Annotated in this window: 53 protein-coding genes and 1 pseudogene; 35 read left to right on the top strand and 19 right to left on the bottom strand. The window is 51.4% G+C overall.

Annotated elements, in window-relative coordinates:
- The first annotated feature begins 465 nt into the window (after nt 1–465).
- Complete coding sequence (locus tag WBM93_RS01345) at nt 466–876, top strand: response regulator (protein WP_424427389.1); 411 nt, start codon at nt 466–468, stop codon at nt 874–876.
- An 11-nt stretch (nt 877–887) separates the two neighbouring features.
- Nucleotides 888–3,179 carry a CHASE domain-containing protein gene (locus WBM93_RS01350; protein ID WP_424427391.1) on the top strand — a complete coding sequence of 764 codons (2,292 nt, stop codon included), beginning with the start codon at nt 888–890 and terminating at the stop codon, nt 3,177–3,179.
- Nucleotides 3,180–3,500: 321 nt separating this feature from the next.
- On the opposite strand, the gene WBM93_RS01355 is transcribed toward WBM93_RS01350, so the two are convergent.
- The gene (locus WBM93_RS01355; protein ID WP_424427393.1) at nt 3,501–3,668 is read right to left on the bottom strand and encodes a hypothetical protein; all 168 of its coding nucleotides are present in this window, start codon (nt 3,666–3,668) and stop codon (nt 3,501–3,503) included.
- Nucleotides 3,669–3,786: 118 nt separating this feature from the next.
- Here WBM93_RS01355 and WBM93_RS01360 point away from each other — a divergent pair, with 118 nt between their 5' ends.
- From WBM93_RS01360 to WBM93_RS01380, 5 genes are all read left to right on the top strand, one after another.
- On the top strand, nt 3,787–4,419 hold the full coding sequence (locus WBM93_RS01360; RefSeq protein ID WP_424427395.1) for a sigma factor-like helix-turn-helix DNA-binding protein: 633 nt from the start codon (nt 3,787–3,789) through the stop codon (nt 4,417–4,419).
- Between the two features lie 64 nt (nt 4,420–4,483).
- A complete protein-coding gene (locus WBM93_RS01365) occupies nt 4,484–4,822 on the top strand; it encodes a hypothetical protein (RefSeq protein ID WP_424427397.1) in 339 nt (112 codons plus the stop codon).
- A 288-nt stretch (nt 4,823–5,110) separates the two neighbouring features.
- A complete protein-coding gene (locus WBM93_RS01370; RefSeq protein WP_424427399.1) occupies nt 5,111–5,878 on the top strand; it encodes a JAB domain-containing protein in 768 nt (255 codons plus the stop codon).
- Nucleotides 5,875–6,246, top strand: a complete 372-nt coding sequence (locus tag WBM93_RS01375) for a hypothetical protein (RefSeq protein WP_424427401.1) — start codon at nt 5,875–5,877, stop codon at nt 6,244–6,246. Before WBM93_RS01370 ends, WBM93_RS01375 begins: the two co-directional genes overlap by 4 nt.
- Before the next feature lie 79 nt (nt 6,247–6,325).
- Nucleotides 6,326–6,922 (top strand): hypothetical protein, encoded by a 597-nt coding sequence (locus WBM93_RS01380; protein ID WP_424427403.1) that lies wholly within the window; start codon nt 6,326–6,328, stop codon nt 6,920–6,922.
- 491 nt (nt 6,923–7,413) lie between these two features.
- Here the strand turns inward: WBM93_RS01380 and WBM93_RS01385 are convergent, their stop codons facing one another.
- Nucleotides 7,414–7,581, bottom strand: coding sequence for a hypothetical protein (locus WBM93_RS01385; protein ID WP_424427405.1), 168 nt, complete (start codon nt 7,579–7,581; stop codon nt 7,414–7,416).
- Nucleotides 7,582–7,925: 344 nt separating this feature from the next.
- On the opposite strand from WBM93_RS01385, the gene sthA reads away from it, so the two are divergent.
- The gene (sthA, locus tag WBM93_RS01390) at nt 7,926–9,347 is read left to right on the top strand and encodes a Si-specific NAD(P)(+) transhydrogenase (RefSeq protein ID WP_424427407.1); all 1,422 of its coding nucleotides are present in this window, start codon (nt 7,926–7,928) and stop codon (nt 9,345–9,347) included.
- 1 nt (nt 9,348) lies between these two features.
- On the top strand, nt 9,349–10,458 hold the full coding sequence (locus WBM93_RS01395) for a GGDEF domain-containing protein (RefSeq protein ID WP_424427409.1): 1,110 nt from the start codon (nt 9,349–9,351) through the stop codon (nt 10,456–10,458).
- A 124-nt stretch (nt 10,459–10,582) separates the two neighbouring features.
- Here WBM93_RS01395 and WBM93_RS01400 read toward each other — a convergent pair whose 3' ends face one another.
- The 14 genes and pseudogenes from WBM93_RS01400 to flgB all read right to left on the bottom strand — a co-directional run bounded on the left by WBM93_RS01400 (nt 10,583) and on the right by flgB (nt 21,070).
- A complete protein-coding gene (locus tag WBM93_RS01400; protein WP_424427411.1) occupies nt 10,583–10,711 on the bottom strand; it encodes a hypothetical protein in 129 nt (42 codons plus the stop codon).
- A gap of 280 nt (nt 10,712–10,991) precedes the next feature.
- A pseudogene (locus WBM93_RS01405) lies at nt 10,992–11,837 on the bottom strand (flagellar motor protein MotB); the annotation flags it as partial.
- A 3-nt stretch (nt 11,838–11,840) separates the two neighbouring features.
- Entirely contained in the window at nt 11,841–12,704 is an 864-nt protein-coding gene (motA, locus tag WBM93_RS01410) for a flagellar motor stator protein MotA (protein ID WP_424427413.1), read from the bottom strand.
- 136 nt (nt 12,705–12,840) lie between these two features.
- Entirely contained in the window at nt 12,841–13,686 is an 846-nt protein-coding gene (locus WBM93_RS01415; RefSeq protein ID WP_424427415.1) for a flagellin, read from the bottom strand.
- 25 nt (nt 13,687–13,711) lie between these two features.
- Complete coding sequence (flgK, locus tag WBM93_RS01420; RefSeq protein WP_424427416.1) at nt 13,712–15,046, bottom strand: flagellar hook-associated protein FlgK; 1,335 nt, start codon at nt 15,044–15,046, stop codon at nt 13,712–13,714.
- Nucleotides 15,036–15,335 carry a rod-binding protein gene (locus WBM93_RS01425; RefSeq protein WP_424427418.1) on the bottom strand — a complete coding sequence of 100 codons (300 nt, stop codon included), beginning with the start codon at nt 15,333–15,335 and terminating at the stop codon, nt 15,036–15,038. Before WBM93_RS01425 ends, flgK begins: the two co-directional genes overlap by 11 nt.
- Entirely contained in the window at nt 15,332–16,465 is a 1,134-nt protein-coding gene (locus tag WBM93_RS01430) for a flagellar basal body P-ring protein FlgI (protein ID WP_424427420.1), read from the bottom strand. Before WBM93_RS01430 ends, WBM93_RS01425 begins: the two co-directional genes overlap by 4 nt.
- A gap of 20 nt (nt 16,466–16,485) precedes the next feature.
- A complete protein-coding gene (locus WBM93_RS01435) occupies nt 16,486–17,097 on the bottom strand; it encodes a flagellar basal body L-ring protein FlgH (protein ID WP_424427484.1) in 612 nt (203 codons plus the stop codon).
- A gap of 97 nt (nt 17,098–17,194) precedes the next feature.
- Nucleotides 17,195–17,983, bottom strand: a complete 789-nt coding sequence (gene flgG / locus WBM93_RS01440; protein WP_424427422.1) for a flagellar basal-body rod protein FlgG — start codon at nt 17,981–17,983, stop codon at nt 17,195–17,197.
- A 21-nt stretch (nt 17,984–18,004) separates the two neighbouring features.
- Nucleotides 18,005–18,751 carry a flagellar basal body rod protein FlgF gene (locus WBM93_RS01445; RefSeq protein ID WP_424427424.1) on the bottom strand — a complete coding sequence of 249 codons (747 nt, stop codon included), beginning with the start codon at nt 18,749–18,751 and terminating at the stop codon, nt 18,005–18,007.
- A 26-nt stretch (nt 18,752–18,777) separates the two neighbouring features.
- The gene (locus tag WBM93_RS01450) at nt 18,778–19,608 is read right to left on the bottom strand and encodes a flagellar hook-basal body complex protein (protein WP_424427426.1); all 831 of its coding nucleotides are present in this window, start codon (nt 19,606–19,608) and stop codon (nt 18,778–18,780) included.
- A 42-nt stretch (nt 19,609–19,650) separates the two neighbouring features.
- A complete protein-coding gene (locus WBM93_RS01455; protein WP_424427428.1) occupies nt 19,651–20,319 on the bottom strand; it encodes a flagellar hook assembly protein FlgD in 669 nt (222 codons plus the stop codon).
- A complete protein-coding gene (gene flgC, locus WBM93_RS01460; RefSeq protein ID WP_424427486.1) occupies nt 20,319–20,705 on the bottom strand; it encodes a flagellar basal body rod protein FlgC in 387 nt (128 codons plus the stop codon). Before flgC ends, WBM93_RS01455 begins: the two co-directional genes overlap by 1 nt.
- Before the next feature lie 11 nt (nt 20,706–20,716).
- Entirely contained in the window at nt 20,717–21,070 is a 354-nt protein-coding gene (gene flgB, locus WBM93_RS01465; RefSeq protein WP_424427430.1) for a flagellar basal body rod protein FlgB, read from the bottom strand.
- A 245-nt stretch (nt 21,071–21,315) separates the two neighbouring features.
- Here flgB and WBM93_RS01470 point away from each other — a divergent pair, with 245 nt between their 5' ends.
- The 8 genes from WBM93_RS01470 to WBM93_RS01505 all read left to right on the top strand — a co-directional run bounded on the left by WBM93_RS01470 (nt 21,316) and on the right by WBM93_RS01505 (nt 27,578).
- Entirely contained in the window at nt 21,316–22,011 is a 696-nt protein-coding gene (locus WBM93_RS01470; RefSeq protein WP_424427488.1) for a MotA/TolQ/ExbB proton channel family protein, read from the top strand.
- A gap of 3 nt (nt 22,012–22,014) precedes the next feature.
- Complete coding sequence (locus WBM93_RS01475; RefSeq protein WP_424427432.1) at nt 22,015–22,491, top strand: hypothetical protein; 477 nt, start codon at nt 22,015–22,017, stop codon at nt 22,489–22,491.
- A 78-nt stretch (nt 22,492–22,569) separates the two neighbouring features.
- Nucleotides 22,570–23,067 (top strand): flagella basal body P-ring formation protein FlgA, encoded by a 498-nt coding sequence (locus tag WBM93_RS01480; RefSeq protein WP_424427434.1) that lies wholly within the window; start codon nt 22,570–22,572, stop codon nt 23,065–23,067.
- A 132-nt stretch (nt 23,068–23,199) separates the two neighbouring features.
- Nucleotides 23,200–23,490 carry a flagellar biosynthesis anti-sigma factor FlgM gene (gene flgM, locus WBM93_RS01485; RefSeq protein WP_424427436.1) on the top strand — a complete coding sequence of 97 codons (291 nt, stop codon included), beginning with the start codon at nt 23,200–23,202 and terminating at the stop codon, nt 23,488–23,490.
- Nucleotides 23,487–23,798, top strand: a complete 312-nt coding sequence (locus WBM93_RS01490) for a hypothetical protein (protein ID WP_424427438.1) — start codon at nt 23,487–23,489, stop codon at nt 23,796–23,798. Before flgM ends, WBM93_RS01490 begins: the two co-directional genes overlap by 4 nt.
- Nucleotides 23,799–23,896: 98 nt before the next feature.
- Nucleotides 23,897–24,724 carry a transglycosylase SLT domain-containing protein gene (locus WBM93_RS01495; protein ID WP_424427440.1) on the top strand — a complete coding sequence of 276 codons (828 nt, stop codon included), beginning with the start codon at nt 23,897–23,899 and terminating at the stop codon, nt 24,722–24,724.
- Nucleotides 24,725–24,730: 6 nt separating this feature from the next.
- Nucleotides 24,731–26,839 (top strand): flagellar biosynthesis protein FlhA, encoded by a 2,109-nt coding sequence (flhA, locus tag WBM93_RS01500; protein WP_424427490.1) that lies wholly within the window; start codon nt 24,731–24,733, stop codon nt 26,837–26,839.
- A 19-nt stretch (nt 26,840–26,858) separates the two neighbouring features.
- The gene (locus tag WBM93_RS01505; RefSeq protein ID WP_424427442.1) at nt 26,859–27,578 is read left to right on the top strand and encodes a sigma-70 family RNA polymerase sigma factor; all 720 of its coding nucleotides are present in this window, start codon (nt 26,859–26,861) and stop codon (nt 27,576–27,578) included.
- 105 nt (nt 27,579–27,683) lie between these two features.
- On the opposite strand, the gene WBM93_RS01510 is transcribed toward WBM93_RS01505, so the two are convergent.
- Nucleotides 27,684–28,499: a flagellin gene (locus tag WBM93_RS01510; RefSeq protein ID WP_424427444.1), complete on the bottom strand. Its 816-nt coding sequence runs from the start codon at nt 28,497–28,499 to the stop codon at nt 27,684–27,686.
- A 301-nt stretch (nt 28,500–28,800) separates the two neighbouring features.
- Between WBM93_RS01510 and WBM93_RS01515 the strand changes: the two genes are divergently transcribed.
- The 18 genes from WBM93_RS01515 to fliS all read left to right on the top strand — a co-directional run bounded on the left by WBM93_RS01515 (nt 28,801) and on the right by fliS (nt 44,361).
- Nucleotides 28,801–30,072, top strand: coding sequence for a sigma-54 interaction domain-containing protein (locus WBM93_RS01515; protein ID WP_424427446.1), 1,272 nt, complete (start codon nt 28,801–28,803; stop codon nt 30,070–30,072).
- A gap of 29 nt (nt 30,073–30,101) precedes the next feature.
- Nucleotides 30,102–30,446: a flagellar hook-basal body complex protein FliE gene (gene fliE / locus WBM93_RS01520; RefSeq protein WP_424427448.1), complete on the top strand. Its 345-nt coding sequence runs from the start codon at nt 30,102–30,104 to the stop codon at nt 30,444–30,446.
- A 3-nt stretch (nt 30,447–30,449) separates the two neighbouring features.
- A complete protein-coding gene (gene fliF, locus WBM93_RS01525; protein WP_424427450.1) occupies nt 30,450–32,204 on the top strand; it encodes a flagellar basal-body MS-ring/collar protein FliF in 1,755 nt (584 codons plus the stop codon).
- On the top strand, nt 32,197–33,249 hold the full coding sequence (locus WBM93_RS01530) for a flagellar motor switch protein FliG (protein ID WP_424427452.1): 1,053 nt from the start codon (nt 32,197–32,199) through the stop codon (nt 33,247–33,249). The genes fliF and WBM93_RS01530 overlap by 8 nt, the downstream gene beginning before the upstream one ends.
- Entirely contained in the window at nt 33,242–33,925 is a 684-nt protein-coding gene (locus tag WBM93_RS01535) for a hypothetical protein (protein ID WP_424427454.1), read from the top strand. The genes WBM93_RS01530 and WBM93_RS01535 overlap by 8 nt, the downstream gene beginning before the upstream one ends.
- Nucleotides 33,918–35,276: a FliI/YscN family ATPase gene (locus tag WBM93_RS01540; RefSeq protein ID WP_424427456.1), complete on the top strand. Its 1,359-nt coding sequence runs from the start codon at nt 33,918–33,920 to the stop codon at nt 35,274–35,276. The genes WBM93_RS01535 and WBM93_RS01540 overlap by 8 nt, the downstream gene beginning before the upstream one ends.
- A gap of 26 nt (nt 35,277–35,302) precedes the next feature.
- Nucleotides 35,303–35,719, top strand: coding sequence for a hypothetical protein (locus tag WBM93_RS01545; protein ID WP_424427458.1), 417 nt, complete (start codon nt 35,303–35,305; stop codon nt 35,717–35,719).
- Nucleotides 35,720–35,777: 58 nt separating this feature from the next.
- On the top strand, nt 35,778–37,385 hold the full coding sequence (locus WBM93_RS01550; protein ID WP_424427460.1) for a hypothetical protein: 1,608 nt from the start codon (nt 35,778–35,780) through the stop codon (nt 37,383–37,385).
- Nucleotides 37,386–37,429: 44 nt separating this feature from the next.
- Nucleotides 37,430–38,005 (top strand): flagellar basal body-associated FliL family protein, encoded by a 576-nt coding sequence (locus tag WBM93_RS01555; RefSeq protein WP_424427462.1) that lies wholly within the window; start codon nt 37,430–37,432, stop codon nt 38,003–38,005.
- 23 nt (nt 38,006–38,028) lie between these two features.
- Nucleotides 38,029–38,952 carry a FliM/FliN family flagellar motor switch protein gene (locus WBM93_RS01560; RefSeq protein WP_424427464.1) on the top strand — a complete coding sequence of 308 codons (924 nt, stop codon included), beginning with the start codon at nt 38,029–38,031 and terminating at the stop codon, nt 38,950–38,952.
- 9 nt (nt 38,953–38,961) lie between these two features.
- Nucleotides 38,962–39,303: a flagellar motor switch protein FliN gene (gene fliN / locus WBM93_RS01565; RefSeq protein WP_424427466.1), complete on the top strand. Its 342-nt coding sequence runs from the start codon at nt 38,962–38,964 to the stop codon at nt 39,301–39,303.
- Nucleotides 39,303–39,557 (top strand): FliO/MopB family protein, encoded by a 255-nt coding sequence (locus tag WBM93_RS01570; protein ID WP_424427468.1) that lies wholly within the window; start codon nt 39,303–39,305, stop codon nt 39,555–39,557. Before fliN ends, WBM93_RS01570 begins: the two co-directional genes overlap by 1 nt.
- The gene (fliP, locus tag WBM93_RS01575; protein WP_424427470.1) at nt 39,547–40,323 is read left to right on the top strand and encodes a flagellar type III secretion system pore protein FliP; all 777 of its coding nucleotides are present in this window, start codon (nt 39,547–39,549) and stop codon (nt 40,321–40,323) included. Before WBM93_RS01570 ends, fliP begins: the two co-directional genes overlap by 11 nt.
- 3 nt (nt 40,324–40,326) lie before the next feature.
- On the top strand, nt 40,327–40,602 hold the full coding sequence (locus WBM93_RS01580; protein ID WP_176278394.1) for a flagellar biosynthetic protein FliQ: 276 nt from the start codon (nt 40,327–40,329) through the stop codon (nt 40,600–40,602).
- Nucleotides 40,599–41,381 carry a flagellar biosynthetic protein FliR gene (gene fliR, locus WBM93_RS01585; RefSeq protein ID WP_424427473.1) on the top strand — a complete coding sequence of 261 codons (783 nt, stop codon included), beginning with the start codon at nt 40,599–40,601 and terminating at the stop codon, nt 41,379–41,381. Before WBM93_RS01580 ends, fliR begins: the two co-directional genes overlap by 4 nt.
- Nucleotides 41,381–42,523 (top strand): EscU/YscU/HrcU family type III secretion system export apparatus switch protein, encoded by a 1,143-nt coding sequence (locus WBM93_RS01590; protein ID WP_424427475.1) that lies wholly within the window; start codon nt 41,381–41,383, stop codon nt 42,521–42,523. Before fliR ends, WBM93_RS01590 begins: the two co-directional genes overlap by 1 nt.
- A 67-nt stretch (nt 42,524–42,590) precedes the next feature.
- The gene (gene fliD / locus WBM93_RS01595) at nt 42,591–43,946 is read left to right on the top strand and encodes a flagellar filament capping protein FliD (protein WP_424427477.1); all 1,356 of its coding nucleotides are present in this window, start codon (nt 42,591–42,593) and stop codon (nt 43,944–43,946) included.
- A gap of 19 nt (nt 43,947–43,965) precedes the next feature.
- Entirely contained in the window at nt 43,966–44,361 is a 396-nt protein-coding gene (gene fliS, locus WBM93_RS01600) for a flagellar export chaperone FliS (protein ID WP_424427478.1), read from the top strand.
- Nucleotides 44,362–44,376: 15 nt separating this feature from the next.
- On the opposite strand, the gene WBM93_RS01605 is transcribed toward fliS, so the two are convergent.
- Together WBM93_RS01605 and WBM93_RS01610 are read right to left on the bottom strand one after the other, a co-directional pair.
- Nucleotides 44,377–45,477, bottom strand: a complete 1,101-nt coding sequence (locus tag WBM93_RS01605) for a sigma-54 interaction domain-containing protein (protein WP_424427480.1) — start codon at nt 45,475–45,477, stop codon at nt 44,377–44,379.
- Between the two features lie 385 nt (nt 45,478–45,862).
- Nucleotides 45,863–46,057, bottom strand: a 195-nt coding sequence (locus tag WBM93_RS01610) for a helix-turn-helix domain-containing protein (RefSeq protein ID WP_424427482.1), incomplete at its 5' end; no start/stop codon positions are given.

A 46,057-nucleotide genomic window follows, 5' to 3' on the forward strand; every position in this document is an offset into this window, starting at 1 on the left:
GCTCGGCAGCGACTTTTCTGCCGGCGTTTTACTATGATTTTGAGTTTGGCTCATGCTTGTTCCCCATTTTTAGGCTCTCGCAATTTGGGTTCCCGTTTCAAAATGGGGTCACGTGGGCCGATATGAATGACGGTGATTTGGAGCATTAGTTAAGGAACAAATCTCGTTGCAGCCGATGGCGGCGGGCTTAGCAATCTTCTGTGCACGATAGTCACAGGGCAGAATTTTAGCTGAGAAGCTGAGAATATGCAGCCAATTCCCGGTCTCGAAGCTTTTACTGGTAAAAATAGGGCCGCAAAATTTCGCCGGATTACGCGCTAAGTGGCTGTTATAGCGAAATTGGTTCCGGCCGGGATGGTTAATTTACCGCTGTTCGACCCGTTATTACATCAAGACACGGTCGTGGTCGGTTTGGCCAAAATCTAAAAACCTTATTTTCCAACGCGGACTTTCGCGGGAAATTCGATGACAAAGGAATTTGAAGTGGCGACAATCTTGTTTGCGGATGATGATGCTTTGCTGGGCGATCTGGTTTTTCACAAGCTCGAGTCTTGCGGTCATAGCGTTACGGTTGTGGACAACGGATATAGCGTTCTGTCCGCCGCACTTCGTGTGCGCCCTGACACTATCATTCTAGACAATCTCATGCCCGGCCTGACAGGACCGGAAGTCCTGCATAATCTCAAACGGGATGCCAGAACAACGGCGATACCCGTGCTGGTTCTGACGAACCAGACGAGCAGCAACGACATGGTGGATGCGTATCGGTCAGGCGCTGCAGACTATATGGAAAAGCCGTTTTCACCACAAGATCTAGCCAACCGGATATCAACGTTGTTGGGTGCGCAGCAATATTTGCAACAAGTTGGGTTGTGATAGTGGAGCCCGTGTCCGAGCACACAGGTCTGGCAACAGGAGTTCAAGGCTTTTTCGCGCTAGACCGCACGGCCGTCATCACATTGGTTTTTGGAATAATTGTGCTGCTCAGTGTCACGGTCTTCTCCTGGAATTTGACCAAAACCACGACATACGAGCGAAACCTCGCGGCCTTTAACACCTTATCAAAGGATAGCGAGCAGGCACTTACCCACAGGATTGAATCATATCGGCAATCGCTGGATAGCGGAGCCGCTTTGTTCGCGACGTCTGATCGCGTTACGTTGCAGGATTGGAAGACATTTGTCAGTATTCTAAAGATTGATGAAACGCTGCCCGGGATCAACGGGATTGGCTATATCGAGCCGGTATTGAGATCAAGAAAAGGCGAGTATCTGGAAGATCTATCAGCCCGCGGTGTCACTGGTGTCACCGTGCACCCGCAGACATCATGGGCTGAAATTTTATCAATTTCCTATATCGAGCCAATTTCGATCAACGAAGAAGCTGTCGGCCTTGATATTGGTTTCGAGACAAACCGTCGCTCGGCTGCCTACCGGGCAAGGGATGTCGGCAAGGCGACGATTACGAAGCGGATATTTCTTGTACAGGATAAAACAAAAAGCGCAGGATTTCTCTTGCTTCGACCGATTTACCACTCCGGTCGTTCGCTGACCTCCGTGGCGCGGAAGCGTGCCGCATTTCGAGGTTGGATATACGCACCATTTGTAGCGTCCCGGTTCATGCAGGACCTGACCGCAAGTCAGGGCAGCAATTTCGACATCACCGTACATGACGGCGTTACCACAAATGAAGCCCAGTTGATTTTCGCCAGCAAAGAAGTTTCCAGGCGGTCTCGGTCTCCTCAATATTCGGTGACCAAAACCCTGCCTATCATGGGGCAGCGATGGACGGTATCCTGGCATAGCACACCCGAATTCGAAAGCAGTGTGGGAACACAGGAACCGATGTTCGTCATGGTTGGCGGATTGGCTCTCATTCTGGCCTTTTCGACGCTTGTAATATTCCATGCTCGGCGCGAAGCGTATGTTAAAGCGGAAGTCAAAAGCAAAACCCAGATACTGGTAGATAAAGAACGGGAGATTGTGAGCGCGTTGAATGTCGCCGAAGCTGCGACGGGTGCGAAGTCCAAATTTCTTGCCAATATGAGTCACGAAATTCGTACTCCGATGAATGGTGTTATCGGCTTCACCCAATTGTTGGACGATGGAACTCTGAACGATACCCAGCAGAAATATGTCAGGCTGATATCTGATTCCGGGTCCTCGATGATGACCTTGCTCAATGATATCCTGGATATTTCGAAAGTAGATTCCGGGACGATGGCGATTTCGCCGGAACCGTCCGATGTCCGTCATCTGCTGAATAGTTGTGTGAAGCTGTTTTCCCCGAACGCGGAAGAAAAACAGCTGACACTCTTGATGGATCTCGACAAAAACCTGCCGCGCTGGGTGAAGGTGGACGGGTTCCGGTTGCGTCAGATTGTGATGAACTTGTTGGCGAACGCGATAAAATTTACTGAATCCGGATATATTACGATATCGGCCGTAATTACCGAAACTCCTCAGTCCGGGCAAGCCGATGCCTGTCGTTCAGAATTGCATATATCTGTATCCGACACCGGAGCAGGCATTGCCCCCGATCGCCAAGCCGCGATCTTTGAACCGTTCATTCAGGCGGATGATTCAACCGCAAGAAAATATGGCGGCAGCGGATTGGGTTTGACGATTAGCAAACAGCTTGTCGAGCTGATGGGCGGCTCGATTCAAATGATAAGTCATCTTGGTCGTGGTTCGGAATTCACTGTCAAAATTCCGGTGGACAGATTTGACGAGGAAGCCGACGAAAATCTCGTAAAAATTCCGACGAATCTGTTAGCCCGATGCGAAAATGCAGGAATCGTGAAACGCATTCTGGTCGCGGAAGATCATGATGTGAACCAGGCGCTGATTGGAGAAATGCTCACAAAACTAGGCTATGATCATGATCTCGCTGTTGATGGTGCGGAGGCGGTCGCGATGATCCGAAAAGCGGTTATGGAAGAAAAGCAATATGACTTGGTTTTGATGGATTTACAGATGCCTTATGTCGATGGCATCAAAGCAACCCGCATGGTTCGTGGTCACGGAATCGACGCAAACGCGCTCCCCATCGTAGCGCTAACCGCAATCGCGTTTGACCAGGACGTTGACCGTTGCATTGAAGCTGGAATGCAAGCACATCTAGCGAAGCCGCTGGCAATGGAGGATTTGAAGAAAATAGTATTCAATTGGGCCACTTAATGCCTACTCATAAGCCCGAACTTCCTGATCTTATAGACGCGGTCATATTAAAATGACGGCCTGTTCACTCGGCGCCGGCGACCCTTGCAGGGCGCGTGTGAATTTGTTCGCTTTGTTTAACGTTTTGAACTGTGGCCGGTTCATGTCATTCGGGTCCTCGGACCGTCTATCGTAACGGCACCATCGTCTCTCCGCTTACGCGTTTTTTAATGGATGAAGGCCGAAAGCCTTGAGCTTTGGCCGTTGAATAGAAAATTTTGGCTGGCGTATTGGTCGCCGAACTTTCAGATATCGCGAAGGTTCATGTGGTCGCTTTTTCCCTCAGCCATCGGAAGATGCGTCTGGAGCAGCGGTCGCACTGAGAGCATCCAAAGCCTCGACTATTTTCAAGGCCGGCAGAAAGAGACGCTGTTTGTCGAGCTCGGACAGTATCTCTTCAAGAGTGCTAATGACCTCATCTTTCTCATGCTTTTTGTTATCGTCGGTCATTCGAATGTTCCTTCATCAAATTCAATTCATCAACGTTTTGCGGATTGCCACGATGAGATCGGCAGTTCTTGGTTAACGGTATAGTGCGATAAAAATTAATCTTGTTTGTTCGATCCGCATGCGCATGATTTTTTGCTTTGAATCCATACTTTGTATTCTATTCAATTGTACCGAGCTGGTTGCGTTCACTGCATCGCGAATGTATGGTGAACGAGATATTTATGGGGCAGAAATTTTGGAAGATATCGCGCTAGAATCATCGCGTGTCGCGAAGCTGACTGCGAAGCAGCGAGAATGCTTGCATTTGGTGGTGCTACGAAAATCCTCGAAGGAAATTGCCCGGATTCTGGAGATTTCCAAACCGGCTGTAGATCAACGCCTGATCGGTGCGCGCAGAGTGCTGGGAGCGGCTACACGCGATGAGGCCGCTTTGATCTATGCCCGGGCCTCCGGGACCTATGATCGGATACTATACGATCCGGTAGGTGTTCCCTTCGATGATAGTTTCGGTTCACAAGGACCTCAGGACGAGCGGTCAAATTCTGTTATGCTCGAAGAAGTATCAAGCACTTATGACATTGATACTGCGCATGACACGAATTTTTGGTCGCAAATCCAGAAGGAGCCGGGAGGTTCACTGGGAACTGGTCAGAGGATTGCCATCATAGTTGTTTTGACGATCGGAATCTTGGCAGTTGTTTTGATTGGTTTGTCAGTCTCTCAGTCTCTTTCTAGTCTGTTGGCGGCTTAAACAGCCACTGGGCTCTCTTATTTTTGAAACATCAAAAATCCGCGATTTGCGGGAAGGAAAAACTATGTCTTATCAAATCAAGATTGCAACTGATCAGATCAAACAAGATGTACCCCTGACAGAAGCATCGATCGACGAAGCCCTAATCTCAGTATCTAACTTGATGTCCACTTTAGTGCGGGCGCGCCTGGACACGGGTGTTCCAGCCGCGACAGGGCAGATTGCCGTTCGCAGATTGGCAAAAGCGCAAATGGCGCTCGTCGAGGCCAGCAGCGACGTCCTGAGAGTGCACGGTGAGCTTGCTAAAGTCGGCCGAGAATATGCTGGCTTGGATGTGCACGAAACCTGCCCACCGGCTCAAGCGTCTGCTGCCAAAGGTAAATTGCTTTCTGTTGCCGCTTAAGCGATCAGTGGTTGACTGAAATGCTTGAGGATGTTCCATCTAGACCATGCGAACTTTCGTCTATTTCCTCTTCCTCGGTGCGATTTGCGCTTACGCGCTGTATCGGGGAGGAGGGCCAGAACGTTGGGCTGCGTGTATCGTCGTCGGTATGTTGGTACTGGATCCTGCGGTTCATTTGGTTACTCCGCTTGAATACGCCACTCTGGACCCCGGGCACCTGGTTATCGATTTGGCGGCGTGGGCCGGTTTTTTCGCGATCGCGCTTCGCGCTAACCGGTTTTGGCCGCTATGCGTAGTTTCGCTTCAGACAATAGCGCTGGTGGCTCATACGGCAAAGCTGCTCGATGTGACGATACACCCAAAAGCCTATATGATCATGCAAATCGCTTCTTCTTATCCGTTGCTGGCCGTTCTGATGATCGGCACATACTTCCACCAGAAAAGATTGAGAGCCATCGGGACAGATATGTCCTGGCGCAGCTCATAGAGATTGTTGCACCGGTCGATGCCCGCCGACTCTCCAATGAACTGTTAGACGAATTTGGTTCGATTGGTCGCATGCTTGGTGAATCGGAAGCCGCTTTGCTGAGAGTTCTCGGGACCAATAGGGCAGTAGTAAGGCTCCTCAAGGCAACCGAAAAATTCATGCTCGCCAATCTGCAAAACGAATTGCCACGGAAGTTGATTTCAGCCACCGATCGAAGACTTATCAAATATCTACAAGCACGCATGGGCTCGCGCACCACCGAGATAATGCGTGTGATGTTCTTGGATAGCTCAAACCACCTCTTGGGTGATCAGGAGTTTGGCGCTGGTTCTCCCCGACGAATGTTTGTCCAACCCCGGAGTATTCTGAAACGCGCGCTGGAACTCGATGCGAGCGGCATTATCCTAGCGCACAATCATCCTGGTGGGAGCGTCACGCCGAGCAACTCGGATATCGAGTTCACAAGGTCTATCAAATCGCTGTGTGCGGAGCTCGAAATTCGATTGCACGATCATATTATTATCACAAACGATCGCTGGACCAGCTTTAGAAAGTTGAAAATAATATGACCCTTGAGGTGGAAGCCAACTATATCGATCTTGCGAAATCCGAACTTCGGAACCAACGGCAACGACATCTGTATTTCCTGAATTCCCATATCTTCGGTGATCCGGCTTGGGAACTCGTGCTTGAAGCATTTATCGCATCGAGCGATAACAGATGTGTGGCCCTATCGGATTTGAGCGATGATTTGCGTAAACCCGCTCCAATAGTCACCAGATTGGCGATGATTTTGGAAGCGGAGGGATATGTAGAGCGTTGTCGTTCGCACAACAATCGGGATCTGCGGTGCTTCAAGTTGACGGTGGATGCCGTTGCATGGTGTGAACAATGTTTGGACCTGAAACCGGACGACAACGATTTTCATAATAACTGATTGTCACAAACCTCCCGCTGACCCAATATGAGGCTTGGATGTTCATATCGGAACATCGAGCTCAGTTTCGGGAATGATAATGGAATTTACGTATAAAGAGATTCAAGAAATTCTGGCGCAGAAGCATCGTATTGCCCATGCCAATCAGACCGCGTTCCGAGGTAGAATCCAGCATATGCAGCGGCTCGGTTTCCCGACCGGTGTTAATACGGGGAAGGGGAAGCGTGTTTCCTATACTTGGCGGGAGCTATTGCTCATGGCGCTGGCTTTTGAATATCTGGAAATAGGTTCGACGCCGGATCGCTCGATCGCGGAAATTATCAAGATCGAAGATATGCTATTGGCTGGGCTTTCCAAGGTAATTCTGGCCACCGAACAACCCGATGGTTCCGATCAAAGCAAACATTTCCTTTTCGCGGAACTGTCGGCCTTATTGACGTTGAAGGCTGAAGATAGCTGGCACCAGCAATGTAAGATATTATCTTTCGCAGATATCACGGAGATTTTGTCTGTTGATGGAAACGACGCCTATCGATCCCCCTATGCAATAGTTGATTTGCGACAGTTTCTGGGTGGAATTTTTACGAGTGTTTTAGATATCTGCGGACTCAATAATCAGATTATCGCGAAGGACATCAAATCGTGGGCCACGAGACAATTGTCTATTGAGCTTTAGCATCCTTGCTTCTCATGCGGTCAAGATAGACCTAGATCGTGGTATATGAATCCAGCAAAATTGAAGTGACGGCTTAGGCACTCCCCGTTTTTACCGTCCTTGATCCTGAGACAGAGATTTTACGTCAGTCTCGGAGGGGTTGGTCGTCATCTTACAGCATTTTGCTTCGTATGCGATTGTTCCGGCGTTCAGATTGATCGTGGTTTCTGTGCTATCGCTTGTGATTTGTGTGTACGGTCCTGGCGGGCGAACAAAGGCTGCCGATCGCACCGGTGTCGTCTCAGCAGGTGCCGAAGCCAAAGCCATTATCCAACGCCGGGTCGAATTGAGACAAGATGGATCAATCAAATCCGACCTTTTGGACGGTTACCAATTGATACAAGTGGACGCACATGAATGTGATCCGGAAACTCGCCGGATAGAAGCGGAGTGCGTTTTCCTGATTTACGAAATTCAATAATGCTCAATGCGAACCGATATTTGTCGGTTTATCAGTCAGTTTTCTTGCCCGCTGATTGATCCGTCTGGATCTGTTGCAATGCATTGATCGCCTCTTCGACTTTGATTGCCGGAATCGCGAATTCATTTTCATCGAGAAACTTCAAAATATCCTGAAGCTTCTCAATCAGCGCATGCACATCGATATTCCCACTCGTCATGCCGGCTGACATTGCTTGTTCGGAACATTATTGAGCGACATCATGTTATAAATTCTCGTTTTTTGACGCTAGAGTTTAGCTGATCGGACAGCTCACGCCAACGCATTACGTTTAAGTGATTATAATTTCAACAAAAACTCTGCGTTTGTGGCGGTTTGCAGGGGCCTCAATCACTTTGTTCCAAAGTGACACAAGCCATTTAACGGCTGCGGTCGGCAAATTTCACCGGAGTTCGACAGCCAAACTTTCCAATCTGGTCGCAACTGACTAATTGAAATTAGAATGTCGCATGGCTTTAAGATTTCTACCCTTCACCGTTAACCATAGCGTGAAGGGAACAACACATGGCTGAATATGACTATGACTTTGTGATTATCGGAGGAGGGCCCGCTGGTCGTCGAGCCGCGATCCAGGCATCAAAACTCGGAAAATCCGTGGCTGTGGTTGACGACCAGAAACTGATCGGTGGTGTCTCTGTTCACACCGGCACCTTGCCATCAAAAACGATCCGTGAATCGGTGCTATCCGTCACGGGCTGGCGAGATCAACATTTCAAGTCCCGACAGCATCGCGACGGCGTCAAGATGATGCAAGATTCCATCAATTCCCGCCTTTCGACAACATTGGGAGATGAAGTCGAGGTCATCGATAGCCAGCTCGCACGAAACAATGTGCGAATACTGAAGGGAAGAGCTAAGTTTTCGGGTATCCACAAGCTAGCAATTCAGCAAAACTCCCAAGGCAAAAAGACAAGTTTTTCGGTCACTGCTGACAAGTTTCTGATTGCCGTCGGTACCAAGCCGTTTCGACCCAAAAATATCCCGTTCAACGGCACCACCGTGATCGACAGCGATAGTGTCGCCGCAAATCTGCCGATGCCCAAAAGCATAACGGTAGTTGGCGGAGGCGTCATAGGTCTCGAATATGCGACAATTTTTTCAACATTGGAAATCCCGGTAACGGTCGTTGAAGCACGCGAACGGATTTTGGAATTCATCGATCGCGATATCGTGGCAAATTTTGTTCATCAACTTACGGAACGCGGGATCAGTCTTCGATTGGGCCGAAAAATCAACAAAATAACCCTGGATGATCACAACTGCCCAAACATCCTATTGGATGACGGCCGACAACTTCGGTCTGAAATGCTTTTGTTCACAGCAGGTCGTGTAGGCGCGGTGGACAATCTCGGTCTGGAGAAAGTCGGGATTGAATGCGATAGTCGCGGACGGCTGGTTGTCGACAGGGAATCCCTGCAAACAAGCCAACCGAACATTTATGCAGCTGGCGATATTATCGGATTCCCGGCTTTGGCCTCCACTTCGATGGAACAGGGGCGTCAGGCTGCATGCCATGCCTTTGGCGTGCCAATCAATCATTCGGGAAATAGTTTTCCATTGGGCATTTATTCGATTCCCGAAATCGCCAGTATTGGCCTGTCCGAAGAAGACGCACGGCTTAAGGGTTACCAGGTAGAAATCGGCGTTGCGCGTTTCCAGGAAACGTCCCGCGGTCATATTCTTGGAAATTGCAAAGGCATGCTCAAATGTATTTTTGACCTCAGCGATCGGAAGCTGCTGGGTGTCCATATCGTAGGAGAGGGTGCGACAGAATTGATCCATATCGGACAAGCAGTAATCAATTTAAACGGTGGAATTGATTATCTGTCTGACAATGTTTTCAATTTTCCAACGCTTGCCGAAGCTTACAAAGTAGCTGCCTTGGATGCCTATAACCGGCTGCCAAAGCCCAGACTGAGGGCATGAAGTGAAGATCGATATAAAGAATATCCTGGAATCCTACCTGCGCGAAAAGCGTGGTGAAGTCGCATGTCCGGTCTGTACCGACCAGGAAGGCGAATATTCCCCGTTGGCTGAGATAAGAAATTTTCTGGCGCTCCATAATCTGTCACTCAACGCGAAAAACCTTGAGATAACTTGGGAGTATCTTTGTGGTGACAACAATGAATTGAAGGCGGAATTGGATAAGGCCATATCAGCTTCTGAAATCAATAATGAATCGGTGATCGACCTGCACGAAAAACATTTCAACGTCGATATCGGCGCACAGATTGAGAGGATTTTTCTGCAAGCTGTCGAGCAAATTCGCAATACGACACAGTTGTTGAGTACCGGCAGCAAGAACGCTGTCCGGCACGAGAACCAGTTGATCGAGCAGGCCAAAAATATTCGAGGCGGGAAAGATAGCCTCGAAAACGCAATTCAAAAGATGTTGAATCTATCTCGATTAATGGTGGAATCTACCCGTGAAAACCAGATACAGATTACACATACTAACGAAAAGCTCGCAGAGCTGCAGAAAGATCTGGAAGTTGCAAGAAGCGAAGCTGATCATGACAAGTTGACGCGGCTACCCAATCGTCGAAAATTCGATCGGGATTTCGATATCGTCTTTCAAAGAATGCAAGACGAGCAACGGCCGTTTGTTTTGGCCTTTGTCGATGTCGATCACTTTAAACGCATTAATGACACTTTCGGTCACGACTGCGGCGATCGTGTCCTTCGAATGATTGCAGATCAATTGTTTCTACTGTCAAATAATCGTTGTAATATTTCTCGCTACGGCGGAGAAGAATTTGCGGTATTATTTGAAGATGCTGAAATGGACTGTGCGTTTGAAAGAATCGAGGCTTGTCGCCTTGAGCTGTCGAAAAAATCTCTCGTGGACATTGGATCTGGAGAACCTATTGGCAGAGTGACTTTCTCGGCAGGCATGGCCCAATGTTTGCCGTCTGATACCAAGCAGACGCTTCTGAGAAAGGCTGACGGTGCGCTCTACAATGCGAAATCGGAAGGCCGAAATATGGTATCGAAATATTCTAATGGTTTCGAGAACCGCAGGGCTTCTGATCGCTAACATCCATATCGCAAAATATACTTGAACGTATCGACATCGCTGTAGCATCGTGCCGACATCCAACAGAATCGTTGCACTCTCCTTTGCCTTGGCGATATCTCAAGCGCGTTGGCAGGCATGATCCCTAATGATGCTGGTGTTGTTGCGCCGGTTCGTCACATGCCGTCCCCGCCCAAGGCGCATTGGCCGAGAATAAATCATCCATCACCGAACGAAGCAGAAATCCCGTGATGTTAAGCAATATACGCTGCATCGCCGGCTCTCCATATGCAATTGGGTAGGACGATAATAATCGTCCTACCCAATCCTGAAGAGCGCATACCAGGTGCACTGCATTCACCAAGGCTGTGGCCTGCGGGGGCTGAACAGCCTCAGTAGAAAGTTTTCAACCTTTCTTGCTGAGCGTTATCCGAATCCGAGCCGCTTAGATCAAATCATATCCGATCCGATTTGGCGAAATAAGACGTTTTTATATCCAAAATGGGGATGACGTTGGACGGCTGACAAGGCTTTGACGCCGGTCAGTTCCGTTTCATGGTGATGGAAATGCGCCTATTCCGGTCATCCATCCGGTCTTTCGGATTATAGGGCTCGGTATCGGCCACTCCTTCAATGCGCGCCATACGGGTATTCATAATACCCTGAAGCACCATTTCCTTCCGGGTTGCCTCGGCTCTGGCCGACGAAAGGAGCCAATTGTTCATATTTTTCCCGCTTGCGTAGGGCAAGCTGTCGGTATGTCCCCTGATGACGAGCAGGTTGTCAACTGTATCAATGATTTTGGTCACCTCGCCGATCAATATTTTGGCTTTGGGGTTCAGACTGTCGGTGGCCAGCGCGAACATGCTGAAATTGGCTTCATCGATCAGATCAATACGCAGGCCTTCAACGGTATCTGTGAACCGAATATTTTTGAGCAGAGCCAGTTTTTCCGGATCTTTCTTGAGCTGTTCCCGAAGCTGCTTTTCAAATTCTTTGGCATCCATTTTTCGGGCGCTACTGCTGCTTTTGCCCTGGTCATCTTGAGTGCCTGTCGCATCGCGAGGAATGGTTATCGATTGCGTACCAGTCTGCTTCGCTCCGTGCGGATAATTATCCTTGGCAGTTAGAGAATCTCCGCCAAACATACCGTCGGAACCGGCGCTTTCTTGGCGAAACTCGACCAGCGTAGGGGCGAAATAGTCCGCTAATCCTTTGCGCTGTTTCTCGTCAGTGGCTCCCAGTAACCACATCAAAAGAAAGAATGCCATCATTGCGGTCACGAAATCGGCATAAGCCACTTTCCAGGCACCACCATGATGGCCGGCATGTTGCTCCATGATAATTTTTTTGACAATGATTGGCGGTTGATTTGAACCCGCATCAGCTTTCTTTGCCATCGATCAACGTGCCCTTATTGCATCGAAAACATCGGCAAAGCTGGGCTGGTTAGCATGTTGCAAACTGGTGCGTGCTGCTTCGATGATCAATGGTTGCGGATGGCCATGTAGGCTTGCGATGATGATCTGTTTGGCCACCTGATAGATAGTGCCATCGCTTTCGATCACAGTACGTGCACGAAGGGCCATTGGCCCAACAAAACCGTATGCGAGCAATACGCCCAAAAACGTTCCGACCAGTGCGGAGCCGATCATCGCGCCGAGAACGGCCGGTGGCTGGTCGATCGCACCCATCGTTTTGACAACGCCGAGAACGGCTGCAACAATACCAAGAGCCGGCAAGGCGTCGGCGAGGTTCTGAAGATTGTCGGCGGGCCCGATCGCTTCGTGGTGATGGGTTTTGATACTTTGATCCATAACGTCTTCGACTGCATATGGGTCAAGCGTTCCGGAGGAAACCACGACCAGGCGCAGGCTGTCCGCGATCAGATGGACCAGTGTATCGTCTTTGAGCAGCTTTGGATATTCGCTGAATATCGGCGAAGATTTCGGGTCCTCGATATGTGGCTCCAGCGCTACCGGCCCTTCGCTCTTGAGAATCTTGGTCAATTTGGACGTGAGAAGGATGCAGTCCATGAAATCCTGTTTGACGTAGGTCGGACCCTTGAACACTTTGCCGAAGCCACCCATCAGTGCCTTCAGCTGTGCGCCTGAGTTGCCGATTATCAGTGCGCCTACAGCGGAACCGCCGATAATACCCATCTCGATTGGTAGAGCATGCAAGACCACGCCCATGTCGCCACCCGAAAGCATGAATACGCCAAAAACCATGACGAGCAGAACGACTATACCAATTGCGGCAAACATATATCAATTTCCCCATCAACGGACTCGGATTGCGAAGTTTGCTCCCTGTTCAGTGAATTCAGGAAACAAACATTGTTATGATGAACGGAAAAAAAAGCTTATGGTTAAGGGCCTGATAGCAATGAATCCGGCGCGCCTAGGGTATCAACTGCATTAGAGTCGTGCTGGTGGATTTTGCGTATAGTCTCTGCGCCGCCTCGAGATTAACCAGCAGGGACTGGAAACGCGAAACAGCCTCTGTCACATCGGTACTTTCCAGCACGGTTCGTCTCTCGCTCGATGTGAGCTGAGACTTTTGCAGGCGGTTTTCTTGGTCATCGAGGCGATTGACCAGCATCCCCTGATTGGCGAGCAGGTTCGAAAAATGGTTGATCAGCGAATCTGCCCGGCCGAGCTGGTCGGCTCGGTCAGTTGCGGTCCCGGTTCGGATCGCGGTGATCATTTCGTCCATAATCGTATCGAGATCACTGGTGCCGCCTCCGATATCTATGGACTGGGCAACAGTTTGAAAATTGGGTGAGGGTGTCACCAGTACGTTTGTATCGATCCTCATTTCAATCGGGTCACCGGCATGGAATAATTGACCGCCATAGCTGTCTTGAGCTTGCGTGAGCTGATTGAACTGGACGCGCAGGTTGTCGAGTTCATTAGCAATCACTGCGCGATCTTCAGGAGAAAGAGTCCCGTTGTTACCCTGGATGACCAATTCCTTGGCCCTGATAGAGCCGCTGGAAATTGTGTCGATGGAGGATTCGGCTTGCTGTGCCATAATACCTGCACGACCGATGTTGTTGAGCCATGAATTTTCGATTGCGGCTTTACGACCGAGGCTAGATATCTCTAGCCAACTGGAAGGTGCTTCTGAAGGCCGGGAAAAGCTTTTACCACTTGCAATGGATTCCTGTGTCTTACCGATAAGCGTGGACAATTCTGATTGCTTTTGAATGGCATCATTGGGCCTGTTTCTGTTGATCGATTCCATGGTTTTTTCCTTTGCGCGCGATCAACTAGAAGATGGCGAGGACGGATTGTATCGTTTCCCGTGCGACCTGTATGACGCGCGCGGCCGCTTCGTAGGATTGTTGCAGTCGGATAAGGTCAGCCGCTTCGCGATCAAGGTCAACGCTCGAAATATTGTTACGCGCTTCGCGGGTAGCGCGGTCAAATGCCGTTGCGGCCTTGCTCTCGCTGCGGGCCGTCAACAAAGATTGCGCCTGTCCGATTGCTATTTTCTCATAGCCTTGTTCGGTGCCCGTCGCGGTGCGCAAGTCGACAAACGCCAGGATATTGCCATTGGCTACGCCGGCAGCCGAGGCGAGGGCAAGATCATCTGCGGAAAGTCCGGTAATCGAAAGGCTTGCAGCGGTACCGCTGTGGGAAACGATCGCCGCGCCAGCGGCCCCTGCATCGGTTCGCCCATTGGCTTGCCATCCGTTGATTTCACCCGCAAATTGCACCGCTAGGCTGTCCAGATCATCGTTAAGCTTGACCAGACTTGATTGTGCGCGTTGCAACCCGCCTAAGGTTCCGTTGCTTGGTGCAGTCTGCACAGTGCCAGAGATTGAGATATCGAAACTGGCTCCGGCATTGGCAACGAAGGTCACCGGGCTGGCAATATTGAAGGCAACCAGATCGGTTCCATTGCGGGAAATATCTGCAGTACCATTATCGCCAAAACTAATCTGAACATCGAGTTTTTCAGTGATAACCGTCAATGCTGCGTCGCGACGATCGAGCAAAACCGTGTGTTGACCAGTGCCGGCGCGCGTCGGACGTAATTGCTGATTCACCTGCGCGAGTTCGCTTAACGCGGTATTCAATTCTACCGCTTCTTGGGAGGCAGCACCGTTGATCAGATTGATGGTAGATGACAGATTGAGGGCAGTTTGGTTGAATCGGTGAACCGAAGTCTGAACATCGCCTAAAAATTGATTGCGCAACGCCGGTTCAAATGGAACTGCCGAAAGTTCCTCAGCAGTTCCGAAAAGTTGAGTCAATTGAGCACCAATGTCCAGATCATTGTTGGAAAGTGCAATTTCTCCCTGGTTGAGCCATTGTTCAACAACCTCCCCACTGACACGGCTTGCTCCGGTCTGTCGCGTTGCCGCTTCCAGAAATTGATCGCTGGAACGCGTGATGCCATTGACCGCTACGCTTCCGGTTCCGGTATAATTGCTGTAAATGGGGTTGGTGGCGCCGTACATTGTGGTATCGCCGATGTTGAGAGATCGTCTCACATAATCGGGATTTTCTGCATTAGCGACGTTTGATCCAACGACTTCCAATGCACGGCTGTTGGCTTTTAAAGCTGCTCGTCCAATGTTGAGAAGGTCAGACATCATTATTCTCCAAATGGCGGGTTAGCAGCTGGGCTATCCCGAAAACTCCTTTTTCAGCCATAGATTCAGCGACCTTTGCATCTTGCATATCGCGAAACTGCTCGGTTCCCTGGCCGTCAAACAGCCCCTCACCCAGAGAAGACGTCCGCATCGTTTTCAGCATTTGCCGCACAAATATCGCTTCGAAATCAGCTGCCATTGACTGGATATCAGCCTGCCTTTTGTCGGCCGCAGCATTGTTCGAGCTTAAAGGCGAAGTTGCGGCAAGTGATGGGGGTGAAATTATGGTCATATGATGATCAATTCCGCGGACAAGGCGCCGGCCTGTTTCAATCCCTCCAATATTGCTGTTAAATCAGACGGTGAAACGCCAAGAGAATTAATAGTCTCGACGATTTCCGCGAGCGACGCGCGCCGTCCAATTTCAAAGGCCGGATTGCGGGATTCATCTAGGGCAATATTGCTATTCTGTTCAGTTGCCGTGTTGCCGCGGCTAAACGGTGCGGGCTGGATGACTGTAGGGTTTTCTTCGACGCGAACTGTCAGCTTTCCGTGACTTACCGCTGCGGGGCCAATGCGCACCGCGCCATTAATTACGACCGTCCCGGTCCGGGCATTGACGATGATCCGAGCAGGTGCATCAGCCGGTTTGACGATCAGGTTTTCGATTTTCCCCATCAACATCACGCGCTCCTGTGCGCCGAGCGGGGCGGCAATACGGACCGTCACGGCATCTGCGGCAATCGCCTGTTGGGACTGCAGGGCTTCGTTAATGGCATCTGCTACGCGCAAGGAGGTGGTCAGGTCTGCGTCGGTCAAGTTGAAGCTGAGAAAGGGCTCGCTTTCAAATCCGGTTGCAACGGTTCGTTCGATCGACGCGCCGCCGGAAATTCGGCCGACGGAGGGAATGTTGACCGTGAGCTTGGAACCATCTGCGGCGGAGACACCCAAGCCGCCGACCGCCAGATTCCCCTGAGCCATGGCATATATCTGCTGGTCAGCGCCAAAAAGAGGCATCAATATCAATGTACCACCGCGCAATGATTTTGCCTTTCCGATGGCCGACACTGTGATGTCCAGGCGTTGGCCCGGTTTTGCGAAGGCAGGCATTTCGGCGGTGACCAAAACGGCGGCGGCATTCTTGGATGCCGGATTGACGCCGGGAGGCAAGGTCAGGCCAAAACGGTTGGCGACACCTTTCAGGCCGACCGTGGCATATTCCAGACTATCATCGCCGGTTCCGGCTAGCCCGACGACGACGCCGTAACCAACCAGCTGATTGGTCCGCAGACCGGCAAAAGTCCCGATGTCTTTTATCCGCTCGGCCTGGACCGGCTGGGTGACAACGAGAGCTGCTGACACCAGTGCGAGTATGGTGGCTAACCATCTGAGTGACTGGTATATTTTAGATGATTGGGGCATATAATCTCTTATGATTGGGGCTAAAATGGCGAAATAAACGAGAAGAATTTCTGCAACCAGCCCTGTTTACTCGCTGACGCGATCTCTCCCGTACCGCCATAGATGATCCGCGCGTCGGCTACTTTGTTAGACGGGATAGTGTTGTCGGCGGACACGTCGATGGCGCGTATAAGTCCGCTAAATTGGGTATGCTCATCACCCCGGTTTAGCGATGTCAGTTTCTGACCCCGCACCAGCATGGTCCCGTTGGGATAGCTTTCCGCTACGGTCACGCTAATTTGCCCCTGCAGGCTGTTCGATTGGTCTGCGCTGCCGGTGCCAGAAAAATTCTGAGAACCGCTCGTTGCGACATCGCTGGGGGAGAATAGCGAGAAAAGACCGGAAGTAGGCGGTGTCAAAGAAAATCCGCCATTGCGATCTTTGGATGCGCTATTGGATTTCGAGGCGCGTGTTTTTTCAACCAGCAGTATCGTGATAATATCACCCTTCCGGCTTGCTCGCGTCCCGTTTGTTAGAGCCGAATAACCGGAGGCGACCTGAAAGATCGCGCCGTTTGCAACGACAGGTTCAGGAGCTGGTGCGGCCGTAACCGGGGTGAAATCTTGTGCCGAGATGCTGGAGTGAGACCCCATGCAACCGATGAGCAGGAACGGCGTCATACTGATCAGCAAGCTACGTTTTGGAAACGGTTTATTTATCATGATGGTTACGCTTCTTTCCTGCGGTAGATTAAAGTTGCTGGTTAACGAACTGCAGCATATCGTCGGTTGCCGAGATCATTTTGGAATTGACTTCATAGGCGCGCTGCGTCTCGATCATGTTGACCAGTTCCTCGACAATGTTGACGTTGGATCCTTCCAGGGCACCCTGCCGGATATTGCCAAGACCTTCTTGCCCACCTTGGCCCACTTGCGGGGCACCGCTTGCCGCTGTTTCGGTAAGGATGTTATTACCAACCGACAGAAGTCCGGCTGGATTGGTGAAATTGGCCAGTTCAATTTGGCCCAGTTCGCTGGGCTCGCTTTGTCCTGCCAGCGAAGCCGAAACTGTCCCATTCGTACCGATGGAAATCGCTGTGGCACCCTGCGGAATCTGGATCGCGGGAACCAGTGGCAAGCCATCGCTTGTCACCATATTGCCCTCGGCGGTCAGGCTGAAATTACCTGCTCTTGTGTAGCCGGTTGATCCGTCCGGCCGTTCCACTTGGAAATAGCCAGCGCCTTCGATCGCCAGGTCCATGGCATTTTCTGTATTCTGCAAAGTGCCTTGGGTAGCAATTTTGCCGATTCCTGATAGCCGGACACCGGTTCCCAATTGTATCCCGCTTGCATAGCGGTTTTGTGCATCCGACGGTGCGCCAGGTGTAACGACATTTTGATATGCGAGGGTGGCAAAGTCCGCGCGGTCCCGTTTAAATCCCGTGGTGTTAACGTTCGCCAGATTGTTGGCAATCACGCGCATCTTTGTGTTCTGCGCATCCAGTCCGGTGCGCGCAACTTGTAGGGCAGCGTTACTCATCTCATCATCTCCTGAATACGGTTATCCTTGCGGCATGGACATTACACCCGCGCCGCTATCATCAAGTTCCTCGGTCATTTTAAGCAACCTCGCCTGCGTTTCCCACGCACGGCTGGTTTCAATCATATCTACCAGGGCGCTGGGCATATTGACGTTCGACTGTTCCAAGGCGCCGGAAATGACTTTTGCATTTTCATCGACGGGTAACGTGCCGTCATCGGCTACATGGAATAGAGTATCCGTACCTTTTGACATTTGGCTGCCTGTCGCGCTGACAAGTTTTAACTTTCCAAGCTGTTGCGGCTGAGTGGGATCGCCACCTGCCGGTATGAAGGAAATAGTTCCATCCGCACCAATGTCGACGCGCTCCGAAGGCGGTAAGGTTACAGGTCCACTTTCCCCCAAAACCGGAAAGCCGTCCCCGGTAAGCATGGCGCCCGATGCGCTGATCATAAGATCTCCGCGCTTGGTATATGCTTCTTCGCCATCGGCGGCCTGAACGGCGAGCATTGCATCGCCTTCCAGCGCTATGTCGAGAGGGCGATCGGTCTTTGTGATCACCCCCCCGTTCATATCTGCCTGCATATCCCGATCAACAGCCATGGCGCGGCTGTTGTGGCCCGGACCATTCAGATACTGGGCCTTTGCCGAAACCATATCGGCTTTGAAACCCGCGGTGTCCGAGTTCGCCATATTGTTCGCGATGGCCGTTTGCCGGTTCATCAGCGATTTCATCGCGTTGACCGTCGTATATGCAAGCTTATCCATGATTCATTCCTTCAACTGATCAGAAATTAGATCTGAAGATTTATGATCGTCTGGGTCAGAGTATTGGATGTTTCAATCGCCTGCGCATTGGCCTGGAAATTGCGCTGAGCGGCTATCAGCGAGACCAGCTCTTCGGTGATATCGACGTTTGCGAGCTCCAGTGAACCGGAGCGAACCTGTCCGAGCGGACCATTCGCAGCCTGGTTAATTTGTACCGGACCGGATGCGCCAGTCGATTGCCAATGGGCATCACCGACCGGGCGGAGGCCTTCAATGGCCGAGAAGCTGGCTAACGCAAGGGCACCGATGTTCAATTGGTTACCGTTGGAGAATGTTGCTGAAACAACGCCTTCGTTGTTGATTGATATGTTGGTCAGCAGCGCGGCTGGATCGGCTGGATCGGCAACCGGTAGTACGAAGTCGAACATGTCTGCCGTGCTGGTCGAAGTGGCGACACCATTCGCGTCAACCGGTAACAACTGGGCTTTCGCGCCAATGGTATCTACCACTTCACGACTATTATTTACCGAGAACGCTCCATTGCGGGTAAAGGTCAAATCCTGACGCGGCGGCTGGCCCTTGACGGAAAAGAAGCCGTCGCCGGCAATCGCCAGATCCAGTGTTTTATCGGTTGACTGTAACGTGCCCTGTGTGAACTGCTGCGTGATGCCGTTCAGACGCACGCCTTGGCCCGCAACAGATTTTGTCTGTTGGGTGGGACCAGCTGCAAAAAGGTCTCCAAACAGTGCCCGGCTCTTTTTGAAACCGGTCGAGTTGGTATTGGCAACGTTATTGGAAATAACATTCAAGTCAGTTTGGGCCGCTTTGAGGCCGCTAAGTGAGGTAAAGAATGACATTTTATCTTCTCCTATGTTGAACTAGATGTCGAATGGTCCGATTTATCCGATTTTGAGCGCCTCGGCGGGAAACACATTGCCGATTGGTGTGACAAGAATGGGCGGGCCATTGCCTTCGGTTGTTTTTACGGATGCTACCGGTACCCATGTCGCCAGATTTGAAACCGACCCGCCGTTGATGCGGACGCGCAGGCGCCCCTGATCTAGCGGCTTTCCGGATTCATCTTTGCTATCGAAATTGAATTCTACCGGGCCGGCTTTTTGCTGGCCGAGCTCTACAAACATGACGATTTCACCGGCATCATTAAGTAGATCAATAGAAAGATTGTCTGTTGCTTGGTTGAGTTCGAATTCGCCTGCATACTGACCATTTTTGTCTGCAACCGAGATATTCCCGGGTACCAGAACCGAATGACCGATCCATTCCTTGGCGTCGGAGAGGCGATTGTTACCCAAAATTGAGGCAATCTCGGACAGCGACTGCTTCATTTCTGAAATGCCGGCGACGCTGGAAAATTGTGCCAGCTGGGCAACCATTGCCTGGTTGTCGAGCGGGTCAAAGGGGTCCTGAAACTTTAGCTGCGTCGTCATCAGACGCAGGAAAGAATCTTGGTCGAGTGTATTGTCACCTGTGGCGTTTTCCGGTTGCGCCTGAGAGAGACCGGCGAGATTTGTTACCGGTGTCTGGAAAATTTCTGGTGCAATATTCATTATTGGTTCCTCACTGTTTCAAGAATTAAAGACTTTGCGGTTTGCATAACCTGCACATTATTTTGGTAATTTCTGGCGGTTTCGAGCATGTCGATCAGTTCAGCCGTCTCATCAACAGCTGCTTCCCAGACGTAACCTTCTTTATCCGCGATGGGATTTGACGGATCGTGACGCCTCTGAGGCGCGGCATCGGTTTTGACGATGCGTTCGACATCTACAGTCGCGAGATTGTCTTCGACCACAGAACGAAATACCGGCCGCATGGCGCGAAAAGCTTCATTTTCGCTGGCATAGTCCGTCCGGGCATTGGCCAGATTGGACGCGGTGGTGTTTAACCGGACCATCTGGGCTGACATTGCTCTGCCTGCTACATCAAATACATTCATACTACCCATGTTCATTCTCCCTTCAAGGCGCGCCGAATTGAAGACACTTGCGCCTGCAAGAAGGACAGGGTCGTTCGATACTGAATGGCGTTTTCAGCAAACAACGTCTGTTCGACGGACAGCTCAACGGTGTTTCCGTCGAGTGATGGTTGCAGCGGAATCCGGTAACCAGTGTGATCGTCCATAGCCTGATCGAGCGAACTGCCATTTTGCGCCTGCTTCATTGCAAGATCAAAATCGAGGTCTTTCGCTTTGTACCCAGGTGTCGAGGCGTTTGCGATATTTGACGCCAGCATATTGAGGCGTTGAGAGCGAAGCTGTAATGCCCCGCCGTTCAATGCAAATATCTGATCCAAACTAGGCATCGTTTCTAATCCCGTATTAACTATTCGGCCTGCTGACCGTTCTTGTTCATGAGTTACGCCGTTATTGGAGTACCCAAACAGGACGATGCAAAGGGTGTGCCAATTTATCCGGCCCGCTCGGAAAGTGCCGGTTTTTCAGGGCCTCCGTCCAATATTTGCGGGTAGTTTGTTTCGGGTTTTGCCAAGGTGGCAAAATTCTGCCGCTGACCGGCAAGTTTTTGCCGGTCAAATCAGGATTGGGATCGATGGACATTCTACTAACAAACATCTGGCGGTTTTTCGACCCGATGTTATTTGGCCTGGTTCTAGGCAGTGTGTTGATTATGGCGTGGGTTCAAAATGGCCGTCGCTCGATCGTTAGGGCAGTCGTTGCGCTTGCTAACTGGGGTCGTGATCCGTTTGAGGAAAGCGGTGAAAACGCAACATACATGTGCCGGAGAATTGATTTCACACTAAGACAACAGGGGCTTGCCGGCTTGGAAACGGTCCGCAGCCAGGATGCATTCGTGCTCCGGATCCTCGGCTATCTGGTCAATGCAAAGGATTCAAAAAGTTTTGAAGAATGGGTGCGTCTGGAAGAACACGCCGCAGAAACCAGGCAAAACATATCTGCAAGCTATTGGTTTTCGGCGGCGGAAATTGCACCGGCAATCGGACTGATCGGGACAATTACCGGGCTTATCCAGCTATTCGCTACCGGCATCGATCCCTTGAAGATGGGGCCGGCTATGAGCTTCACATTGCTTACCAGTCTATATGGTCTTTTCATTTCCCATATCATCGCTTTTCCGATCTATGTGCGTCTGCACTCGAGAGCAGAAATACTGAATGCCTATAGATCCAAAGTAGTCCATCATACGATTAACATCGCAAACCTCGAACTTGCCGACGTTGCGCCCGTACATTTTGTTCCGGTGAAACCGACAAAAAGGGACGCATGACTGATGAATGCCGGTCGCACCACTTTATCCTTTCTTGATCTGGCTCTTATGCTGCTCAGCGCCTTTGCCTATACGCATTTTGTAAATATCGCGGACTCCGAAACCAAAAAAAAAATGGCCGCAGAAAATGCACAAACTGCTGCGGTGCTGGGTTCCTATAATTATACAGCACCGGATTTTTTCGGTGATGGCAATGCGATGCTTACCGATTTTGCCAGAACAGAAATCGCGGAAATTATGACGGTTCAACAAAAGCAATTGTTGATCATAGATGTTGCTGCGGCACCGGAGGTTCAAAACGGATCGCGCCTGCGTCAATGGGAGACAGTTTCTGCGCGATCAGCGGCAATTGCAGATGCCTTTGAAAAGGCTGGCCAGAACGGTAAAATGATCGTCTTGAAAGTTCCTGAAAAACTGGTTTCAAAGCCCGGAGAGAAGCAAACCGTTAGATTGACTTTTCTGCCACCCGAAACGGATTAATTCCGGCTCCACAAAATATTTATCGAAACTGGCATGATAACTGCGTGGTTCCTTTGATTACAGAATAGGAATAATCACATGCCACGTTATCATTTTCTACTTCCGATAGTCTCCATCATGTCTGTGGGCGCCGGTGCGCCCTTTGAAGACACCACATTGCTTGATCGCCAGGTTGCGGCGCATTTGGGGGCAGTCGTGGGGGATGTGGGCGGTGCTCATGCCGCGGTAGACCCCAAGCTCAAACTTAAGCGCTGTCCAAACGCGCTCGAGATATCTGAGACAAACAGGAACGCGCTGCAGGTAAGTTGCCAAGACCTGGGATGGAGGATATTCGTGCCTATTCGGCTTGGCGCCAATAGAAGTAGCCAAGGCAGCGGCGGTTCTGTCGAACCATTGGTACAACGAAATCAGCCGGTCACGCTGATCGTCCGGCGGTCAAATTTCAGCATCAGCTATGGTGTGATCGCGCAAAAAAGTGGTGTGATGGGAGACTATATTCCTGTCCGGTCAGACCGCAAAGGTAAGGAATTAATGGCTAGAATATCCGGGGCCGGCGAAGTCGAATTGACGCACTGAAATAATTTTGGATAAAGAACTTAATTTTTTCGCAACAGGCCGTAAATGTTTATGAAAGAAGTTATAAGCGCCGTCGGAAACGGGACAGCAAACTTCGAATTTGCCAATGTGGCGCAGTAAGGATGTAGTGATATGAAACCTGTTGATAGCTATTCGGCGATTAATACGCGGTTGGATCGTCCGGCTTTGAATGAAGCTGCGGTAAAATCCTTGGCGGGTGCCACTGATCCCGCAGAAGCAAAAATTCCCAGTACGATTTCGACGACAGCGTCAAAACTGGCAGCCGGACCACTGCCATTTGATGCACAGAAGGTTGCGGATATAAAACAGCAAATCGCTTCTGGCAGTTACAAGGTTGATACCGACGCCTTGGCTGCAAAGATGCTTGATGCAGGCGTACTTGGTGTGGACTCAAAAAAATGAACCCGAAAGTAGAAGCACTCCAGAACTCGCAAAATAGTCTGGTCGCCGCATTGGATGGACATGACAGCGATGCGATCTTTCATGCCAGCAAAGCACTTGGCAAGGCCGTTTCGGAGTTGGCAACACTGGAAACAGCCGATGTCGAAAGATATTTGCGACCACTGATGTCTGAAGTTGACGAATTGATGCAGGCATCAATTTACCGCCTTCGTTTTCTGAGAGACCATAGCTCATCCCGCTTGCAGCTTTTGTCCGGATGGCGAGCCAATCAGGCAGATACATATTCGAATGCCGCGCGGGGTCGTTAATCGCAACTCTCCCGGACATTAATTCCGGACAGGCGCATCTAAAGCACTTATTGGCATGATCATTGCTTATCTTCTTAACGGGAGAATTCAAGCTAGACATGTCCAACCTTACCATCACTCAAAGCTCTGAACGGCGCAGTTTGCCGAACGTGATTGCGCAATCCGCGCAGCGCACCGGAGTCGATTTCAAATATTTGATGGCACAGGCACAGCTCGAGAGCGGCATGCGCCCGGATGCCAAGGCGAATACATCTTCCGCTACCGGGCTTTACCAGTTTATCGAGCAAACATGGCTGGGCCTAGTCAAAGAAAAGGGCGATGAATATGGTCTGGCCTGGGCTCAAGATGCAATTTCCAAGAACCGGAATGGCAAGTTTACTATTGCCAACAAGTCCCAGAAATCAAGCATTCTTGCCCTGAGAAACGATCCAGCTCTTTCCGCCAATCTGGCGGGAGAATTTGCTCGCGATAACAGCGCCTATCTCCAAAGCCGCATCGGCCGGGAACCGGCATCGGTTGACCTGTACCTCGCACATTTTCTGGGGCCCGCAGGCGCCAGCAAATTCTTGAGTGGATTTGATGCCAATCCGCATGCACCGGCAGCGCCGTCTTTTGCGAGTGCCGCACAATCCAATCGCCCGATATTTTATAACAAATCAGGCAACGCCCGAAGCTTTGCGGAAATCCGGAATCTCTTCGCCAAAAAACTGGAAGATGCATCCATGTTGGCAGGGAGCGGCAATAATTTTCCGACGGAAGGAAGAAACTTGCCGCAGTCACAAAAGCCGCTGCCGATGGTTCAACCGGCAGATTATCTTCGGATCGCAAGAAACCACATCAATGACCAGAGCAATTCAGGAAATCCCAAGCCGTTCGATGAACCGGCTCGGGTTGCCTATCTGATGCTCGCCTCACTCGGATTGTAAATGAACATGATACAGAATATTTTCGCACTAGATAAAATTGCCGGTCATCTCAAATCCGGACTGTTGCCAATGGCCACGTTGTTGCTGGTCATTTTCATGGTGCTGCCGCTACCGACTATATTGTTGGATATCGGCTTCATCACCAATATCATGCTATCGCTGGCGATCTTGATGGTTGCGCTTAATGCCAACAAGCCGCTAGATTTTTCCAGCTTCCCAACAGTCCTCCTCTTTGCCACACTTTTGCGGTTGGGACTGAATGTCGCTTCTACCCGCGTGGTGCTTATGGAAGGCCATGCTGGCGGCGATTCCGCCGGGCAGATCATCGAAGCCTTCGGTGGATTGTTACTGGGCGGTAATTATGTAGTCGGCATATTCGTGTTCTGTATCGTGATGATTATCAATCTGATCGTTATCACCAAAGGTGCGGGCAGGGTTTCGGAAGTTTCCGCGCGTTTTACACTGGATGCCTTGCCTGGCAAACAAATGGCAATTGATGCGGACTTGAATGCGGGTCTGATCGCCCCAGAAGAAGCGAAAGAACGGCGGTCTGACGTTGCAACAGAAGCAGACTTTTACGGTTCAATGGATGGTGCCTCTAAATTTGTAAAAGGAGATGCCGTCGCCGGCGTCTTGATTCTGGCGGTCAATATTATTGGTGGCATCATTTTGGGTCTGACGACCCATGGACTGTCCTTCAGTGAAGCTGCTAGTACGTACTCGATGCTCGCCATCGGCGACGCTTTGGTTGCGCAGGTGCCTGCTCTGATTCTGTCGATCGCCGCCGCAGCCATTGTCACACGGGTTTCTTCGGCTCAGAATCTAGCCGATCAAGTCACGGGTCAGTTCAGTTCGGGACAGGCGTGGGTCCCGGTCGCGGTCATTCTAACTATTCTCGGTGTTTTGCCGGGTATGCCGCACATCATCGTTCTCTCGGCAGCGGGCGTTGCGGGTGGCATAGCTTTCTATCTGATCCGCAAACCCAAGCCCGTGGAAGCGGTTGTCGAACCGGTCAGAGAGAAAAATCCGGAACAGATTGATTGGGAGGACGTTTCCGAAAAGGCGCGTCTTGGAATCGAAATCGGATATGGCCTTGTTCCGTTGGTTGAGGATCGCAAGGGCGCCCCATTGATGAAACGGATTACCGGTATCCGGCGTCAAATATCGAAAGAGCTGGGTTTTGTCGTGCCGCTTGTCCGGATCAAGGACGATTTGTCGCTCGAGCCTAACAGCTATCGGATAATGATGGGCGGAATGGTTCTGGGTGAAGACACCGTCTGGCCGAATGACTTTATCGCGCTGGATGATGGTCACGTGGATTCGGTTATCGAAGGACGACCTTGCAAAGATCCGACTTTCGGGATGGATGCAATCTGGATCAGCGCAGACAAAAAACCCCAGGCGATTGCCGAGGGCTATACGGTCGTCGACGCTCCGACAGTCATCGCTACCCATCTCAACGATGTGGTCCGGCGCAATGCGGCGCAGCTATTTGGTATGGATGAAGCGCAGAAGTTGCTCGACTTCCTCAAGGAATCTTCGCCGCAACTCGTCGACAGTCTCACTCCGCAGCCCTTGTCGTTATATGCCATTACTGCAATATGCCGTGACCTTCTCACCGATAAAGTGCCGGTGAAGGACTTTCAGCAGATCTGCCTTGCTATGTTGGAAGCCTCCAGCTTGCACACTGAAACGTCACAAGTAGTCGATGCTATCCGACAAAAAATTGGGAATCTGATCGTCCAAACCATGGTGCCGATCAGTCTGCCCCTTCCCGTCGTGACTTTGGACGCGGAACTCGAAAACCTGCTGGTTAAGGCGCTGAAGGTTGGCGAAGATGCAAACTATCCGATCGAACCGCAACTGGCTCAAAAAATAATCGAAGCGGTGGATGAGGCTGCGCACACCCTGCCTCTGGAAGCTCGCAATGTGGCTCTTATCACTTCGCCTGTGGTCCGACGACCGCTTGGCGCGCTGCTGAAACAGCGGTTCCCGGATCTGACCGTGCTGTCTTACCAAGAATTGCCGGACGATAAATCAATCGAAGTGTTAACCAAAATCGGGGTTCCGCAATCCAGCCCGTCAATGGCTGTCACTGATGCAAACCAAAACTGATAACAATCGGGAATAGGATATGTTGAAAACAAAAAATCACGCATCAAAAGCCTATAGCGCGATGAAAACAGATGAAAACAGGCTGATCGAAGAGAACCAAGCTCTGGTCACAAAAATTGCCTGGCAGGTAAAATCATTCGCGCCCGATCAAATGGAGATCGAAGACCTGATTCAGGTCGGGCTGGTTGCAATGGTTGAAGCTGCCAAGAAATATGTCGACCAAGGACATAGTTTTAGCACCTATCTTTACGTGCGTGTGCGTGGCGCAATGATCGACGACTTGAGATCGACGTGCAATTTGCGCAGAACTTCTGTCGATTGGCACAAGAAAGTGCGAAGATATCGGGACAAGCTGGTGCAGGAACATGGCCGGGAGCCCAACGAGTCAGAGCTGGCTCTCGCAATGGATATGGACCCTGGAGATTTTCGCAAGAATACGGATCGGGCGATTGATGTCCATTTGGGCTCGCTTGATGAAGTCTATTGCGATTCCAGCAGCTGGTTTACGGACCAGGAGGATGACCAGCATGAAACACTGGAGAAGTCCCAGATGGCTGAGCTTCTTTCCGCGAAGCTGAAGCAGTTAAACGAGCGCGAACAACTTGTGCTCAACTGCTATTTTGTGGAGGAAATGCAGCTCGACGAGATCGGGGAGATTCTTGAAGTATCATCCGTACGTATCTGCCAGATCAAAAAGCGCGCATTGGAGAAGCTTCAAGTTGCGATGACCGAGGACTGAAGTTCGTCCACCGCATCCGCCATTCAACCAACTTTTAACTTGCGCTCATAAAAAAAGCCTCCTCCCGAACGGGAAGAGGCTTTTTAGTTTTGGTGGTGTCAGATATTACCGGATCAGGCTGAGTACAGACTGTTGAGACTGGTTAGCCTGCGCCAACATCGCCGTAGAAGCCTGGCTCAGGATCTGGTTTTTGGCCAGCTGAGTGGTTTCAGCGGAGAAGTCGACGTCCAAGATTCTTGACCGCGCTTCTGTGATATTTGCTACGCGATCGCTCAAGTTGGAAACGGTGGTTTGCAGTCGGTTCTGCGAAGCACCCAAAGTAGCCTGAGCAGTCGTGATCGTGTCCAGAGCGGTGTCCAGTGCGGTCAATGCAGCGGTTGCGCCTGTGTCGGTAGCGACGGTGAGGGAGGCGATGCCGAGTGCAGTGGCATCCACATCGGTCAATCCGATGGACACTGTCTGGCTCGCATCGCTGCCGGTCTGGATGCCGATTGAAGCGTTGGTTCCATCAAGCAATTTAACATCGTTGAAAGTTGTCCGCGTTGCAACATCACCGATCTGGGCAATCAGCGCGGTAACTTCGGTCTGCAGGTTAGTCCGGTCACCAGATGACAGCGTGCCGTTGGCAGATTGGACAGCCAGTTCACGCATACGTTGCAGCATGTTGGTGATTTCGTTCATTCCGCCTTCTGCGGTCTGCGCGGCCGAAATGCCGTCGTTGGAGTTCCGGATAGCCATGTTCAAACCACGAACTTCCGATGTCATACGTGTGGCAATCGAGTTACCCGCGGCGTCATCAGCAGCAGAATTTACACGACGACCCGTTGAAAGGCGTTCGATCGATTTAGCAAGACCCATTTCAGCTTGGCTTGAAGCATAGCTGGCACGCAGGGCCGATACGTTTGTTCCTATTACAGTCATGGTGTCGTCCTTTTCACAGTTAACATATTCGTTTCATCTAGCGGGTCACCTCGTAGATGAAGCGGCCTCGAAGGAGTTAACGGTGACCCGCAAGTTTAATTAAGCGAGAAAAATGTCGGGTTTCCGACAAGTCGCCGGAAGAGTGTCCACTTTCCGACACGCATGACGTTTTTTCGACAGTTGTTTTGGAAACGATCGGCAGATTTTTGCCGTTTATGAGATTGGCACGGCCATTGCAAAGTAGTTGGCGAGCACCCGGATATTAGATCTGGTGTTCGATCTAAAACGTGAGGGAATGGCCATGATCAACGATAAACTGAACCCTAGCCTGGTCTCTAGGTTTCCAGAACTTGTCGATTTGCTAGCGAGTGTTGAAATGATTCACTCGGCCGACCATCATTCATCTTCTGCCGCGCAACTACCCCACACAACCCGCGAAGCATCCAAAGGTGAATATGAAGGAGCAAAAGATCCTGTCGTGGTTTACCGCGACGGACCATTCCATTTCGTTCCGGCTACCCTCAGCCAACCACTGCGCATCGAGTTCGGCAATGCGGACAGAGAATTTGGTCTGTCTTGCATTGTTGAATCGATGCGCGGTGGCAAGGGGCCGGCTTATGCTGACCCCAATTCAATAGCCCTATATAAATATGCGTCCCGCGTGGCGCGCAGCGATGCCAATGTCATGATCACCGGCGAGACCGGTACTGGCAAAGAGGGCATGGCCAGATTCATTCACGAAAAGAGCGAGCGGGCAAACAAGCCGTTTGTCACCGTAAATTGTGCCGCAATCACCGAGTCAATGATCGAGTCCATTTTATTTGGACACAAGAAAGGCGCCTTTACCGGCGCGTATAATAGTGCCGTTGGCTTGTTCAAGGAAGCTGACGGTGGCACAATATTTCTCGACGAGATTACCGAGATGCCGCTTGAAAGCCAATCAAAGCTGCTCCGCGTGCTCCAGGAAGGCGAGATACTTCCCGTCGGGGCATCGCGTCACGAAAAAATCGATGTTCGCGTATTTTGCGCGGCCAACCGCGACTTTGCCGAAGAGGTCGGGGCAGGGCGGTTTCGCGAAGATCTATACTGGCGTCTGAATGTGATGCCGGTCGAATTGTCACCACTTGCTCAACGGCCAGCCGATATCGTCGCCATCGCGGCGTTCATGATGATCGGTTTCCAAAAGCGAAGCAAAAAATTCATTTCGCTTTCCCGTTGTTGCGTGCAACGCCTGAAAGAACACAGATGGCCGGGTAACGTTCGGGAACTCTCAAACGTCCTGCAGCGTGCGCTGGTGATGTGTGACGGTGAACGGATCGAAGCCCGTGATTTGATATTTTCAGGAGCGCGGCTGAAAGCAACCCCGAAGCAGGACGACGTTTCAATCAGGCCTTCCTCGCGATTCATTCGCGGCCGCGATTTGCACTCGATTTCGAAAAATGTCGAATATGAGGCGATCAATCAGACATTGGAAAAGACCAACGGCAACCGCCGTGACGCCGCAAAAGAGCTGGGTATTTCGGAACGCACATTGCGTTATCGGATGGCTGACATGCGCGCGCTTGCGGCATAGAAAGGAGATAGAAAATGTCTTCAGTCAATATGAACAGCCTGATGGCAGCTCGCAATGCCATCCTCAACCAAAACAACGCGCTGCAGGATATTGCCAAAAATGCAGGTCTTGGCGGACCGGGACAGACTTCCGCTCCGAAAGAAACGGCGGGATCGGATAGCTTCTCGACGCAGCTCACCAGCGCACTCCAGGAAGTCAACAAGCTTCAAAAAACTGCCGAGGAGGGAATGAAATCCTATCAAATGGGCGAAACCAATGATGTTGCCGCCGTTATGCTAGCAAAGCACAAGGCATCCCTGGGATTTGAATCCACCTTGCAAGTCCGCAACAAACTTTTGTCCGCGTACAAAGACATAATGAACATGTCGGTATAATAGATGGCCGAGCAACCATCTTCTGGTCAGGCGATGACTCCCGCGAGCCCCGGCGGATCACTGCCGCCTACAGGCAGTTTTGAGAATCAAAGTGGCCCGATGGGCTCGCTGCAGACCTTCATCAAGCAACCCGCTATCGCGCGTGCGATGCCGTTAATAATTTTGTCGGCCGTTGTGTTGGCCGCGATCACTGTGTGGCTGGTTCTTCGCGAGCCGCCCCAACGAGATCTGTTTCGCGGTCTACCCGACAATGACAAGTCAGCTGTGATGCAAGCATTGCAGGTCGCCAATATTCCATACGGTGTCGACGATAACACAGGCACGCTCACCGTGAGTAATGAAGACTATCACTCTGCCAAGATCGAACTGGCGGGTCAGGGTTTGCCGCGGTCAGCTCCAAGTGGCGACACCATTATGTCGAGCATGCCTATGGGAGCCAGCAGGGCTGTTGAATCAGAGAAATTGCGCAATGCCCGTGAAATGGATCTGGCGCGATCTATCGAAGCGATCGATAGCGTCTTGTCTGCCCGGGTTCATTTGGCTGTAGAGCAGCCCAGCATATTTTTGCGTGACCGCAATGAGCCTTCCGCTTCCGTAATATTGCATCTCGCGAGTTCGGCAAGGCTGGACGAAAAAGAAACCCAGGCGATCCTGAACCTCGTTGCCAGTTCGGTGCCCGGACTTTCGGCGTCGAACGTATCGGTGATCGACCAGAACGGCAGGCTGTTGTCGAGCAGTGGCGACGAGTCTTCCTCTGGAAATGATACACAGCTGAAAGTAAAGGCGGCAATCGAAGATCGCTATCGTCAGTCGCTTGCCAGTTTGCTTACACCACTGGTGGGTCCTGGAAATTTTGTCGCAGAAGTCACCGCAGATGTAAATTTTGACGAGAAACAGGCAACGAGCGAGACTTATCCGATCGATGGATCGGTGCTGCGTTCCGAACAGGGACAAAAGTCGAACGAGATTGGTGGAACCGGAGGCCGCGCAGGCGGCATACCCGGTGCACTTTCCAATCGGCCAGCCGAGGCCGCCGAGTTCGGCGATCAACCCGAAGGCGATACGGATCAAGCTGCCGGGACCGTTGAACCCAGAAGTACCAGTGAGGAATATCGCCGGAACTTCGAGCTCGCCCGTGAAGTTGCAGTCACCAATCAAGCCACAGGGCAGGTGTCACGGCTATCAGTCGCAGTGGCAATTGACGATCGGGCGTTAAAAAATAAAAAGTCTCCAAAGGAAATCCAGGAGATCGAGAAACTCATCAAGGGCACTGTCGGTTATAGTATCGACAGGGGAGACCAGATTGCGGTGACATCGCGTCGTTTCAAAGCGGTCGCCGACGACCCGGTATTGGAAACCTGGTACGAGACGTCGTGGTTCAGCATGCTGATGCGAAACTTGTCTGCGCTCGTTGTAGCCCTGTTGATCATATTCGGTATCGGTCGCCCGGTTCTAAAACGCTGGCAAACTTCGGAGAAATCCCGGCCTGCAAATCCGGTTCAAAAAGCCGCTCTCCCGAATGCCAATGCGCCGACAAATTTCAATCAAGCGAGTGCCGTGGACGGCGGATCACTGGAAAATCAAACCGCAGGCGCACTTGGTCCGCCAGTGACCGTCGACATGATCACCTCGGCAAAAAGCTACCAGGAACGTGCCATTTTGACCCAGAATTTCGTCAAGCAGAATCCGGATCATGCGGCTCTGGTTGTGAAAGAGTTGCTCAAAGAATCCAACGCACTGGAGGAAGCAGATGGCTGATACCAAAGAAAAAGATGACACCGAAAAAACCGAGCAAAGTGAACAATTGGAGCTGATCACCGGGCGTCAGACCGCCGCGATATTGATGCTCTTGTTCAACGACGAGGAAGCGGCCCAGATACTGGAACGTCTTGAGCCAGACGAAGTCGAGGCGCTAGGCGAGGCGATGTTCAGCGTTGCCGATGTCGATGCCACGCAAATTGACGGTTCCCTGGATCGGTTCCTCGTGTTGACCATGAATCAAACGATGCTGTCCTACAAGTCCGATGAAAAAGTGAGCCGCGTTTTTCGTCGGGCCCTTGGTACCTCCCGGGCAGAAACGATCATGAACCGGTTCGCTCCCAAACGACCCAGCAATATCGCAGAAATGCTGAAATGGGTTCCTGCAAAGGACCTTGCGCTTTTGATGTCGGATGAACCGCCACAAATTGCTGCCGTGCTCATGTCATTTTTGACTCCCGAAGTGGCTGCCAAGATACTGGAGCTGCTGCCATCAGAAATCCAGTCCGACTTGATTTACCGGGTGGCCACCCTTGGGCCTGTTAGTGCCAAGGCGCTCGCCCATATTCACGGGCTCCTGGAGAACACGACCCCATCAGAAGAAGAGGCCGCTCCGCCGATGCAGGTAGGCGGCGTGCTCGACAGCGCCTCGATTATCAACAGTCTTTCGAAGGAACGGGGGCGATCGCTGCTGAAGGAATTGATGAAGCGTGACAAGGTTACCGCAAAATTGATCGAAGACGAACTGTTTGTTTTCGCGGATCTTATGAACTTGTCGAAGAAAGATATCGGTTCGGTGGTCCGGAAGGTCGATTCCAGTATTCTTGTTCCTGCGTTGAGAGGCGCCTCCGTCGAGCTCAAGGCCAAAATCTTTGGCGCGATGTCCAAACGGGCCGCCGAAACCATTCAAGATGACATGGACGAAGCACCGCCGCAACCGATGGACGCAGTCGTTGCTGCCCAGAAAGCCGTCATTGCAGTCGCCAAGGCCATGCTCGACAGCGGCGAAATAAACATGGCTGGTGCCGGAGCCGATTATGTCTGATCATCACCAAACCGGTAGCTTCGGAATTTGCGACGTCGTCCCGTTGTGGCGGACGACTGCCGAACAGAGACAGTTTTCTTCGTGGACCAGTGGTCGGGGTACCGAAAGCGAATCTCGAGACGGTGACATTTTTTCGGATTTAACCGGCAGGGACCTGTCCGAGAATCTGGCGGCTTCCAGCGATCAGGATGCCGATATATTCAGCGTCGCCTATAAAAAGGGATGGGAAGATGGTCAGGCTGCTTCCGGGGATGAACAGGCGACATCCGGTCAACAAACCGACGCATTGGCAAATGCTATCCGGCATTTGAACGATCTGTCGTCGCGGGGCAGTTATACATTCATTTTATCGGCTGTGGAATCATTGTTTAGACGATGTGCGGAATTGGCGATCCCCGATCCGGGTTTGCTACAAGCGTGGGCATTGCAATTGGCAGAGTTGGTAGACCAGGATCAACAAGGGGTTACCCTTGTACTTCATCCGGATGATGTCGGTCTAATCGATGGCAATTTATGCAAACTGGCCCTCCGCGGCGATGCATCAATGTTGCGGGGCAATCTTAAGCTCAGCCATTCCGGCGGCTGGATCGAAAAAGGCTCGGAAGTGGTACTGGACGAGTTGAGGACTCTGATCGACGAGTTTAGCGGAACGGCACCGGTGGCTGATCATGACTGACCATTCTATCCCCGGTACCGAAGAAACCGGAACTCCGTCAGCTGCGTGTAATGTGCTGTCGCGGCTCGATGATATTGGAAACGAGCCGCGCTATGTCGGGAAATTATCTGCCCATGACAACGGCATGCTGGAGGTTACCGGTTTCGAGTATCCGCTTGGTTATTCGGGGCGGGTAACCGCGACCGACGGCCGAGAGATCAGCGCTGAAGTTGTCGGTTTCAAAGGAGCCAGGACGCTCATGATCCCGATGGTTCAGGACGCTCCTTTGCGGGGCGGAAGCCGGGTATTGCCGTACGCCAAATCCAATCAGGCGGCGGTCGGCGAAGCCCTGTTTGGCCGGGTGATTGGACCTATGGGTGAACCGATTGACGGCAAAGGCCCGATTTTGACCACCGAAACTGTTCCATTGGCGGGACAAGAAGGCAATGTCCTGCGGCGGGCCAGCGTTTCCCGGCCCATCGACATCGGTATTCGCGCGCTGAACGGCCTGCTGACTATCGGACAGGGACAGCGCATTGCGATTATTGCAGGCTCGGGTGTCGGCAAGTCAATGTTGATCAACCAGATACTGGACGGGGTCGTCGCCGACGTGGTAGTTGTCGGCTTGATCGGCGAACGTGGCCGCGAAGTTAACGATTTTGTCAGCCGCCGGCGTGAAAAGAAAGATGCTGTGCCAACGGTGACCATCGCCGTTCCCGCCGATCATTCACCTTCTTCCCGATTGAAAGCCGCCTACAGGGCAACCGCCATCGCGGAACATTTTAGATCAAAGGGACTGTCGGTAGTTCTGGTTATCGATAGTCTCACCCGCGTGGCGCATGCGCAGCGAGAGATTGGCCTGGCCGCCGGTGAACCCCCGACTATGAAAGGTTACCCGCCATCAGCACTCTCATTGATCCCGCGATTGGTCGAGCGAGCTGGAAACGACAGTGAAACCGGTGGATCGATAACTGCAATTTACACCGTGCTGGCGGATGGCGATGATATGGACGATCCTGTGGTCGACAGTGCTCGCGCCATAGCTGACGGTCATATTATTTTGTCCAGGTCGTTGGCGGAGCAGGGAATTTTTCCAGCGATTGATGTGGGAAAGTCAATTAGCCGCGTCGCGGTCGATATTATTGAATCCGAACATCTAGATGTACAGCTTCACTTCCGGCGTCTGTGGTCCATTTACGAGGAAAACCGGGATCTGGTCCTGATGGGTGCTTATCAAGCGGGCAATGACCCGAGCATTGACGAGGCTCTCGCAAACTGGCCGTTGCTTATCGAATATATCAAGCAGAAACCGCGGGAACTGGTGGATCTTAGAACAAGCGTGGCCCAGCTTTCTGATTTGTTTGCGACATGAAGCGGCGCGTTAGAGGACTGCGGCGCGTGTTAAAGGTTCGCGATACCCAGAAGCGTTTGAAGGAACGCGCTCTGATCAAGGCTGGCAGCCATTATGCTCAGTTAGAAAGTAACGCACAGCGAATCAGAAACCTTCACACCGAAACCCATCAGAGCGAAGTTGCGGTAACGGCAGGAATTCTGGCTGCCAAAATGGAACTGTCTGATCGTTTGTTGGATGCGTCGCATGTGGTCGAGGTGTCCGTTCAAGCCGCGATGCAAAGTCTTGCCGCGGCAGAGCGGCAAAATCTTGCCGCTCAGGCAATTCATGAAGGTACCGAAAAGTTACTGAAATCAAAAGTTTCGATACTCCGAAAAACGGTAGCGCGGCAAGAGGATGCTACTAGTAACATATTGTATAACATAGACAAATATAGAAAAAAGGAATCCTGTGATGATTGGTAAAATCATGTCTGAAGCTGCTCACTCTATAATTGGCATGTTTTCTGCAAAGCCATTAGTCATGGAAAATAACGCTTCAATTTCTGAATTTGGATCGCTTCTGCGATCTCCCGAGGAAAAGCGTCATTCCAATCCCGAGGGTAAGGAAATCGCCGCTTTCGAAGTTGATAATGTCAGTACCGGCGAGACCGATCCTGCTGCTGGCCAACGCTGGGACACGACCAATGTCCTGCCTTTAATCAATCAGGGTTTTGGCAACACAATATTTGGACAGAAGCAAACTGCTCTGAATGTGGAGCAGGACCAGGCCACGGTCGAGTCTGGCGATTTCGCTAAACCGCAAGGGAAACTGTCGCTCGCGTTTAATCAGGATATGTTGAACAATCCGAACCGATTGCAGAACACCAACTCTACTGACCCTAGTGCCGATGGCCATCTCGCGAAGGCAACAGCGATTGCGACCTCGGATATTTTGTCACCGCAGACAAACGTTAACTTAGGTAATGGGCCTCAGATCGGATTGAGATCTACCGTTGAGCCGGCACCGGATATTTTGTCGCCGCAGGCAGACGTCAATTTAGGCATCGGGTCGCAGATCGGAATAGTATCTCCTATTGGCGCGCCAGATATGGTCGATGGTCGGCCGGTCAATAAAGGGCTCCTGCCCGCGCAAACGGGAGAGGTGATAGACGGGAATAAATTTCGGAACCATCACGCCCGGACAGCCGAAGAGTTTCAACTGCGGTCGCAGATTCGTGAAAATTCGGTCAGCAATGAAATCTTTCCAAGCAGCGACAAGGGGCTTTTGAAACTGCAAAGCCTGCAACCGCGATTGCGCAGTGAAATCGAGGAGCTTGTGGCATCGTCGGCAAAGCCGCCAAAATCGGACGGATCGGAGCGTACAGACGTCCAGTTCGCCGCTTATCCAGCCAAATCGGAAGCAAGCAAGCCAGCGCCGACATTATTCCCGCTTTTAACAAACAGCGGAGAACAACAGGATGCACGGTCCGGGAAGGGTCAGTCTGGTTTTCAATCATCGCCGCAGGATTCTTCGCCAATTCGTCCAGCTGGTCAGCTCAAGCCGGCCATTGCTGACGGTGAGTTTGCTGAACCGGCCAAGCTGGATTTGCCTTCGGCAACCAAAAGCCTCGAGACATCGATCGACCAACAACCGATCACCAATTCTTCGGCGCAGATGGCCGTCCGTGCCACGATACAAAAGCCCGTTCCCTTCGACATGTCCACCCCGCAGATTGCCGAGCGACTTGCTGCTGAAATCGCGGATATTTCGGTAACCGGCGGATCAAAGAAATTTGAAATCAATCCTCGAAATCTGGGCCGGATGGAAATTACTTTCACCACGCGCGGTTCAGCGGAGATCATTGAAATTCAAACGGAGCACAGAGCGGCCAAAGACGTCATAGTCCAGCATAGCCAGATGCTCCAGGACATTTTGAAATCCAGTGGGCGCGATGACCTGACCTTCCGCGTTGATGTGAAAGAAAATATGTTCGCGTCGACAAGAAACGATGGTGCCAGTCTTTCGCAGCAGGAAAATCGCGACACGCGGGAACAGCAAGCAAGACCCTCGCCGCGGCGCCAAACCGCATCGTCTTTCGACAGCACTGCCGAAAACGATCCCGAATCCGACAATAGCCGATACGCCTGAAAACCAATCCCGGATCCAGAAATCTAGTTAAACCAGAGGTCACAATGTCAGAGACGAACACAGACGAAGAAGTTCCAAAGAGCAAGAAAAAGGGTAAACTCAAGCCCATACTTTTTGGCACTATACTGATTGTATTGCTTGGAGGTGGCGGTGCTGCCGGAGGCTTTTATGCGGCCGGAATGTTGGGTGGAGGTCAGGAAGAGGCTGAAGACCCTAACAAGCCGAAGATCATCATGAAAGATGGGACCGCGGTGAGCGACAAGGAAGCGAGCCAGGTCACGCCGAAGCAGTCGTCCAGTGCCTTCAAAGTGACTTATCACCAGATTGAACAGCCGTTTACATCAAATCTTTCGAATTCGGACAGCTTCGCGCAATTGTCCTTGGCTGTGTCTACTTACTATGACGAACGCGTTTTCGAAAATGTGACCAATCATGAGATCGCCATTCGATCGGCTATCCTGATGGAGTTGGGGCAGCAAGATGCGATCGAACTGGAGGCTCCAGAAGGCAAGCTCAAGCTAAAGAAAAAACTGCGAAATATAATCAACGAAACGCTGAAAGAGAAAACCGGCTTTGGCGGAATCGAAGATGTCTACTTTACCAACATCGTTGTTCAATAAGGGTTTCGGAAAGTAGCAAGATCATGACAAATTCCAATTCATCACCAACCGAATCCGGAACCGAGGCAGCGGAGAATGTCGCCGGCCCGGCAAATCACAGCCTGCTAAAAAAAGGCGGCCCGGACGACATTTTGTTGCTGGCCTATAAAAAGGTCGAGAAAAAACTGGAAGGTGCTTTGAAAGTTCATCTTTCAAATGTCGTTGATTGTGACATGGCCGTGGAAGTTGGCGAAAGTGCAAAGCTGTCCTTTAAAGATTGGCTTGCCGGTCAGGAGAACGACTCGGTTTATCTCAAGTTTCAACTGGGCGCTTTGGAGAATCCGATATTGGTTCGGGTCGCCCGGACATTTCTGACTGCATCCGTCGATTGTTTCTTTGGCGGGCAATTCGATGGCAATATCCAAAGCACTGGCGAACTTAAAAAATCAGAAATTGCGATGGTCGAACGGTTGGGTGGTGCGATTGCTACCGGCCTGACCGAGTCCTGGTCAACTCTTTTCGAGACGACGGTCCGTTACAGCTGCTGTATCTACGACAAGGATGAAATTGAATTGGTTCTGGAAGACGACAATGTTCTGGTTTCCGCTACATCCATTGAACTCTCGGGGCACGAGATCGCGGCATTCGATGTCGTCCAATCACTAGATGGTCTGATAGCGGTCGAGCCACAATTGAACCGTCCCCATCTCCGAGAAGTGAATGCGGTTGATCCTGTCTGGAAGGCCGATCTCAAAGATTCCGTCGAACAAATTTACCTACCAGTCCGTTCGGTACTCGCCCGTCCGACAATGCAGCTATCCGAACTCTCCCGACTTGCCGTCGGCGATATCTTACCCGTCGCACCAACGGACAATGTTCCGTTAATCGTTGGAGACCGGGTTTTTGCTCACGGCAGCATTGGCGAGCAAAGCGGCGGTGTAGCCTTCAAAATCTCAAATTTTTTATAGGACCAGATGATGAATGATATGACTCATGATAGCGAAATGCTGGACGCTGCAACCCGCGTCGACATCGAAGGGGCATCGTCCCAGGACCATTATCGGTTCTTGTCCGATATCAAAGTGCGGCTTTCGGTCGAAGTCGGCAATGTATCAATGACAATTTCCGAAATTATGAACTTGCGAGAAGGGTCTGTGGTCGAACTGGACAGACAGGTCGACCAACTGATTGACATCAACGTAAACGGAACGCTTGTCGCCCGGGGAGAGGTTGTTCCGGTCAAAAATAAATTCGGTGTGCGTATTGCGGAGATCGTATCCAATGGAATGACGCGCGCGCATGTAGAAAGGCGCAATTGATGACCTTCTATATCATCAAGCTGTTCATCATGTTGCCATTGATAGGTCTGCTGATCTTCGGATGTCTATGGCTTTACCGAAAATATCAGCCGCAGATGATGATGCGGCCGAGTTCCAATCTTCTAAATGTCGTCGAAACGCTGCCCCTTGGTGTGCAGAGTAAGCTGGCGGTGGTTGATTTCGGTGGTCAGCAGATATTGTTGGCCGTTACCCGCAACGGTATTCAGAAAATTGACACTCATCATGCGAAATAGCGTAAAAATAGCTTTAGCTGTCGTCCTGTTCTTCGCTTCCGCTTATACCGCAGATCCGGCATTCGCTCAGGATACGGCTCCGGGAGCTTCTGTCGCTTTGGAACGAGCGCTGGACGACATTTCAGGTGATGGTCAACCACTGAGTACGACTTTGCAGATATTGATCGTAATGGGTCTGATGACGGTGCTGCCATCGATCATATTGATGATGACCAGCTTCACCCGGATCATCATTGTCCTCTCGATTTTGCGCCATGCGCTGGGTTTGCAGCAGTCACCGCCGAATCAGGTCTTGCTTGGCCTGGCGCTGTTCTTGTCGATGTTCGTGATGGCGCCGCAAATCGAACAGATCAACGAGCAGGCGATTGCGCCTTATTCTGCTGACGAGATAGAGTTGACAGAAGCCATCGAAAAGTCTGGAACGATCATGCACGGCTTCATGGCCAAACAGACCCGGCAGAGCGATCTGAAGCTGTTCATGGAACTGTCTAACAAAAAGGGATTTTCATCCGCAGAAGAGATTCCGTTTTCAATAATGCTACCGGCTTTCGTAACCAGCGAACTCAAGACAGCTTTCCAAATCGGATTTCTCGTATTCCTGCCATTTCTCATCATTGATCTCGTTGTCGCAGCCGTCTTGATGTCACTCGGTATGATGATGCTTTCGCCCGTGATTATTTCAATGCCCTTCAAATTGCTGCTGTTCGTGATGATTGATGGATGGGCACTGACCATGGGTTCTCTTGCCGGCTCTTTTGCGACCTAGAACATGACAGATAATCCAGATTTCTTCATCGGCATTGCACAGCAGGCCCTGTGGATCACCGCTCTGGCAGCGGCCCCGTTTCTGATCCCCGCCCTGCTGGTGGGACTGTTGCTGGGCATGGTGCAGGCCGCAACGTCGATCAACGAGCAAACATTGACCTTTGTTCCCAAGCTAATCGTCGTTGCCGGTGTGGTTGGTGTTTTCGGAGGGTCAATTTTGTTGCTGATAGCGGACTTCACCCGGGAAATTTATGCACGCATTCCGGACCTCTTGCTATGATCGCGCCAGGGTTTGCAGAATTTGAAGGCCAGATGTGGATGTGGCTGATGGCGATGATCCGGCCGAGTGCCGCGATGGTTGTCGCACCGATCTTTGGTGCGGCCAACGTTCCAGTGCAAGTCCGTATCCTGCTCGCGTTCATGATCGGAATGGTTGCTACCAGCAGCGTTAGCTTTGATTTGCCTACCGAAACAGCGATTACCTTGGGCAATAGCTTGTTTGTTTTGGGTGAGGTCATTACCGGTCTGGCGATCGGTTTTGCGCTGCAGCTTGGATATTCCAGCGTATTGATCGCCGGTGAGACAATCAGCAACGCAATGGGCCTCGGTTTTGCTAGCATGTCAGACCCTCAAACCGGCCAATCCACACCGGTAATTGGTCAGTTTCTTACTATTTTCGCGACATTGCTTTTGCTCGCCATTGACGGTCATCTGATGTTGATCGCGATTATTGTTAAGAGTTATGCCTCGCTTCCTCCCGGCTTTGCGATGATGGGGCCGGAAATGCTTTACGGTATGGTGCAATTTGGCGGGACGCTATTTTCAATGGGCTTGCTCATCGCTTTGCCGGTGGGTGGCGCACTCATTCTCGTGCAGATGATGATGGGTTTTCTGGCCCGGACGGCGCCCGCGCTCAACCTGTTTGCGGTCGGAATACCGGTTACAATTACCTTTGGTCTGGTGGCGCTAGCGGCCACTGCACCGATCCTTGCCGATGCCGTAATCCAGGCATTGGGAATGGGTCTTGATCAGGCGACGCTTGTCGCCGGAGGTGGCTAGTGGCTGAAGAATCCCCCGGTGGCGGAGAAAAGACCGAAGCACCAACGCCTAAAAAACTCACCGACAGTTCCAAAAAAGGCGATGTCCTTCAATCCCGCGATCTTGGTGGTGCGATGGTTATCTTTGTCGGTACGATTGGCTTCCTGATGTTCGGCGGCCTGCTTTACGGCGCGTTGGCCGATATGGTCGCCGGCGCGCTTGTCATCCATCCCCAGGATATCGAGGATTTCGACGTCGGCGGTCGCAGCGTGGCTTTGGTATCCAGTATAGTACCGACATTTATGAGCCTGTTCGCATTGTTGATAGTCGCTGCGGTTGCGACGCCTGCATTGCTGGGTTCGTTAGGCTTTCGTTGGTCCGCGATGAAACCGAAACCGTCAAAACTAGACCCGATAAAGGGATTGAAGCGCATTTTCGGATCCAACGGGGTCATGGAACTCGGCAAATCTTTGATGAAAGTGGTTTTGATCGGTTCTGTGGGCGGATCGATAATATCTTTGCATCTTGATGAACTCGCTCAGCTTGCCGCCCAGGATATTGACAACGCGATTGCCAGCTATGCATCACTGTTCCTCAAGCTCCTGCTTGGGATCTGCGTCTGCTTGGTGCTGATTGCGATGATCGATGTTCCTATACAGCTGTTTCAACGCGGCAAGCGGTTGAAAATGACGAAGCAGGAAATCAAGGACGAAAACAAGGAAGCCGAGGGCTCTCCCGACGTCCGCGCTCTCCAGCGACAGCGACGGGCAGAAATGCTCAACGATTCCACGCGCAAAGCTGTGTCGGAAGCTACGGTAATCTTGGTCAATCCTACTCACTTCGCCGTTGCTCTGCGATACGACCGCGAAAAGGATATGGCTCCCGTCGTGCTCGGCAAAGGATGCGACGCCATTGCGCTGGCGATGCGTGAAATGGCCGGCGAACTCGGCACACCGGTTATGGAATATCCGGACCTGACGCGATCGATATATTATACATCGGAAGTCGGTGACGTGATTGATGATCGTCTCTACGCCGCGGTAGCCATGATCCTCAGCTTCCTGATCCAGATAGATGCCAAATTGGTCAGTCCAATCCACAAGCCCAAAATCTCGCTGCCCGATGACGTCAAATATAATGTTGATGGCGCGCGGATGGCCTGATTTCAAATTGTACGAACCCATTAATTCCCGTCCCGAAGCACCGTAGAATACCCAAAGGAAGTTTTTCATGTTCACAAATGTTGCAAATAGCCTAGGGGTAGGCTCGGGAATTGACACGGCACAACTGGTCACTGATCTTCTGTCGGCTTCCCAAGGTGTAAAACTCACTCAATTAAATACGCGCTCGCAGCTCAATTCTTCCCGAATTTCCGCGATGGCCGCGACCCAGTCAGCTCTCACTACTTTTTCCGCTGCAGTTAAGGAGACGTTGAACGGGCAGGCTTTTGTCGGTGCACTGGTTTCCGGTCGACAGGATTTGGCAACCGCATCGGTATTACAAGATGCCCGTCCGGAAGGATTGCCTGCCTCGGTTGAGGTCGTGCAAATTGCAGTAGCCCAGCGCGAAATGTCGGATGTATTTGCTAGCGCCTCTACCGCCGTCGGGGAACGAACGCTCACCATTAACAACAGCGGCGGTAGTTTTGAAATTGTCATCGACGGCACTAACAATAGCCTGACTGGTATGCGAGACGCGATAAATGCGAGCAATAGCGGCGTAACAGCCATGATATTGACCGACAATGCAGGAGCCCGTCTTGTGATGGAAGCGCAGGAAGGTACAGCGAAGGCCTTTACTGTGACACAGGGTGGTGCCTCGCCCGCGATGAACTTGACCAATATCGCAACGGCTGCGGATAGTATCATCAAAATCGATGGAATCGAGCTTACCAACAGCAGTAACACCGTCACCGGAGCGATACCGGGTGTGCAAATTTCGCTTTTGGCGGCTCAAGCGGGCACCCAATTTACGATTACCGGTGCTTCGGAACCGCTAGACGTTAGTGAATTGGTAACGGAGTTTGTAACCGCCTATAATGAATTGCGCAGTTCAATGAATGCCGCAACCAAACCGGGACTTGCTGGAGGAAGCGGCGGACCGCTGGCCGGCGATCGCGGGGCCCGCGAAGTCATCCGCAAGCTTAGCCAATTGTCATCAACCCGGCTTACCGATGTTGGTGACTTCAAGACGCTTGCCGATATTGGGGTGCGGACAGAAACTGATGGTACACTGAGTATTGACAAGACGCGTCTTGATGCCGCCCTTGCATTGGACAGTGGTGCAATCAAATTGATGCTTGAACCTGCGGTGACTAGTGAAACCCAAATTGGCTTGTCCGGCGCGCTCGATGCCATTTCTACCGCCTTAAAGAGCGAGAGTGGCGCTTTGACCGTAGCCCAGGCGCGTCTGGAATCTATCCGTGAATCCATTGCCGAAGCCCGAGAAAAAATTAACGAAGACGGTGAGAAGCTGCGCGAACAGCTGCAGACCACCTTTGCGGGACTGGAGCGGCAACTCTCGATTCTGCGTTCGACACAATCTTATGTGGAACAACAATTCGCCTCCTTCAACGACAACAATTGAGCTGGGAAAGCACTAGAACATGACACTTCAGTCCCGAATTCAACGAGCCTCTAGCTATCAATCTGTCGCAACGGATAGTCGCGTATTGGCGGCAGACCCCTATGAACTCGTTGCAGTGCTTTTCGAAGAACTGCGCGATACACTTAACCTGATGATTGAAAGTGCCCGGCGCGGCGACGATGCACGCATTTTCCGATACCGCGCAAAAGCCTTGGCCATTCTCGGTGGTCTGGATGAATCACTGAACTTCGACGCAGCCGGAGACCTGGCGCAGACCTTGCACATAATATACGCCGAAGCTGCAAAACGCATCCAGATGGAAGGCAGGGAGTCCTGTGTCGAGCGGGTCGAATCAGCCCGGGAAATGATTCACGAGATAGAGAAAGCCTGGACTGCAATCGCGCCTTTCCACTAGTTCGGTTGTGGGCGGTTAAACCGCAATCTGGTAATCCGCGCGATTCTCGACCTGCCAGTTGATATTATGCTTGCGCATCTTGTCGATCAGCGTGGTCCGTTTGATATTTATCGAGCGCGCTGCCCTGGAAACCACACCATGCGAAGTATCCAATGCTTTCATGATGATACGACGTTCTTCGAATTGAAGATGTACGTTCAGATCTCGAACATTGTCTTCTTGATGTCCCAAATACCGGCTGGGTGTAGTAACAAATCCAGGAGCAGTATGAGCGGGAGGCGACAATTCCGTCGGCGCAGATACGCCAGCATCGACGACGTGTTTGGCTGGCGTGATATCGGATTGCACCAATGTGGCAACGTCTCCGGCTAAAATCTGTCGGCCAGCAAAGAAAACCGACGCGCGTTCAACGACGTTGCGCAGCTCACGCACATTGCCCGGCCAATCATAAACTTGCATCGCCGCCAGGGCCTCTCCAGTAAAGATCGGGAGAGGGTTTCCAACACTCTGATTTTTAAGAAAATGTGCAATCAATGCAGGAATATCCTCTGCTCGCTCGTTGAGTGCAGGTACCTCGATCGGAACAACACAAAGGCGATAGTAAAGATCCTCACGGAACGACTTGGTCTTGATGCATTCGCCGAGATGTTTGTGTGTCGCGGCGATCACTCTAACGTCGACACCGATGTTGCGATTGCCGCCAACACGGTTGACAATCCGCGTTTCCAGCACCCGCAGCAGCTTGACCTGCATATTGACGGGCATATCGCCGATCTCATCCAGAAAAATCGTGCCTTTATCCGCTTGCTCAAACAGGCCAACATGTTGGTTTACGGCGCCGGTAAAGCTGCCTTTTTCGTGACCGAAAAGCTCGGACTCAATCAAATGCTCGGGGAGTGCTCCGCAATTGACGGCGATATTGGCTGCGTTTCCGCGATCTGAAATAGAGTGGATGGCCTCGGCAACAACTTCCTTACCGCTACCGGAAGGGCCCGTGATCATGATCGAGCTGTTGCAGCGTCCGGCAAATTTGATGATGGTACGCAATTGTTGCATTTTTGGACTATCGCCGATCAGCTTTTCAGCAAGCAATGTCTCTAAATTTACATCGGTCATTAAACCACCCAGATAACAAATCCACACACAACCCCGAATTGCCGGGGAAGGGTGGTTCGAAGATCCCGCAATCTCCGAACCGTCACCTGGTAACGTCAGAAATGGACAAATATGGTTAAATATGGGTTAACGAAGTGACGTCAGATTCATGCAGCTTAATTTCGCTGTAATTTGTGCAAGCGACAAGTCAGGCGGCCATTGTCGCTGTGTTCGGATGGGGAATTAGGGACATCGCTGTCGGGCGGTGATAGCGATCGACATTCCCGCGTTTGGCACAGGATCGGCCGCAGGTTATGGCGCGGTTCGACCGGCATTATCCAAAATTTGCGGATTGAACAGTTTTCGATTTCCCGGTTAGCCTGGGTGCACACCCGGAGCGCGGAGCTCAAAACGGCGCTTGGGAAAGGAGACTTTCTATCTTGCTCATACTACCGGCCGAAACCGAAACGAATATCATGCGATTGTCGGCAGGATTAGGGGATTTTTCAATCAAGCCCTGCTCGACCATAACGTTTATATATCTCATCGCAGTTGTCATCGGGATACCGGAACTATGCGCTATGGCTGAAACCGTCACCCG

It is taken from the genome of Parasphingorhabdus sp. (genome assembly GCF_049667325.1).
GTDB lineage: Bacteria > Pseudomonadota > Alphaproteobacteria > Sphingomonadales > Sphingomonadaceae > Parasphingorhabdus.

What these genes read in the sequence shown, in the direction of transcription:
- WBM93_RS01345 (WP_424427389.1), top strand. Translation starts at nt 466, where the DNA reads ATGACAAAGGAATTTGAAGTGGCGACAATCTTGTTTGCGGATGATGAT.
- WBM93_RS01355 (WP_424427393.1), bottom strand. Translation starts at nt 3,668, where the DNA reads ATGACCGACGATAACAAAAAGCATGAGAAAGATGAGGTCATTAGCACT.
- WBM93_RS01360 (WP_424427395.1), top strand. Translation starts at nt 3,787, where the DNA reads ATGCGCATGATTTTTTGCTTTGAATCCATACTTTGTATTCTATTCAAT.
- WBM93_RS01365 (WP_424427397.1), top strand. Translation starts at nt 4,484, where the DNA reads ATGTCTTATCAAATCAAGATTGCAACTGATCAGATCAAACAAGATGTA.
- WBM93_RS01370 (WP_424427399.1), top strand. Translation starts at nt 5,111, where the DNA reads ATGCGTAGTTTCGCTTCAGACAATAGCGCTGGTGGCTCATACGGCAAA.
- WBM93_RS01375 (WP_424427401.1), top strand. Translation starts at nt 5,875, where the DNA reads ATGACCCTTGAGGTGGAAGCCAACTATATCGATCTTGCGAAATCCGAA.
- WBM93_RS01380 (WP_424427403.1), top strand. Translation starts at nt 6,326, where the DNA reads ATGGAATTTACGTATAAAGAGATTCAAGAAATTCTGGCGCAGAAGCAT.
- WBM93_RS01385 (WP_424427405.1), bottom strand. Translation starts at nt 7,581, where the DNA reads ATGACGAGTGGGAATATCGATGTGCATGCGCTGATTGAGAAGCTTCAG.
- sthA (WP_424427407.1), top strand. Translation starts at nt 7,926, where the DNA reads ATGGCTGAATATGACTATGACTTTGTGATTATCGGAGGAGGGCCCGCT.
- WBM93_RS01400 (WP_424427411.1), bottom strand. Translation starts at nt 10,711, where the DNA reads ATGCAGCGTATATTGCTTAACATCACGGGATTTCTGCTTCGTTCGGTG.
- motA (WP_424427413.1), bottom strand. Translation starts at nt 12,704, where the DNA reads ATGTTTGCCGCAATTGGTATAGTCGTTCTGCTCGTCATGGTTTTTGGC.
- WBM93_RS01415 (WP_424427415.1), bottom strand. Translation starts at nt 13,686, where the DNA reads ATGGAATCGATCAACAGAAACAGGCCCAATGATGCCATTCAAAAGCAA.
- flgK (WP_424427416.1), bottom strand. Translation starts at nt 15,046, where the DNA reads ATGATGTCTGACCTTCTCAACATTGGACGAGCAGCTTTAAAAGCCAAC.
- WBM93_RS01425 (WP_424427418.1), bottom strand. Translation starts at nt 15,335, where the DNA reads ATGACCATAATTTCACCCCCATCACTTGCCGCAACTTCGCCTTTAAGC.
- WBM93_RS01430 (WP_424427420.1), bottom strand. Translation starts at nt 16,465, where the DNA reads ATGCCCCAATCATCTAAAATATACCAGTCACTCAGATGGTTAGCCACC.
- WBM93_RS01435 (WP_424427484.1), bottom strand. Translation starts at nt 17,097, where the DNA reads ATGGGGTCTCACTCCAGCATCTCGGCACAAGATTTCACCCCGGTTACG.
- flgG (WP_424427422.1), bottom strand. Translation starts at nt 17,983, where the DNA reads ATGAGTAACGCTGCCCTACAAGTTGCGCGCACCGGACTGGATGCGCAG.
- WBM93_RS01445 (WP_424427424.1), bottom strand. Translation starts at nt 18,751, where the DNA reads ATGGATAAGCTTGCATATACGACGGTCAACGCGATGAAATCGCTGATG.
- WBM93_RS01450 (WP_424427426.1), bottom strand. Translation starts at nt 19,608, where the DNA reads ATGTCATTCTTTACCTCACTTAGCGGCCTCAAAGCGGCCCAAACTGAC.
- WBM93_RS01455 (WP_424427428.1), bottom strand. Translation starts at nt 20,319, where the DNA reads ATGAATATTGCACCAGAAATTTTCCAGACACCGGTAACAAATCTCGCC.
- flgC (WP_424427486.1), bottom strand. Translation starts at nt 20,705, where the DNA reads ATGAATGTATTTGATGTAGCAGGCAGAGCAATGTCAGCCCAGATGGTC.
- flgB (WP_424427430.1), bottom strand. Translation starts at nt 21,070, where the DNA reads ATGCCTAGTTTGGATCAGATATTTGCATTGAACGGCGGGGCATTACAG.
- WBM93_RS01470 (WP_424427488.1), top strand. Translation starts at nt 21,316, where the DNA reads ATGGACATTCTACTAACAAACATCTGGCGGTTTTTCGACCCGATGTTA.
- WBM93_RS01475 (WP_424427432.1), top strand. Translation starts at nt 22,015, where the DNA reads ATGAATGCCGGTCGCACCACTTTATCCTTTCTTGATCTGGCTCTTATG.
- WBM93_RS01480 (WP_424427434.1), top strand. Translation starts at nt 22,570, where the DNA reads ATGCCACGTTATCATTTTCTACTTCCGATAGTCTCCATCATGTCTGTG.
- flgM (WP_424427436.1), top strand. Translation starts at nt 23,200, where the DNA reads ATGAAACCTGTTGATAGCTATTCGGCGATTAATACGCGGTTGGATCGT.
- WBM93_RS01490 (WP_424427438.1), top strand. Translation starts at nt 23,487, where the DNA reads ATGAACCCGAAAGTAGAAGCACTCCAGAACTCGCAAAATAGTCTGGTC.
- WBM93_RS01495 (WP_424427440.1), top strand. Translation starts at nt 23,897, where the DNA reads ATGTCCAACCTTACCATCACTCAAAGCTCTGAACGGCGCAGTTTGCCG.
- flhA (WP_424427490.1), top strand. Translation starts at nt 24,731, where the DNA reads ATGATACAGAATATTTTCGCACTAGATAAAATTGCCGGTCATCTCAAA.
- WBM93_RS01505 (WP_424427442.1), top strand. Translation starts at nt 26,859, where the DNA reads ATGTTGAAAACAAAAAATCACGCATCAAAAGCCTATAGCGCGATGAAA.
- WBM93_RS01510 (WP_424427444.1), bottom strand. Translation starts at nt 28,499, where the DNA reads ATGACTGTAATAGGAACAAACGTATCGGCCCTGCGTGCCAGCTATGCT.
- WBM93_RS01515 (WP_424427446.1), top strand. Translation starts at nt 28,801, where the DNA reads ATGATCAACGATAAACTGAACCCTAGCCTGGTCTCTAGGTTTCCAGAA.
- fliE (WP_424427448.1), top strand. Translation starts at nt 30,102, where the DNA reads ATGAACAGCCTGATGGCAGCTCGCAATGCCATCCTCAACCAAAACAAC.
- fliF (WP_424427450.1), top strand. Translation starts at nt 30,450, where the DNA reads ATGGCCGAGCAACCATCTTCTGGTCAGGCGATGACTCCCGCGAGCCCC.
- WBM93_RS01530 (WP_424427452.1), top strand. Translation starts at nt 32,197, where the DNA reads ATGGCTGATACCAAAGAAAAAGATGACACCGAAAAAACCGAGCAAAGT.
- WBM93_RS01535 (WP_424427454.1), top strand. Translation starts at nt 33,242, where the DNA reads ATGTCTGATCATCACCAAACCGGTAGCTTCGGAATTTGCGACGTCGTC.
- WBM93_RS01540 (WP_424427456.1), top strand. Translation starts at nt 33,918, where the DNA reads ATGACTGACCATTCTATCCCCGGTACCGAAGAAACCGGAACTCCGTCA.
- WBM93_RS01550 (WP_424427460.1), top strand. Translation starts at nt 35,778, where the DNA reads ATGGAAAATAACGCTTCAATTTCTGAATTTGGATCGCTTCTGCGATCT.
- WBM93_RS01555 (WP_424427462.1), top strand. Translation starts at nt 37,430, where the DNA reads ATGTCAGAGACGAACACAGACGAAGAAGTTCCAAAGAGCAAGAAAAAG.
- WBM93_RS01560 (WP_424427464.1), top strand. Translation starts at nt 38,029, where the DNA reads ATGACAAATTCCAATTCATCACCAACCGAATCCGGAACCGAGGCAGCG.
- fliN (WP_424427466.1), top strand. Translation starts at nt 38,962, where the DNA reads ATGAATGATATGACTCATGATAGCGAAATGCTGGACGCTGCAACCCGC.
- WBM93_RS01570 (WP_424427468.1), top strand. Translation starts at nt 39,303, where the DNA reads ATGACCTTCTATATCATCAAGCTGTTCATCATGTTGCCATTGATAGGT.
- fliP (WP_424427470.1), top strand. Translation starts at nt 39,547, where the DNA reads ATGCGAAATAGCGTAAAAATAGCTTTAGCTGTCGTCCTGTTCTTCGCT.
- WBM93_RS01580 (WP_176278394.1), top strand. Translation starts at nt 40,327, where the DNA reads ATGACAGATAATCCAGATTTCTTCATCGGCATTGCACAGCAGGCCCTG.
- fliR (WP_424427473.1), top strand. Translation starts at nt 40,599, where the DNA reads ATGATCGCGCCAGGGTTTGCAGAATTTGAAGGCCAGATGTGGATGTGG.
- fliD (WP_424427477.1), top strand. Translation starts at nt 42,591, where the DNA reads ATGTTCACAAATGTTGCAAATAGCCTAGGGGTAGGCTCGGGAATTGAC.
- fliS (WP_424427478.1), top strand. Translation starts at nt 43,966, where the DNA reads ATGACACTTCAGTCCCGAATTCAACGAGCCTCTAGCTATCAATCTGTC.
- WBM93_RS01605 (WP_424427480.1), bottom strand. Translation starts at nt 45,477, where the DNA reads ATGACCGATGTAAATTTAGAGACATTGCTTGCTGAAAAGCTGATCGGC.